Origin of the sequence: Bacillus sp. Je.9.29.b (assembly GCF_051129925.1) — a bacterium.
In the GTDB taxonomy this organism is placed as follows: Bacteria; Bacillota; Bacilli; order Bacillales; family Bacillaceae; genus Bacillus; species Bacillus safensis.
Genome location: NZ_JBCPSO010000003.1, coordinates 1 through 57,671, shown reverse-complemented (window position 1 = coordinate 57,671; position 57,671 = coordinate 1). Strand labels below are relative to the sequence as shown.

The window sequence follows — 57,671 nt, the reverse complement described above, 5'->3', positions numbered from 1 at the left end:
TGCCATTCCTAGAATGAATATGGCTGCCTATGCTGCTTCAAAAGCAGCAGCTACTTCATTTACAAAAACGCTTGGTTTAGAGCTGGCTGCTTATGGAATCAGATGCAATGTCGTCTCTCCCGGCTCTACCGCAACACCCATGCAATGGGCTTTATGGTCTGATGAACAAGGAGAAAATCAGGTAATTAAAGGCTCATTAGAGACGTATAAAACCGGTATTCCTTTACAAAAAATCGCTGATCCTCAAAACATTGCTGATGCAGTCATTTTCTTTGCATCTGAGCAATCCAGTCATATTACGATGCAGAACCTCACGATTGATGGCGGGGCAACACTCGGAATCTAGCATTTCATTTAAAAGGAGGCCTTTTCATGAAACATTCATTATTGTCGTCAGAAGAAAAAATACAGTTGCTTCAAGACTATCAGCCAGGCGCTTTTTTTCTTGCTTCACCTAAACGCACAATACTTGCCGAAGGGATTTTCCAGCATATTGAAACCAATCAGCTAAATGAACTATCCACAAGGGTAGCGCATGTATTTGACGATGCCAAACAAACTGGTATCCAAACACCGATTGTGGCTGGTGCTGTCCCATTTGATCCGGCGCAGCCCGTTCGTTTAAATGTACCAGTCCATGTACAGTTTAGTGATCCACTCGAATTTCAACAAGGTGATGAGGAGTCAGAAGCGGCATCGCCATCCTATGAGGTGACACCTGTCCCCTCTCCAGAGGTCTACATGAATGGTGTGAACGAAGGATTAGCTAAAATTGAGAACGGAGAGCTTAGCAAAATCGTACTCTCTCGATCTCTCCATCTCAAATCAAATCAAGACATTCATACGAAAACAATACTCGAACGACTGGCTCGTCATAATACGACTGGCTATACGTTTGCTGCAAATATAGCTGACCCGAAGGCTTCCCAAAAGCGCACACTTCTTGGGGCAAGCCCTGAACTGCTTCTTTCAAAAACTGGTTCATCTGTGATTTCTAATCCACTCGCTGGTTCTCGGCCGCGCAGTTCAGATCCAATAGAAGACCAGCGCCGCCGTGATGAACTCCTTACTTCAGCGAAGGATTTACACGAGCACGCAGTGGTTGTCGAAGCTGTCACTAAAGCGCTTACTCCACACTGTCATACACTAGATGTGCCTGCATCACCATCCGTCATACAAACAGAAACGATGTGGCATTTATCTACTGTGGTCAAAGGTGAATTAATAGATTCCAATGTGTCCTCAATTGATTTGGCGCTTAGCCTTCATCCAACACCCGCAGTATGCGGAACACCTACAGCAGATGCACGTGAAGCCATTCAAGCGATTGAACCCTTCGATCGAGGATTTTTCACAGGAATGATCGGTTGGGCAGATACAAATGGTGATGGTGATTGGATTGTCACCATTCGTTGTGCAGAAGCTGAGGGTCACTCCCTGCGTCTCTTTGCTGGTGCAGGAGTGGTCAAAGGATCAAAGGCAGAAGAAGAGCTAGCTGAAACATCTGCAAAATTCAACACGATGCTTCATGCGATGGGCATCCATCAGTGATAAAAATAAATAGGAGATGACAAAAACATGTTTGTTCAACCACCTACATGGCCAGAAGAATTTGCAAAACGCTACCGTGAAAACGGCTGTTGGCGTGGGGAAACCTTTGGCGGTATGCTTCGTGAACGAGCCGCATCGCTAGGAAATAAAACAGCCATTACATACGCTGATACGCACATAAGCTACCAAGAACTTGATCAGCGTGTCAGCAGTCTTGCCGCCGGTTTTCATCAGCTTGGAATTCAAAAGGGAAGTCGAGTTGTCGTACAGCTTCCTAACATTCCTGCTTTTCTTGAAGTCATTTTCGCTTTATTTCGAATCGGTGCTTTACCCGTCTTCTCTCTGCCATCTCATAGAAGCAGTGAAATCACTTATTTTATTGAGTTTGCCGAAGCAGATGCATATGTCATACCAGATATTGATGGCGGCTTTGATTATCGATCACTCGCACGTCAAGTGAAAGAAAAGCTTCCCTCATTACCTCATGTCATTGTTGCAGGGGAAGCTGAGGAATTCCTTGGCTTGGATGATCTGCGCAAGGATCCAGCACTCGATCCTCAAATTCATGTAGAGGCAAGCGATATTGCGTTTCTTCAGTTATCTGGAGGCAGCACAGGCCTTTCAAAGCTCATTCCTCGTACACATGATGACTATATTTATAGTCTTTGGAAAAGCAATGAGGTGTGCGAGCTCACACAAGATAGTGTGTATCTAGCTGCACTTCCAGTTGCGCACAACTATCCATTAAGCTCACCTGGCGTCCTTGGGACGTTATACGCAGGCGGTAGAGTCGTTCTTGCACCTGGATCAAGCCCTGATGTCGTCTTTCCACTCATTGAAAAAGAACGGGCGACCATTACCGCTGTCGTTCCACCTATCGCATTGATTTGGCTAGAGGCCGCTCCTCATCGATCAGATGACTTATCGAGTCTTGAGGTCTTACAAGTCGGTGGTGCTAAATTCAGTGCTGAGGCAGCAAAACGAGTGATGCCTGCCCTTGGATGTAAGTTACAGCAAGTTTTTGGCATGGCAGAAGGTCTGGTCAACTATACCAGATTAGATGATCCTGAACATGTCATTATTCATACACAAGGACGCCCAATGTCTGAATATGATGAGGTACTAGTGGTAGATGATGAGGACAAGCCCGTCCCGCATGAAGTGGCTGGACATCTTTTAACAAGAGGACCTTATACGATTCGCGGCTACTATAAAGCCGATGAACAAAACAAAAAAGCATTTACACCCGATGGCTTTTACAGAACAGGTGACATCGTGCGAATAACCAAAGAAGGAAATGTTGTTGTAGAAGGCAGAGACAAGGATCAAATCAATCGTGGCGGCGAAAAGGTTGCCGCTGAAGAAGTTGAGAACCATTTACTTGCCCATCCTGACATTCATGATGCCGCCATGGTGTCTATGCCAGATCCATTTCTTGGCGAACGCTCATGTGCCTTTGTCATTGCGAAAGGAAACAACAAACCAGCACCGCACGTCTTAAAATCATTTCTAAGAGAACGCGGACTTGCAGCCTATAAAATTCCTGACCGCATTGAATGGATCGATGCATTCCCACAAACAGGTGTAGGCAAAGTCAGTAAAAAAGCATTAAGAGAATTAGCTGCAATCCATACTGCCAACGTATAAAAATGAGGAGTGAAAATCATGGCAATCCCTACTATTCCTGCATATCCAATGCCAAGCACACAAGATTTACCCGAAAATAAAGTGAACTGGATCCCTGATCCGAAGCGTGCTGTCCTGCTAATACATGACATGCAGCAATATTTTTTAAATGCATTTCAACAAGATACATCACCGGTCACAGAGTTAGTTCAGCATATTGAACAATTACGTGATACATGCAATGAACTTGGCATTCCAGTCGTCTACACGGCTCAGCCTGGTGACCAAGACCCGAAGGATCGTGCCTTATTAACAGATTTTTGGGGACCTGGACTTGGTGATGATGAAGCATTGACAAAAATCATTGATCAGCTTGCTCCATCTGAAGCAGATACAATGCTGACAAAATGGCGTTATAGCGCATTCAAGAAATCTAATTTTTTGGATATCCTTCAAGAAGGCGGGCGTGATCAACTGATCATTACTGGCGTATATGCACATATTGGCTGTATGCTGACAGCCGCAGAAGCATTCATGCTCGATATTGAAACCTTTTTTGTCGCCGATGCCGTCGCTGACTTTTCACTGAAACATCACAAAATGGCCATGACCTATGCAGCTGAACGCTGTGCAGTCACCACAACGACAAACCAAATCATCAGTCGTTTAACAGGAAAAGAAGCAAACAGTGATGATTTATCCTTTGAGACCATCGTTCACCAAGTAGCTGAGTATCTCCATATCGAGCCAAATGAAATACCACTTGATGAGAATCTCGTCTACCTTGGGCTTGATTCTATTAGAATGATGAGCCTAGCGGAAAAGTGGAGGCAGCAAGGAGCGACAGTTAATTTCGTTGAGCTTGCCGCAAATCCAACGCTCGCTCATTGGCGGACTCTTCTTTTCCCAGAAAAACAGCCATCTATCCCAAATATCGATTACTTGTAAAGGAGGTATAGACCCTTGTCGATCCAGTCAGTCGATTCATTCCCACTAACCGGTGCCCAATCAGGCATTTGGTACGCGCAGCAGCTTGATCCAGCTAATCCTATTTTCAATACAGCTGAGTATATAGATATTAAAGGTCCTATTGATCCCATACATTTTGAAGCCGCCATTAGAAAGACTGTCTTAGAAGCAGATTCCTTGTATATGCGCTTCGTTGAGGATACTGACGGTCCAAAGCAATGGTTCTCATCTAAGAAAGAGATTCCATTTCAATTGATTCATTTACAAAATGAAAAACAGCCGCTTGATGCGGCTAAAGCATGGATGAAGACAGATCTTTCAACACCAGTCTCTTTAGAGAAAGATGTATTATTCCGTGAAGTACTTTTTCAGCTTGCTGACGACCGATTTATCTGGTATCAGCGCATTCATCACATTGCCATTGATGGATTCGCCTTTTCGCTCATTGCACGTCGTGTTGCTGAGGTCTATTCAGCCCTATCGCAAGGAACACCTGTGCCTCCTCAAACATTTGGAGCCTTACATGACGTAGTCCAAGAGGAGACCACTTATCGACAGTCCAATCGATATGAAGCTGATCGAACGTTTTGGAAAAATCGCTTTGCTGATCAACCTGAAATTGTCAGCCTTGCTGAGCTTGCCCCAAGAACGTCGGATCATTTTATCCGAAAAACGGCTGGCTACGATGCCAAAAAGGTAAGCAAAATGAAAAAAAATGCTCAAGCCTTCGGTGGTACGTGGCATGAAATGATCCTTGCAGCATCCGCTTTATATATGCATCGTATGACTGGTGCACATGATATTGTTTTAGGATTACCTGTGATGATGCGCCTTGGATCGTGCGCCTTACAAACACCAGGAATGGTCATGAACCTGGTACCGCTTCGTTTAACATGCAAACCAGAAATGACACTCTCAGCACTTGTTCGCCAAGTATCTGATGAACTAAAAGCCATTCGCCCTCATCAAAGATATCGTCACGAGGACATGCGGAGAGACTTTAAACTCATCGGAAGAAATCAGCGATTATTTGGCCCACAGATCAATATCATGCCATTTGATTATAATCTCATGTTCGATCAGAGCGTTGGTCAAGCACATAACCTTTCAGCAGGACCCGTAGATGATATATCGATTAACATATACGACCGCGCGGATGGGAACGGATTTCAAATCGACTTTGATGCAAACCCTGCCGTTTACAAAGAGCAAGCAGTTGACGCTCATCAGCAGCGTTTTCTTCAATTGCTGGAGGAAATAACCGGACTAGAGCAAGATCAGACGATCAGTCAATTCAACCTTCTTTTGTCTGAAGAGAAAGAGAACATCCTCAAGCACTGGAATGATACAAAACGAGAATTACCAAAGGAATCTTTACGGGAACTATTTGAAAAACAGGTGAGCAAAACACCACAAGCAAAAGCATTACAGTTTGAAGGAATTACTTTGACCTATGAGGAGTTGAATAAGCGGGCTAATCAATTAGCTCATTATTTGAAAAAAAATGACATTGGACCAGAACAATTTGTCGCAATTGCTCTGCCTCGGTCCATCAATATGGTCGTAAGTCTATTAGCCGTCGTCAAAACGGGAGCCGCATATCTGCCACTAGACCCTGATTATCCTAACGATCGTGTCGCCTATATGCTAGAAGATGCCAAACCAGCGTGCTTGCTCACAGTCAAAGAGACAGCAGACGGTTTGGACCATCCGCACATCGTTCAGCTGGATGATGCAACTGTTCATCAGGAGATAGCAGACAGTCCGCACCTCAATCCGACTTGGAGCGAGGGCTCTCCACATCACCCGGCTTACATCCTCTACACATCAGGATCGACAGGCAAACCAAAGGGTGTTGTTGTAACAAAACGAAATGTGATCAACTTTATATTGTCTATGCAAGATTCATTTTTATTAGATCAAGAAGACCAGCTTTTAGCGGTAACGACCATTGCCTTTGATATTTCTGGGCTGGAAATGTTCCTACCGCTTTTACATGGTGCTGCTATTTTATTGGCAAAAAAAGAAACCATACAAGAACCAGCAAAGCTTTCAGACATGATTCGTTCTCATCATGTCACAATCATGCAGGCAACGCCAACGTTGTGGCATGCGCTAGCAGATGAGTACCCTGATGTGATCACAGGTATGCGTGTTCTTGTTGGAGGTGAAGCACTCCCTGCCTCCCTTTTGCACACATTGCAATCTCTTCAATGTGACATTACTAATTTGTACGGACCTACAGAAACGACGATCTGGTCTACGATGGAAAATGTCACAGCACACCGGGAGAATAGCGGGCCGGCAATTGGTAAACCCATTTGGAATACGAGCATTTACATTTTAGATGAAGGACTAAACCCAGTCCCAGCAGGATCAATCGGTGAGCTTTATATTGCAGGTGAAGGAGTATCCAGAGGATATCTTGGACGATATGATTTAACGGCTGAACGTTTTGTTGCTGATCCATTCGGCACAAAAGGCACACGAATGTATCGTACTGGTGATTTAGCCAGATGGCGTGAAGATGGTTCGATTGATTATATCAGTCGTGCTGATCATCAAATTAAAATCCGCGGCTTCCGTATTGAACTAGGTGAAATTGAAACAGTGATGATGCAGCATAAAGCCATAAAGCATACATCTGTTATCGTTCGTGAGGATCAACCTGGGCAGCAGCTGCTTTGTGCGTATGTTGTGCTGACAGATGGCTCTTCTCTGCACCCTTCAGAGCTCAGGCAGTTTGCGGCTGCATTACTTCCTGATTACATGGTGCCTTCTGCTGTTGTCGTTTTGCCAGAACTTCCACTTACACCAAACGGCAAAATCGACCGCAAAGCATTACCAGCACCAAATATGTCTTTAGTCAGTTCTGAGCGTACACCTAGAACACCACAAGAAGACATGTTATGTAGTTTATTTGCAGAAACCCTGGGTCTATCTCAAATCGGCATAGATGATAGTTTCTTTGACTTAGGAGGACATTCCTTACTCGCCGCTCGTCTGCTTCGACGTATACGCGATACACTTGGTGCAGACCTAAGCATGAGTACCATTTTTGAATCTCCTCGGGTTGCTGAGCTTGCGCAGCACATTGACAAAGCGAAGGACATTCGGCCGCCGCTTCAGGTAGAAGACAAGCCAGATGAGATTCCGTTATCCTTTGCCCAGAAACGGCTCTGGTTCCTTCATTGCCTTGAAGGGCCAAGTCCAACTTACAATATTCCACTTGTCATTCAGCTGACAGGTACACTAGATCAAACAGCTCTCATTGGTGCTTTAGCAGATATCACTGAAAAACATGAAACCCTTAGAACCATTTTTCCAAATAAGAACGGCATGCCAAGACAGGTCATTTTACACCCCAAAAGTGTTCAGCCTGAACTCCATGTCACAGCTTCAAGCGATCAACAAATTGAGAATCAGTTAAACGAAGCCATTCGCTATAGCTTTCAGATTGAAGAAGAACCTGCACTTCGAGCTGAATTATTCATGCTTGATGCAAATCGGTCTGTCCTGCTTCTATTGCTGCATCATATCGCTGGTGACGGCTGGTCACTTGCACCATTGACACGAGACTTAGCGGCTGCTTATGAAGCCCGTATACAAGGAAAATCTATCCCCTTGCCAGCGGAACCTGTTCAATATGCTGACTATGCTATTTGGCAGCAGAAGCTGTTGGGCAGTGAAGAAGAGACGGATAGTCTATTTGCCAAGCAGCTCAGCTATTGGAAAAGTGCCTTACATGACTTGCCTGAAGAACTTGAGCTTCCCTATGACTTCCCGCGTCCACAGGAAGGAAGCTTCAACGGTGCGACGATAGACTTTACGATTGAACCCGCTTTACATCAGAACCTCCTTGAGCTTGCAAAGCAGTATCAGGTGAGTTTGTTCATGGTGCTTCAAGCATCACTTGCAGCATTACTGACACGCCTTGGAGCGGGGACAGATATCCCAATCGGCAGTCCGATTGCTGGACGGAATGACGATGCACTTGACGACATTGTGGGATTGTTTGTGAACACACTAGTATTACGTACAAATACAGCTGGTAATCCAACCTTTAGTGAGCTATTGAAGCGAGTGCGAGACGTTGACTTAGCAGCGTATGAGCATCAGGATCTGCCATTTGAACGTCTAGTCGAAATCCTAAATCCAACCCGGTCCAGATCACGAAATCCATTGTTCCAAGTCATGCTTGCCTTCCAAAATACACCGAAGGCAGAAATGAAGCTGACACAACTTGACTCAGATCTTTACGTGAAACCAGTAGGGTCAGCTAAATTTGATTTGACCATCGAATTGACAGAACAAAGAACGGAAACTGGATCAGCAGCAGGATTAACAGGTTTGTTTGAATTCAGTACAGATGTATTTAAAGAAAGCACCATTCGAGCAATCGCTGACAGAATGAAGCGCTTTTTAACTGAAGTGACTGAGCGCCCACACGTGCCAATTGGTCAAGTGAACATTTTATCAGATAAAGAGCGGCAAACATTTCTCCCTGACAAAAAGACTTTTGCTCAGTTAGACCAAGCACATAGTCTCCCGGCCTTATTTGAAAAAACGGCGGAGCAATACCCTGATCGGGTCACAGTAACGGATGGCAAGAGGCAGCTGACCTATGAAGAGTTAAACAACAAAGCCAATCGTCTTGCTCATTTATTAATAGAAAAAGGCGTTGGACCAGAACAGTTCGTTGCACTTGCCCTGCCTAGATCAATCGATATGCTCGTAAGTTTATTAGCCGTTCATAAAGCAGGCGCAGCCTATGTTCCGCTTGATCCTGATTATCCAGCAGACAGGCTGGCATACATGATACAAGATGCCAAACCAGTTTGCAGCATCACAACAAAAGCAGATGCAGTGCACCTCCCTGCTGATTGCGATTTGATTTTGTTAGACGAAAAGGAAACGAGCGATCAATTGCTGACTATGCCAAATCACAATCCGGCTGATATAGACAGAATTGAGCCGCTATCTTCTCTGCATCCGGCCTATATTATTTATACATCCGGTTCTACAGGGAAACCAAAAGGAGTGGTCATCCCACATCAAAATGTCATCCGTCTTCTAACATCTACTGAACATTGGTTCCAATTTGATGAAGAAGATGTTTGGACAATGTTCCATTCATATGCCTTTGACTTTTCAGTATGGGAAATTTGGGGACCACTTTTATATGGCGGCCGACTTGTCATTGTACCTCATACCATCTCTCGCTCTCCAGAAGAGATGCTGCAGCTTCTAGTTGAGGAAGACGTGACTGTACTTAATCAAACACCTTCTGCCTTCTATCAGCTCATGCAGATAGACAAGGAACAACAAACACTTGGTCAAGCATTATCACTCCGCTATGTCATCTTTGGCGGTGAAGCATTAGAGCTTAGCAGATTAGAAGATTGGTACAGTCGTCACTCAGACTGTAAGCCAAAGCTCATTAACATGTACGGCATCACAGAAACTACCGTACACGTTACGTACAATGAACTCAATCGAGACATGATCACAAAGAACTCCAGCAGTTTAATAGGCGAACCGATTCCTGATTTACACGTGTACGTTCTAGATGAATACCTGCAGCCTGTTCCCCCTGGGACGACAGGTGAAATGTATGTAGCTGGAGCTGGCCTTGCAAGAGGTTATTTAGGCAGACCTGACCTGACATCAGATCGATTCCCTGCCGATCCTTATGGCGCACCTGGCACAAGGATGTATCGCACAGGCGACCTTGCGCGCTGGACAGAAGAAGGGGCTCTTGATTACATTGGCAGAGCTGATCATCAAATTAAAATACGCGGCTTCCGCATTGAACTTGGAGAAGTCGAAGCCGTTCTGGCACGCCACGATACAGTTGCACAAGTTGCCGTCATGATGCGAGAGGATCAGCCTGGCGACAAACGCTTAGTCGCATATATCGTCCCAACTGAAGAAAACCGTTTCGATACAGAGACCCTTCGTCAGTTTGCAGCAGCCAGTCTTCCTGATTACATGGTGCCCGCGGCATATGTACAAATTGACACCATGCCGCTTACAGCAAACGGGAAGCTTGATCAAAAATCACTGCCGGCCCCTCAATTGCATGTACAGCAAACGGATGGCCGCGGCCCTAGAAACCCGAAAGAGGAAATCCTATGTCATCTCTTTGAAGAGGTGCTTGATTTGCCTAAAATCAGCATAGACGATCGCTTTTTTGACATTGGCGGGCATTCCTTACTTGCGGTTCGTTTAATCAGCCGCATTCGTGATGCACTTGGTGTCAAACTAAGCATTGGAACATTGTTTGAAGCACCAAATGTAGCAAGTTTGGCAGAAAAACTAGAAACAGGAAGCGATGAAAACGCACTAGACATCTTGCTGCCGCTTCGAACAAATGGAGAAAGATATCCTCTCTTCTGTGTTCATCCAGCAGGTGGTTTGAGCTGGTGCTATGCAGGTCTCTTGAATACATTAGAAAAAGACATCCCTATTTATGGATTACAGGCTCGAGGAATCGCAAGAAAAGATGACTACCCGCACACACTAGATGATATGGCTGCGGATTACATCAAGCACATCCAAACGATTCAGCCAAAAGGTCCTTATCATCTTCTTGGCTGGTCACTAGGCGGAAACGTTGTACAGGCAATGGCTACACAGCTCCAGCAGCAAGGTGAAGAAATCGCACTCGTTGCGATGCTGGATGCCTATCCAAATCATTTCTTACCGATTAAAGCAGCACCTGATGAAGAAGAAGCACTAATTGCTCTTCTTGCGCTCGGCGGTTATGATCCAGATACCTTAACAGGTGAACCGCTCACGATGAAAAGTGCCGTCGACATTTTGAAAAAAGATGGCAGTGCACTAGCAAGCTTAAGTGAAGATGCCATTAGAAATCTAAAAGAAACCTATGTGAATTCAGTTCGATTGCTCGGAGAATATCAGCCAAAAACTTATCAGGGGGACATATTATTCTTTAGATCTACCATTATCCCAGATTGGTTTACACCAATTGATCCCGAAGCATGGGCACCTTATATCAACGGAACAATTGAACAGCACGACATTCATTGCCGGCACAAAGACATGTGCCAGCCTAAACCCTTAGCAGAAATTGGTGTCATCTTAGACAACGCACTGCATCGGGTCAAACAAAAGCACTAAGAATAAAGGAGAGATGACAAATGACAAATCCCTTTGATCGTGAAGACGGTGTATTTCTTGTGCTTGTCAATGAACAAGGACAGCATTCACTTTGGCCATCATTTGCACCAGTGCCAGATGGATGGGAAAAGGTTTTTGGTGAAGACACTAGAAATGCCTGCATCGATTATATCCAGACACACTGGCAGGACTTGCGGCCATTAAGCTTAACAAAAGAACCTGCGCTAGCTCATGGAAAAACGGAATAAATCACCGCACCCTGATCTCCATCAGGGTGCTTTTTTGACAGAATAAACATCACCATCTTTCAGCTCTTTCTGCTACAATTTAATTGAGAATGTTTATCAATCAATAAGAGATCAGGTGGTTTTATGGGAAACAACAATCAATTACGTACATTGGCAAATGCCGAACAATTCATCTACCGATTAACATATACTGAAAAAATAAATAATGCAGAGCTTCCACATACGGAGCAGCAGCTATCAGATACATTCTGCCTCCTCTTCAGCATAAGCGGCAGCGGTTTACTCACATTGAACGATCAAAAATGGCGATTGAAACATCTGACACTCTATACGATCATGCCTGGGGAAACATTTATGTTGAAAACAGAGCCTTATCAAAAACACGAGCTCTATCTGTTTCGCTTTCAGCTCTACACGCTGCAAGATCAAAACATAGGAGAAGTATCAACGGCAAATGCCCGTTCTTTACTGAATAAATGGCAATTTATTGATATTAGCTCGATTGAACATATTCATTCTTTATTGTCCGATATGACAGAGGAATGGCAAAAACCTGAATCCATTAGCTTTTTTAGAAGCCAAACTCTTTTCCAGCAGCTTATTATGCAGCTTTTCACACTGCATAAAGAAGATATTTGTGACACGGCACATGCCCTTTTCAAAACAAAACAATATATCGATCAACATTCCGAAGAACCCCTCAGCCTGACAAGTCTATCTCATATGGCTGGCATCAGCGCCAATCATTACAGCGAGCTATTTAAAAAGCATTTTGATGTGAGTGTCACTGATTATATCACCAAGAAAAGGATGGCTAGAGCCAAACAATTAATGGCAAAAGGCAACGCAAAGCTCAAAGACATTGCACTTGAAATCGGCTATCAAGATCCGTATTACTTCAGCCGCATCTTTAAGAAAAAAACGGGCATGACCCCTTCTACTTATATGAAAAGCCGTCAGCGGAAAATTGCAGCCTATGGCCATTCCATACTCGGCCAGCTCACACCCATTCATATCATCCCATATGCTGCTCCCCTTCACCCTAAATGGACAGCACATGATTTTGAGCATCATGCAGAAGAAATTCCGATTCACCTGAGTGCACATCGGATCAACGAGCACGCTGAAGCCAATTTACAGCTATTAAAGGAAACAAAACCTGAGCTGATCATTGCCAATGATCATGTGACAGAGGAAGAAAAACAAGTGTTAAAAACCATCTGTCCTGTTCACTTTGTTCCATTCACACAATTGGATTGGCGCACTCAATTCAGACAAACAGCTATGTTCCTAAACGAAGCGAAGGAAGCAGAAGAATGGCTGATTCATTACGAGGAACTCGTCATTCAAGCGAAAAAGGCATGCCTTTTGGATCATCCACCAAAAACCGTCCTGCCTCTTCGTATCTTTCAAGATCAGCTCTACTTGTCTGTAAATCGCACCATGTCCGAAGTGATTTTTCAAGACATTGGCCTTCTGCCAGCTTTTCAGAATGATGGTCAGCTAATAGAAAAAAAAATCAGCATTCGCTCTATACAACAGCTAGATCCAGACGCCATCTTCCTCTTCCTGCATAAGGAGCCAAAAACCATTGCCTTTTATCAAAAGTTAAAGCAGCAGGAGGCTTGGCAAAATCTCAAAGCTGTGACGCAGCAAGCCGTCTATCCGCTCACTTCTGACCCTTGGCGTGAATACACAGCAGCCAGTCATCAACGAGTCATTCAGGACCTTTTATCTTTTTTTCCGTAAAAAGTCCATCCTTTGACAGAGATTTGTCTATGGATAAAAGGACGAAAGCCTAATACAATCTTTAATTGAGAACAATTATCAGTTAAAGGAGAAAACAAATGAAAAAATGGTTCGCATTGCTTATCCTTTGTATCATGACGATCACCGCAGCAGCCTGTGGTGCTGCAGAAAATAAACCTGCTTCAAACACAGCCAAAAGCAAGTCAGCTGAAACAGCAGAAACAAATATCAACTACTTAGATCAAACGTACAAACTCAAAACACCAGTGAAACGAATTGTCATTGCTGGAAGCCTTGAATCAATGGAAGATGCAAAATTACTTGGTATCGAGCCTATTGGTGCTTCTACTGTAGGCGGCACATTCCCTGAATTATTTAAAGACATTACAGCGAAAACAGAAGGCATCGGTGAAAAAACAGAACCGAACCTAGAGAAAATCTTAAAACTAAAGCCAGATGTGATACTCGGATCAACCAAGTTCCCGCCTGCAACAATTAAAAAATTGGATAAAGTCCAAACAACAATCCCAGTATCCCATGTCTCTTCTGACTGGGAAAGCAATCTATTATTACTCGGTGAACTGACTGGAAAAAGTAAAGAAGCGAAAAACATCATTTCTGATTATCAGAAAGATCTCAAACAAGCGAAAGAAACCCTGAAAGACAAAAGCAGCAACAAAACAGCTGTCATTTTGCGCATTAGACAGGGCGACCTGTACGTATATCCAGAAGACGTATATTTCAACTCTACCTTATATGGGGATTTAGGATTTACAGTACCAAGTGATATCAAAAAAGCCAAAGCACAAGCATTGATTTCATTGGAGCGCCTAGGCGAACTCAATCCTGACTATATTTTTGTTCAGTTCTCTAAAGAGGAAAACTCATCGAATCCAAATGCATTGAAAGACTTAGAGAAAAATAAAATTTGGACAAGCCTAAAAGCTGTGAAAAATGGGCACATCAATGAAAATGTCGTTGATCCTATGCTTCAAGGAGGAACAGCACTAAGCAAAACAACCTTCCTTGACAAGGCCGTCAAATGGTTAGATCAAAACAACTAAAAAGATGCGTGATCAGATTTTTGACAAAGGGCTAAAATGTTTAGCCCTTTGTCTTCTTTTCAACGTAGTTGAAAACCTTTAGGAGAGGATACACATGAACGGAACATTTCTATATGACGAGTTTAATGGGCGTCAACTTGATATTTACCTTCCGCAGGACACCTCTATTGATGTTCCAGCTGTCTTTGTACAAGATGGCTCTTCTTTGTTTAGAACACACCTGCTAGAGATCGAAAGAATGATCGAAACCAAAACTATCTCGCCAATCATCATCGTCGGCATACACCCCTTCAATCGACTTGACGAATATACACCATGGAAGGCGTCATCACTGCGATCTGGGTTCCCTGACTTTAAAGGCGAGGCACAGACGTATGTGTCATTTTTAGCGAATGACTTGCTCCCATATATCAAAAGAGAATATCCAGTTCAAGAAACCTGTCATGAACATAGCCACGTAGGTGCTTCATTAGGCGGGCTGTTTGCTATTTATACTTTATTCATGCACCCTGATCTTTTTAAAAACATCGCATCGATCTCCGGGTCATTTTGGTATCAAGATTTTCTATCGTTTGCTAAACAACAAAGCATTCAGTGTGTGGATCACCTTGTCTATTTGTCTGTAGGCAGTGAAGAAGGGAAAGGAAAAACATCTGCTCAACAGCACATGCCTTTATTCAACAAACAACTACATGATCTTTTATTACAGAAAGGGATGCAACAAAGGCAGCTGCAATATCACATCGAACAAGGGGAGGGCCATCACCAGAAACAATTTCAAAAAAATTTCTTATCGGCCCTAAAGTGGTTTTATAAAGGAGAACGCTAATTTTTTATCAGCATGGCACAAAGCCGATATGATATATTGGAACGTATAGATTGAAAGAGGAGGGATTTGCGCTTGAGACCTTTACAAATCTCAGCCGATACCGCACAAAAGCTAGCTGCATCACTCAATGTACCGTTAGAACAAATCATGCATATGCCGCAGCATATCTTATTAGCTAAATTAGCGGAGCTTGAACAGAAGAAAGATCGTTCTTCTTAAAGAAATAAAGGAGTTTACATTCATGGAACAACAACTAGAAAAATCAACATTACATCCTCGCAGTACAGGACAAACCATCCTGCTGATTGCTGGGATTTTGCTCATTGCATTTAATCTTCGGCCTGCCATTACATCCGTTGGCCCTGTTATCGGCGCGATTCGTTCCGATTTACAGCTTTCAAATGGACTGGCGGGTTTTCTCACGACATTACCACTGCTCTCATTCGCATTGCTTTCTCCAATTGCACCTAAAATCGGAAAACGACTGGGCAATGAACGAACCCTCTGGCTTGGACTTGCCGTCCTTCTCTTTGGGATTGTGATTCGCTCGTTTGGCACCATCACCTTCTTAATGATTGGAACCGCGCTAGTCGGCGTCGGAATTGCGATTTGTAATGTGCTCTTACCGGGGCTTGTGAAGCATAAATTTCCTGCACATGCAGGTTTGATGACAAGTGTATATACGACTTCAATGTCCGTTTTCGCTGCACTTGCATCAGGTGTCAGTGTTCCGCTCAGTCATACGATGCCTGGCGGCTGGAATACATCATTCCTTGTTTGGGCTGGACTTGCCCTTCTCGCCATGATGGTTTGGGCGCCGCAGCTTCTTCATCAGAATACAGCGGCCGTCAAAAATATTTCTCTTACAGAGCAGCCAATATGGCGTTCACGTGTTGCATGGCAGGTAACCTTTTTTATGGGGTTGCAGTCATTCCTTTTCTATAGCAGCATCGCATGGTTTCCTGATATCTTAACATCACATGGAATGAACCTGTCGACAGCTGGCTGGATGCTGTCCATTATGCAGTTTGTTGGGCTGCCATCCACCTTCTTAACGCCCGTTTTTGCAGAAAAATTAAAAACGCAAAGACCGCTTGTCGCCGGCCTTGTCCTTGTGTATTTACTTGGCATGATTGGACTTCTCCTCGGAGGATCGACGCCTATCCTTGTCATCTCTGTTCTTTTGATCGGCATTGGACAAGGGGCCAGTATCAGTCTTGCCCTCACATTCATCGGATTACGAACAACCAATATGGAACAAGCAGCTGCCCTCTCTGGCATGGCGCAGTCTCTCGGTTATTTACTAGCTGCTGTTGGGCCGTTCATGATTGGAATCCTATTTGATTCCACACATACATGGACACCAGCGATTATCATCTTTATCATCATCCTATTTTTCATGTTTTTATCCGGTATGCGTGCCGGACGCAGCGTCTATATTTCAGATCCTTCATAAAAAAAGAACCCGCCTCCTCGTGAGACGGGTTCTTTTCTGCTTATGCCTGCTCTGTCACATGTACCTTTAACGTTGCTTGTACCTCTGGATGAAGCTTTACCGGTACATTTGTATAACCTAACGCACGGATGGCGTCATTCAGCTCGATTTTGCGCTTATCGAGTTTAATTTGATGATCTTTTTGCAATTTATCAGCGATTTGTTTGCTTGTAATTGAGCCAAACAAACGGCCGCCTTCACCTGATTTTGCAGTGAGTTCCACTGTTAACGCCTCAAGTGTTTCTTTTAATTGTTTTGCTTGTTCAAGCTCTTGGATGGCATTCTTTTTCTCTTTGTTTTTCTGCCCTTCCAATGCGCTTAGGTTCGTTGGAGTTGCTTCAACAGCTAACCCTTGTTTGATGAGAAAGTTGTGAGCGTATCCGTCAGCTACATTCTTGACTTCGCCTTTTTTCCCTTTGCCTTTTACGTCTTTTAGAAAGATGACTTTCATCTTTGAACCCCTCCTTCGAAATATTCGTCTATGGCAGCCTTTAACTTCCCTACCGCTTCTTCAATGGTTATACCATAAATCTGGGTAGCAGCGTTAGTCAAATGACCGCCGCCGTCTAATGCTTCCATAATAATTTGAACGTTGATATCCCCTAATGATCTGGCACTAATGCATACTGTGTCGTCATCTCGTCTAGCGACAGCAAATGACGCTTCTACCTCACTCATTGACAACAGGGAATCAGCCGTCTGGGCAATTGTAATTTGATCATAATACTCCGACCTGTCAGATGGCAATGAAGCGATAGCCACCTGATTTTGATACAGCTCTGTATGCTGAATGAGTTTTGCTCGTTTGATGTAATGATCGACTGTTTCTTTTAAGAACTTTTGCACAAGGACAGGATCTGCTCCCTTTGCACGAAGATAGGATGCTGCATCGAACGTTCTTGACCCCGTTCTCAGAGAGAAACTCTTCGTATCAACAATGATCCCAGCCAGAAGCGCAGTCGCCTCAATCATGTTAATCCGCAATTTCTTCGGCTGATACTCTAAAAGCTCTGTCACAAGCTCTGCTGTAGATGAAGCATACGGCTCCATATAAACAAGTAAAGGATCACGGATAAATTCCTCGCCGCGTCTATGATGGTCAATGACCACGACATTTTCAATCTTATTCAGCAGCCGTTCCTCCATGACGAGAGAAGGTTTATGCGTATCCACGACCACAAGCAATGTGTCATCCTTTGCAAGCTCCATTGCTTCCTCTGGTGTGATAAAACGTGACCAAAGCTCTTCATAATTCTTAATTTCACTAATTAAGCGTTGAACACTGTCGCCAATCTGGTTGGCATCAATGACAATATAACCTTCTTTTCCATTGGCCTGGGCAACCTTTAAAATCCCAATGGATGCACCGATTGAGTCCATGTCTGGGAACTTATGCCCCATGATCATGACATTACCGCTTTCAGATACAATTTCTTTTAAAGCATGAGAAATGACCCGTGCGCGTACGCGTGTCCGTTTCTCCATTGGATTCGTTTTTCCACCGTAGAATTTCACTTTTCCATTCGGCTGTTTAATGGCGACCTGATCCCCGCCTCGTCCGAGGGCAAGGTCAAGACTCGACTGCGCAAGTGCTCCAAGCTCTTTCAAAGAAGGAACGGACGCACCGATCCCGATACTCAGAGTGAGCGTCGCACTATGTGCCCCTGTTTTCTCACGGACCTCGTCTAAAATAGAGAATTTCGACGCTTCAAGCTCAGCTAAAATACTCTCATTTAGAACCGCCATAAATCGTTCAGACGAAATTCTCTTCAGGAAAATACCATATTCTTGTGCCCAATTGTTGAGCAGAGACGTCACTTCACTATTAATCGCGCTGCGCACTTGATCATCAAGTCCCTGCGTGACATCGTCGTAGTTGTCTAAAAAGATATAAGATAACACCGTTCGTTCATTTTCGTACTGTCGTTCAATCTGCACCTGTTCCGTGACATCAAAGAAATATAAAAGGCGCTCTGACCGTTTAATAATGACTTTGAATTTCCGGTCATTCAGCGTCACATTTTCGGTCTCGACCTCTTGTTTAATAAGAGGCACAATGGACTCGAATGTATCGTACAAGGATCTGCCGACAAGTGTGCTTTCATGAAAGCATGAAGCGAGAAACGGATTCGTCCATTCGATATAATACTGGTCATTAAACAGCATAATACCAATAGGCATCTCCATTAATGCTTCTTCTCCAACCTTTTTGACTCGATAGGATAATGTTGAAATATATGAATCAATCTCTTTCTGCACTTGCGTATCTGCCCACTTTAAGAAGTAGAGCACACCTGCAAGGACGAAAAGACCAACTGCTCCTATGATCCAATTAAAATAAAGGTTGAGGAGGACTGTGACCACCGCAAGAACAATTAACGCGAAGATCGGATACTTGATGACAGGTTTTCTATAGAAGCTTGGCACTGATATCAACTCCTCAACATTCAGAGTGAATTATTTGTTTTTTACTTTTTCTCTTAAATCAAAGCCTATGTCAGCAATCCCTATAATTCGCACAATCACACCGATCGGCGGAAAGAAAACCGTTAACACAACAGCGAAAATGGGTACCGCTTTTGAGATGTTTTTTTCGTGGCAATAATAGAAGAGAAAAGAAAATCCCTGAATAAGCACCAGTATAAATAAAATTTGAAACGCACTCGTTTGAACGAGCCATAAAAAGCTGCCTTTTTCCGTCTGAATCAGCATCAAAAGCAATGTGAGTAAATAATACCATACCATGCTTTTTGGCAGCCGCATATCCTTAAATTTCTTCAAGGACGGCATGTCTTTGACAAACCGTTTGATCAGAGGCTGCACGAACCAGTGATTCACGAAAGCCATCAGGGTGACCAATATCAATAACGCTACAGGTAAAGCACTTAATGCCGTATCCTGCATCTCTTTAAACTGTTTGAGCTGTTTGGCTATGTCCTTTTCAGAAGCCCCGGATTGCTTTAAAACACTCTCTACCATCGGCATCATTTGCTCAATCGACTCTTTCGCAATATTCATGATATCGATTTGAAAGAGCTGAACACTGATAACAAAAGAGATGAGAATACTGAACAAATAAATCAGCGCACCTGTAATGATGGCATTCCCAGGCTGCCTTCTGCTGTAGAAAACACCCATGCCTATTCCGACGGCAATTAAGATAGGTGCACTCATGAGTCCAGCCATAGACCCAATTAAAAAGCTGATCACTATGCCAATAGCGCCAGCAGCAATTCCTTTTTTCAAGCCGTGTCTGATTGTATAGAGGATGATCGGAATCGGAGCAGCTAGAAAGAAAATAATGGATAATAGCGGCACATACAAATAAAACAGCATCATGACCGCAAAAATACTCATCATGATTGCGCCCTCTACTAACGCTTTTGTTTGTTTCACACCTTCACCTCTATCCAATCCTTTTGTCTATATCTTGCTCAATGTGTCCTTCTATGTATACGTATGATGTAAGCTCCATCATGTCTTGCCCCAACCTTTATTTTACCATAGCGGTAAATCTCAAGTAAAATGCAGGCTGTCCTGAGAGCGTTTCACGTGGAACACCGATATGGAATGGCACATGCAAGTTTTCAAACAGCATGTTACAATTTTTTAGATTATTCTTAGCTATAAACCCTGAATTCAAGGTCAAAAGCTGTTAGAATAGAAACATCATCAATAAATGTAAGAAGGAGAATTCACATGGGAAAAACACTCGTATTCGGACACAAAAATCCTGACACAGACACGATTTGTTCTGCTATTGCTTACGCTGCTCTGAAAAACAAAATCGGCGTTCAGGCAGAAGCCGTCAGACTTGGAGAAATCAATGGAGAAACACAATACGCATTAGATTTCTTTAAACAAGAAGCACCTCGTTTCATTGAAACGGCTGCAAATGAAACAAAGCAAGTCATTCTTGTCGATCATAACGAATTCCAGCAAAGTGTAAGCGACATTGATCAAGTACAAGTTACTGAGGTCATTGACCACCACCGTATTGCCAACTTTGAAACAAGTGAACCTCTTTACTATCGTGCTGAGCCTGTAGGCTGTACAGCAACGATCTTAAACAAAATGTATAAAGAAAACCAAGTGACGATTGAAAAAGAAATCGCTGGTTTGCTTTTATCTGCGATCATTTCTGATTCCTTACTATTCAAATCCCCAACATGCACACAGCAAGATATTGATGCTGCGCATGAGCTTGCAAAAATCGCAGGGGTAGATCCAGAAGTTTACGGCCTAGACATGCTGAAAGCAGGCGCTGATCTAAGCCAAAAAACGGTTCAAGAATTAATTACGCTTGATGCAAAAGAATTCGCACTAGGCAAAAGCAAAGTGGAAATTGCGCAAGTCAATACAGTAGATATCGCGGAAGTGACAGCAAGACAGGCTGACATTGAAGCGAAAATCAATGAAGTCATTTCAGCAAAAGGTCTTGACCTATTTGTTCTAGTCATCACAGATATTTTAGAAAATGACTCCCTTGCTCTTGCACTCGGTGCAGAAGCAGCAAAAGTAGAAAAAGCATTTAACGTCACACTTGAAAACAACACAGCTTTACTAAAAGGTGTTGTATCAAGAAAGAAACAAGTCGTACCTGCACTGACAGACGCACTTTCTTAATAAAACACGACAAGACTGCTGAATTGTTCAGCAGTCTTTTTTGTCTATATTCTTTTTAATGAATATACATATCACTAACGAGAACATCCTTTAGCACGCTTGTTGGGATCGTGAATTCAACAACACCCATGTAGCCAGGCGCCACATCATATTCATTAAAGGAAATCACAAGCTTCCCTTTTGAATTGATATAGAAGTTTTGATCCGGCTTAATTTTCTTAAATGGATCTGTTTCTTCTTTGCCAATCCAGTATATTTTGTTTGAATCCTCTTTCATCTGTTTCTTCATTTGTTCTTTAATATTTTCACTAATCACATCAATATAACGATCATCTTTAAACAGGCTTGGTAATGTAATAAGGACATGGTTTTTCTTATCAACCGTATCATATGTCATTTCCTCTGCCGCAGAAGCCTGAGTCGTCACCTTGTATCGGCCTAGTGAAAGGATTTGATCATTGTTCGTTCTCACTTCATAACCGCTCTCAACACTTAAATGACCCTTTTTATAACCCTTTGTTTCCTTTTCAAAATCTTGATACAGCTTTTTGTTTTCAGCTAAATATTTTTGATTCAGGCTGTCTTGTAATGTTCCGTCCCCAAGTCCTGAAACGTGTGGTGTTTTAAGATCAATATTCGTTCCTTGATCGCTCTTTTTAAATTCTGTAAACGTTACGACTTTCACCAGCTCGCCAATGACAGGCACCTCTGAAATCGCTCTTGCTGCCTGTGGACTGACATTAACCGTTGTAACAAAAAGAGCAGCAGCCGCAACAAGTCCGATGGTCCATTGCTGAAAATGAGGTTTTTTATTTTTTCGTTTCAACGTTCGTTCAACCATTGCATCATATTCCGGTGGAATAGGAATTTCTAAATATTCATCTTTTAAATGTTCCAAATACTTATCCATTTATATTTCCTCCTGTGATAATTCTACTTTTAAAAGCCGCAGCGCCTTATATAATCTTGTTTTAATGGTATTTTCATTTTCATCGAGAATCTGGGCGATGTCCTCTAATTTTAAATCTTCAAAGAATCTCAAAATAATGATGACCCGATACATCTCAGGCAAATCCTCTATAGCCCGTCTGACGTCTTGATCCTCGTATACATCTGATTCTCCCTGTGATAAGAATTCAAGCGTATCATCATCTGTCACCTGCACCCGCTTCTTCTTTCGTAAAAAGTCTAGGGCAGTGTTCACCACGATCTTATAAAACCAGCTATGCATCTTGCTCGCATCCTCTAATCGGTGAACAGATTTGAGTGCTTTATGAATGGCCTCCTGAACAACATCCATAGCATCTTCTGGGTTTTTGACATAACTATAGGACAACCGATAAAAACTGTGTTTATGCTCCATGACGTAATCCGCAAATTGATCATCTATTTTTCGTTTCTTCATTTTACAAAGAGCTCCTTTATCTTAAATGCGCATCTGTTATTTCTTACATTGGATAGACGTGCGCCTTTTGAAAATAGTTTGCGCTCGGTTATTTTTTTAACATGTCATCGCATTTACGTTCCTATACAAAAAGAGCGAACCTGATGGGTTCACTCTTTCCAAGCGGATAGTGTTTGATGGACAAACTGTTTTAGTGGAGAAAGCGGATGAATGATAGGAACGCCTGTCTCCCGCTCCATCTGCTTTGCCGCACGAACCATCGAAAGCTGCATCACACAAATGTCTCTCCCTTTTTGCATCATACATGTTCTCAGCTGCTCCTTGATTTGTTCATCATAGGCTTGTATATCACCGTTTAGGCAGAGATGAAAGACATCCTCCATCACAACCATGTCTACTTCAAGCTGTTTGCCCCGCTCTGTGGCATATGATTCAAGCCGATGCATCGTCCCTTCCACTGTATCTGGGTTGGAAAACACCAGTTGAAGAGGCCCTTGTTTCTCACAAATCAGCTCAAATAACGGTTCATCGATCGGAACAATCGGTTGTTTAAAGAGGTGCTGCTGATCACCCAAAGCGGCAATGTATTGTGTACACGTGAGCAGAATGAGATCGGCTTCACTTTCTTGCTTTAATCTGTTGATAGCATACGTTTGCTGCTTGTGTTGATCAAATGCAGGATCTTGTGTCGCGCGTTCTATAAATGATGAATCGACCGTGTGATGCAAATCAACATCTGTATCACCAAAAGCATCTTCTATATATGACTGATTGGATGGATGGGCGTGAAGGCAGTGTAATCGAATCATCAGGCTCGCTCCTCGTGAAAGTTTTCAATCATTATATCAATCCTTGTATGAAATAGGGAACAACATGACCATATTGTTAGGGAGATATTGAAGGAGGGATTCGAATTGAAAGAAGATCAACAGCCTAAACCATCTTCAGAGTCAGAAGAAACGTTAACGAATCGGCAAGGTCATCCCGTAACAGACAATCAAAATATGAGAACTGTTGGGAATAGAGGACCCACTACGCTTGAAAACTACGATTTCCTAGAGAAAATCAGTCATTTTGATCGTGAACGCATCCCTGAACGTGTTGTGCATGCACGCGGTGCCGGAGCTCACGGTTACTTTGAAGCCTACGGCACATTCGGGGACGAACCCATCTCCACCTATACGAGGGCAAAATTGTTTCAGGAAAAAGGGAAAAAGACGCCTGTTTTCGTTCGTTTTTCTTCAGTGATCCACGGCGGTCATTCGCCAGAAACATTACGCGATCCTAGAGGGTTTGCGATTAAATTTTATACAGAGGAAGGCAATTGGGATCTCGTAGGGAACAACCTGAAAATTTTCTTTATCCGAGATGCTTTAAAGTTCCCTGATTTGGTTCATGCCTTTAAGCCTGATCCTGTCACCAATCGTCAGGACGGCGAGCGTATTTTTGATTTTGTCTCACAATCACCTGAAGCGACGCATATGGTGACATTTCTCTTTTCACCATGGGGCATCCCAGCTACATACCGGCACATGCAAGGCTCAGGTGTCCATGCGTACAAATGGGTCAACCATGAAGGAAAAGCGGTGCTGGTTAAATATCATTTTGAACCGAAACAAGGCATTCGCAACCTGACCCAAGAACAGGCGCAAGCGATCCAGGGAGAAAATTTTAACCATGCCACACAGGATTTATATGAAGCCATTGAGCAAGGAGATTATCCTGAATGGGAGGTATATGCACAGATCATGGAAGATGATGCCCACCCTCACCTCGACTTTGACCCGCTAGACCCGACAAAGCTTTGGTACAAGGATGACTATCCATGGAAACCAATCGGACGGATGGTATTAAACAAAAATCCAGAAAACTATTTCGCAGAAGTCGAGCAGGTTGCCTTTGGGACTGGTGTACTCGTAGACGGTTTGGACTTCTCAGATGATAAATTGCTACAAGGCCGTACCTTCTCCTACTCTGACACGCAGCGATATCGTGTAGGGCCAAACTATTTACAGCTGCCGATCAATGCACCGAAAAAGCATGTCGCCACCAATCAGAGAGACGGACAAATGGAATACCATGTCGATCAAGGCAAAGGCCAAAATCCCCATGTGAATTATGAGCCATCGATCCTCGGAGGATTAAAAGAAGCCAAACAGGATGGAAAGGATCATACGCCTTTTGTAGAAGGTGAAGTCAAACGAGAAGCCATTGACCGCCCGAACAACTTTGGACAAGCGGGAGAAACATATCGCCGTTTTAATGATTGGGAGCGTGAGGAACTGATTAAGAACTTAGTCAATACCCTTGCGACATGTCAAAAGGACATTCAAGACCAAATGATTGAAAACTTTACAAAAGCAGACCCTGATTACGGAAAGCGTGTCGCTGACGGCTTAAAAGCCTTTAAACAAGAGCAGCCAAGCGGACCTATTGGCTCTACAGGCGCTGCCGAAGCCGTGGACGAAGCCATCAACAACAGCACACCATCAGATCCTTATTAATGAAAAAAAGAATGCAGCGGCGAGGCTGCATTCTTTTTGTATACATCTATTAAGCGTTTTGACCTTTTTTGATCCATTCTGCCACATTGACTGTACGTTTTGCCTGATGTTTCACAGCTGCTTCTGCATCCTCTTGGATTTTTCCATTTTGGTCAACAGTGACACTTACGCCATAAGGGTTGCCCCCTGCACCGTATAAGGAATCATCTGTGTATCCAGGAGCGGCAATAATGGCTCCCCAGTGGAACATCGTCGTATATAGGCTGAGAACCGTCTGCTCCTGTCCTCCATTTGCGTTTTGAGCTGAAGTCATCGCGCTGACTGCTTTGTTTGCCAATTTACCTTGGAACCACAAGCCGCCTGTTGTATCTAAGAACTGCTTCATTTGAGCTGGCAGGTTACCGAAACGTGTCGGCATGCTAAAGATGATGGCATCTGCCCACTCTAAATCACTTAATTGAACCTCTGGCACATCCTTTGTTTCGTCTAAATGTGCTTTCCATGCTGGATTTGAGGCTACAACTGCTTCTGGTGCCAATTCAGCAACCTTTAATACTTTGACCTCTGCGCCAGCTTCTTTTGCTCCCGCTTCAGCCCATTTCGCCATCTGATAGTTTGTACCTGTTGAACTATAATAAATAATCGCTAATTTTACGTTTTCCATTTGATCCATCTCCTTTTGTTTGTTTTGCCCAAAAAGCTTCTGTAAAAATCCCACCTGTATTCCCCACCTTATTTAAAATTGACGACGATACCATAAAGCCGCAGCATCGACTTCTTCTCTCGTTAGCTGATGTCCGCGATTTTCCCAATGAAGTGTAACCGATGCACCTGCACCCTGCAGCAATTGCTCCAGCTCCTGTGATTCCTCTGGACGGCACATTGGGTCATTTTCACCAGCTGCTATAAAGACTTGTTTCCCCGCTAATGAAGGCAATGAAACTCCGCGTCTTGGCACCATTGGATGATGCAGGATGGCGCCTTTTAAGGCATCCCCATAATGGAATAACAAGCTTCCAGCAATGTTTGCCCCATTGGAATATCCGATCGCTACCACATTGTGACGATCAAATCCATATTCATCAGCTGCTTCGCCGATAAATGTATATAGTTCCTCAGTACGCTCAATCAAATCCTGTTCATCAAATACACCCTCTGCCAAACGTCTGAAAAAACGCGGCATGCCGTTTTCTAATACATTCCCTCTCACACTAAGAACAGATGCATCAGAATCTACTATCTGTGCAAGCGGCAATAAATCTTCTTCCGTCCCGCCAGTTCCATGCAGTAATAACAGGACAGGTCTTTGTTCATTCTTTCCTTTTCGAAAAAGATGCTTCATCATGAATCTCCTTTCCCTTTAACTTCTCTCACTTCAATTGGCAGTACAATTTGTTCAATCTGACGGCGCTGCGCCTCATATTGCGGTGGCAGTTTCAATGCTTCACCCATTGTTTCCACTGATTCATCGTGTGCAAACCCTGGAGGATCAGTAGCGATCTCAAATAATATGCCGCCAAGCTCTCTAAAATAAATAGCATTAAAATAATTTCGATCTTGCACAGGTGTCACTTGATACCCGCTTTGTGCAATATGTCTTTGCCAATCTAATTGATCCTGATCATCTGTTGCTCTCCATGCAATATGGTGCACAACCCCAACACCCATACGTCCTCGTGGAACAGGCGTAATGTTCACATCAATCACATTGCCTATTTCACCAAACGAACGGAATCTCACATAGTCTCCTTCGGCTCCGACTCGTTCAAGTCCCATCGTTTGCTCTAGCAGCTGCATCGTTTGCTCCGGCTGTGATGTTAATAAAACAGCTCCGCCAAATCCTTTAATGGCTACATCTGGTGTGACACCATTAAATGTCCACTCGTTTTGCTTTCCTTCCGCACGCTCTACCAGCTCAATCAATAAGCCGTGTGGATCTTCAAATGAGAGAAAAGCTTCACCAAAACGTTCAACCATTTCATAAGAGACATTAAACTGCTCAAGACGATCCTTCCAGAAAGAGAAAGAGCCTGTCGGTATGACATATGTCGTCACGCCCACTTGCCCTGCACCAATTTGACCTTTTTGCGCCCCCGGCCAAGGGAAAAACGTAATAATTGTCCCTGGAGAGCCGCCTTCATTTCCAAAATATAAATGGTATGTGCCCGGATCATCAAAATTCACGGTCTTCTTCACGAGACGAAGTCCTAAAACACCTGCATAAAAATCAACGTTCTCCTGAGGATGACCGACAATAGCTGTAATATGGTGAATTCCTTCTGTTTTTTTCACTTCTAATGACCTCCTAATCATGAAGTAATAAGCCTCTATTCATTATGTCTTTACTGACATCTTTATATTATCTCGAATTCGAGATATTAGATCAAAAAAATATATTTATCTCGAATTAAGGATATGATGTTTTTAAGTAAATGTCAATGATTTTTGTTTTTCTTTTAAAAAGGCAGAGCTGTTTTGCATAAACAGCCCTGCTTTCCCTTGTTTATTGCAGCAATTTTTTCTTTTTTAAATAGGCCTTCGCTACCTGAAATGCATCCTTTCCCTTCACATTGACTTCATAATTCATTTCTCTCATCTCATCGTCTGTGATTTGACCCGCAAGCTTATTGAGAGAGGTCTCAATCTCAGGGAATTCAGTTAATGTCTCCTGCGTGAGCAGCGGTGCTCCTTGATATGGCGGGAAAACATGCTGATCATCATTAAGCACCTTTAATTTGTATTGTCTCAATTCACTGTCTGTCGAATACGCATCGACTAAATTGATATCTCCTTTTTGAATCGCTCGATACCGAAGCTTCGGCTCCATCGTCACAACATCGTCAAAGGAAAATTGATAAGCTTTTTGAATACCTCGATACCCATCCTGACGATCAGAAAACTCTAAGGTAAATCCAGCTTTTATACGGTTTTTGATCTTCCCTAGATCTGAAATGTTGGACACTTCATATTGATCAGCCAGTGACTGCGGCACGGCTAAAGCATACGTATTGTTGTATGCCATGGGCTCAAGAAGGCGGAGCTGAAAGGACGATTCCAATCCACGCCGCGCTTGCTCATACACTTTTCTTTTATCTGTGCTTTTTGCTGTTTCTTTGAGGAATTCAGAAATCGCTGTACCCGTAAACTCAGGATAAATATCGATATCACCAGAGCGTAAAGCCTGGAAAACAAAGGACGTCTTACCAAGACCGGGCTTCAGGTTCACTTGAATATCTGTATCCTGTTCAATTAAAAGCTTATACATCGAGATCAAAATCTCAGGCTCTGATCCTAACTTCCCGCCAATGGTGATTTCTTTCTTTTCTTGCTGAAACAGCACGGGGGCAGCGACAACTGCTCCTGCAATCAGAGCAAAAACAGTCACAGAGATCACAGTCTTTTTAAAGGAAATTTTCTCAAAGGTACGCAGCACCACATCAAATAATAGAGCGAGTAAGGCAGCTGGTATCGCGCCAATGACAATGAGCGACATATCATTTCGATCAATTCCCAGCAAGATTAAGCTTCCTAATCCCCCAGCCCCGATCAGTGCTGCCAGAGTGGCGGTCCCCACAATGAGTACCATCCCGGTTCGAATACCAGCCATGATGACTGGCATGGCAAGAGGAAGCTCCACCTTTAATAACCGTTTGCGATGATTCATCCCCATAGCAAGCGCCGCTTCTCTCAGAGAAGGATCAACCTCCTGAATGCCTGTATATGTATTTCTTAAAATAGGGAGTAGGGCATAGACCACAAGCGCAATAATCGCAGGTACTTGCCCAATCCCCACGAGAGGAATCAACAAGCCAAGAAGTGCGAGCGACGGAATCGTTTGTAAGACGGCCGTCACCCCGATGACCCACTCCGCTAGCTTTGGAACCCTCGTTAAATAGATACCTAATGGAATAGCAATCAAAATCGCTAAAAATAAAGCAATAAAAGAAATTTGAATATGCTCAAGTAAGGCATGTCCCAATTGTTCTTTGCGTTCCCATAACACACGGGTCCAATCATTCATGTGACTCGCCCCTCTCTTTAGGAGAATCAGCTAAAAACTGAATCACTGCTTGACGATTCACTAGTCCAATCCGCTCTCCATTCTTTTCAACAGCCAATTCCTCGTGCTTTGCCAATTGAGACAAGACTTCATCCAGTTCGGCATCTGATGAGACCGCCTCATAGGGTAAAAGAGCTTCGTGGGCTATCGGTTGTGCCAAGGTTTCCAGCTCAAAAGCTCGATGTCCCACATGGCGGGCAGCCCCTGAAACAAACTCCTGTACAAAGGCATTGGCTGGATGTTGAACCAATTCCTCAGGACGTCCGATCTGCACTACTTTTCCTTCATTCATCACACAAATCCGATCACCAAGCTTCATAGCTTCCTGCATATCATGCGTCACAAAAACAATGGTTTTTTGTATACGGCGCTGCAAATCAAGCAGATCATCCTGCAATTTCTCCCTCGTTAGTGGATCTAACGCACTGAAAGGTTCATCCATCAGGACAATCTCAGGATCAGCTGCAAGTGCACGTGCCACACCGACACGCTGCTGCTGTCCACCAGAGAGCTCTGCTGGCTTTCGATGTCGATACATAGCAGGATCAAGCCCGACCATCAACATGAGTTCATCGACACGCTGATTGGTCTCATTCCGGCTCCACTGTTTAAGCTCTGGCACCACAGCAATATTTTCTTCTATGGTCATATGAGGAAAAAGCGCAATTTGCTGCAAAACATAACCGATATCCCAGCGCAGCTCATACATATCATAATCACTTATTTTTTGACCCTTTATGTAAATCTCACCTTCTGTAGAAGAAATGAGACGATTGATCATTTTCAATGTTGTCGTTTTCCCGCTGCCACTAGGTCCAATCAATACAAAAAACTCACCTTTCTGAACCTCCAAATCAACGGATTGAACGGCATAGCGCTCATCAGAAAATTGCATCGATACCTTTTTAAATTCAATCATCTTCCCACGCCCTGACTGCAATTATTTTCTAGACTACCAATATGACAGATCAACCTCATATTTGTATAGAATAAACTGTCACTTTTACATACTTCCCCTCGGTTGACTGTCAGAAACAACTCTAGCAAAAATAGATGAGATTCACAGTGAGGAAAATAAAAAAAGCGAAGAGCCCGGGGCTCTCCGCTTTTTAAGTCAACGACTTACTCACCAGTAACGTATGGAAGTAATGCCATTTGACGTGATCTTTTGATCGCTAAAGTCAATTTACGTTGATACTTAGCGCTAGTTCCTGTTACACGACGAGGTAAAATTTTACCACGCTCAGAAACAAACTTTCTAAGAAGATCAACATCTTTGTAATCGATGTGCGTGATACCGTTAGAAGTAAAGAAACATACTTTACGACGTTTCGCACGACCGCCTCTGCGTCCACCTGCCATTTGTTTTCACACCTTTCCTTTAGTCATTTTTTCAGATCAATTAGAATGGCAAATCATCATCGGAGATGTCAATCGGTTTACCATCGTTCGCAAATGGGTCATCATTAAAGCTATTTCCCTGATTACGATTTTGGTTGTTTTGATTGCCATATGGATTTTGACTTGGTTCATTTCCAAATGGATTCTGATCGTTTTGGCTACCGCCATAATACTGGCCTCCGCTATTGCCACCGCCGCTGTATCCACCTGAACCAGCACCGCCGCTCTTAGGCTCAAGAAATTGAACACTTTCAGCTTGAACCTCTGTCACGAAGACACGCTGTCCTTGCTGATTTTCATAGTTTCTTGTCTGCAAACGACCGTCTACACCGGCAAGACTTCCTTTTTTCAAGAAATTAGCCACGTTCTCGGCTTGTCTTCTCCAAGTAACACAGTTAATGAAATCGGCTTCACGCTCTCCAGATTGATTCGTAAACGTACGATTCACAGCTAGAGTAAACGTGGCTACAGCCGCACCATTAGGCGTGTAGCGAAGCTCAGGGTCTTTTGTTAGTCTTCCGACCAATACAACACGGTTTAGCATATTGAAAGACCACCTTTAAATATATATTTCAATGATTTATACTTCTTCTTTAACAACAATGTGGCGAATGATATCGTCACTGATCTTAGCTAAGCGGTCAAATTCTTGAACTGCTGCAGCGTCAGATTGAACGTTTACGATTTGGTAGAAACCGTCACGGAAATCGTTGATTTCGTATGCAAGACGACGTTTACCCCAATCCTTTGTTCCAGTGATCTCCGCACCGTTAGAAGTTAACACGTTATTGAAACGCTCGATAACTGCTTTTTTAGCCTCATCGTCAACTGTTGGGCGGATGATGTACATAACTTCGTACTTTCTCATCTGATTGCACCTCCTTTTGGTCTAAGCGGCCCTAAACGGGCAAGGAGCAATAAATTATATTACTCACAATTGTATATTATAACAAATCACTTGGCCTATGACAAGAACCTATACATTAAAACGGAAATGAATGACGTCTCCATCTTTCACTACATATTCTTTACCTTCTAGACGAACTTTTCCTGCTTCTTTAGCAGCAGACATGCTTCCGCCAGCTAGTAAATCCTCATACGCAACCGTTTCAGCACGAATAAATCCACGCTCGAAGTCTGTGTGAATGATGCCAGCACATTCTGGCGCTTTCATTCCTTTTTTAAATGTCCAAGCACGTACCTCTTGCTCACCTGCTGTGAAATACGTAGCTAATCCTAGAAGTGAATAAGATGCTCTAATTAGCTGATCAAGCCCTGACTCATTAATACCAAGCTCTTCAAGGAACATTTGCTTCTCTTCTCCTTCAAGCTCTGCAATTTCAGACTCGATCTTCGCACAAACGACGATCACTTCAGCGTTTTCACCAGAAGCAAACTCACGGATTTGCTGCACATATTCGTTGCCCTCATGATCTGCTACTTCATCCTCACTCACATTTGCTACATAGAGAACTGGTTTAGATGTGAGTAAATGAAGCTGTTTCACAAGCTTTTGCTGCTCATCAGTAAATTCTACAGATCTTGCCGATTTCCCAGCTTCAAATGCGTTCATTAGCTTCGACAAAATCTCAAATTCAGCTACTGCTTCCTTGTCCTTTTGTTTTGCAAGCTTACTCACACGAGCTAAACGCTTTTCAACTGTTTCTAAATCAGCCAAAATCAATTCGAGATTAATCGTTTCAATATCTGCCACAGGATCAACCTTACCAGCTACGTGTGTAATGTTATCATCTGCAAAAGCTCTGACCACGTGACAAATCGCATCTACTTGTCGAATATGAGAAAGGAATTTATTCCCTAAACCTTCACCTTTAGATGCACCCTTGACAATACCCGCAATATCAGTGAATTCGAAAGCAGTGGGAACTGTCTTTTTCGGCTGCACCAATTCTGTTAGCTTTTGTAAACGCTCGTCAGGAACTTCTACAATTCCGACGTTTGGATCAATGGTACAAAACGGATAGTTAGCAGACTCCGCTCCAGCCTGTGTAATTGCATTAAATAGCGTTGACTTCCCGACGTTAGGTAAGCCAACAATACCAGCTGTTAAAGCCATTCTTTCATCTCCTCTATATCAAACGTGCTCGTTATACTGCGTAATATGAACCTAGAGCAATTATAAGTAGGTTTACATGAAAAGACAAGCTAACCATCATGCATTTTCAATAGAAGAAACATCGTCAAAAAGAATAAATCAATGCTTCAAAACGAGAAGATGCACCTGGTTTTGCTGTAGAAAAGACAAATTTAATAAAAAAAGCATGAGGCCTACTTAAGCAGTTGGCTCCTCATGCTTGACGAGAATTTTCTTCATTTTTCGTTCAAAATCTCTTCTTGGGATCATCACGCTGTGTCCGCAGCCTTCACATTTAATACGGATATCCATGCCCAAACGAATGACCTTCCACCGATTGGCACCACATGGATGGGGCTTTTTCATTTCTACAACATCATGTAACCCAAACGCTTTGTCTGCCATCAGCCTTCACCTCTCCTTGCTCACTTCATTGAATCTATTGTACAAAAAAACGGTGATGAAGGGCAATGCACAAAACCAAGAGCCTCTTTCAATCGTTCATCCTATTCTTTTTTAGAGAAAAAACCCTTCTTTTAGATCATTTTATTTGTGACCAATAGTTACTTAAACTCCGTTTTTTTTCAATATTGTCACAAACACTGTAGGTCAAAAGGTTTTTATTGGTAGAACGCGGTGGTTTTTCCATATTTTTTGATTTATGATATCTGCATAAATGTTATGTGAGGGAGCAGGTACGATGGTCAATCGAAAGGATAGATTAACTGATAAAGAATATAAAATCATATCCGATCATGCTGGAAATATAGACAATTACCAGCAGCACCATACGATAGAAATAGGTCAGCAAACACTCACTGTCCACGATTTTCTAAAGATCGACCATAAAATATATGGTTTAACAATGCAGCCAGAACAATCAGATGAATTCATCGTCGCTTTTCACTGTCCACTGCCAAACCAAATGACGGTGACATCTAAGCAAGATATACACAACGCGGCACAGTCATTACTCAAAACAGACTATGCCTATCCAATTGAAAGAAAGTCCCTTGATGGCAATCAAGACCATGTCTTTTTTAAAGGGAAGGAATACATAGAGAAAGTCTGTCAGAAGCATCCGAATGCAGGTATCCATCTCACTGGACAAGCACTTGCCGGTGCTGTTTGTGCTTATGTTGCAACAGAACAGCCAGCTGTCAAAAAAGCCGTCACCTTTGACAGCCCAAATATATGGAGCAGCCTGTCGCCTTCGATTCAGCAAAAGGCGCAGCAAGGTCAATATACACGCATGTTGATTGAATATATTCAGCCTAGTCATTACGTCGGTTTACTCAATCGCCATGATCAAGGAGTTGGGCAAGTCAAGTACACCGTACCGCCACGGCAGCAAGACTCAGTCCAAGAATCCGTTAAATACAAAAAAAGGGAAATTGACACCTTTTTAAAATCAGCTTTTGCATCTATGAATATAGAATGGAACGAATCCTTTGATACAAATGCTTTTTTAGCTCTCGTTTCAGGAGAATTCAAAGCAAATGGATATTCATTCCATCCGAATGGATCCGCCCGTATTTTAGATGAACAGCTTGATCATAATACAAGTTTTACAGCCATGCTGCTGCAAGAAATTCATTCTGGACGTGCATATGCACAAAGCGGACTTGAAATTATCATAAAATCCCATTTACTGAAAAATTCATCCTATGATCTACAAAGTATTATTGAACATGAAGTGCACACTGTATTTGAAAAAATCGATGGAATTGATGAAAGCGTAAAAGACGCCGTCCATCATGTGAAACAAGAGCTCAAAGGACTCGTCGGCTTTGGCCACTATGATTTATTAAGTCATAGTGATGTGGAAGCACTGGTAGAGGAAGTCAGAATGGAACAGACACATTCCTCCTTTTATTCACACGAAAAACAACTGAATGCCTTGTACACCCTGAGGGATTACGAACAAGAGCTTTCTGCCCTTTCAAGACATATGTACACAATGGGTGATGACTACGCCAAGGCAGATAGACGCCTTGCGATGCAAATGGGTATTCATTAAGAAAGGAGTCATCGCATGATCAATCAAAATAAGCCTCCTAGTGACGCCCAGCGTTTCTTGCAAAATGTGAGTGCCCGCCGCTCCATGTCTGTATTCGAAAATCAATCGGCACCAAATACACAAACACATTCTCCTGAAGAAATCGCCGCCATTCAGGCCATGCGCAGAGAAGGACAGCGAAAGGATCTAAAACGGCTGCTCAAAATGCGGCTGCACGACGAATTAGCAAATACTCGCGTGCACTTGGAGTATCAATTGGCTAAAACAGAAGACATGATAAACCAGACGACCATTGTCAAACAACACATTTCCCAGCATTTAAAGGGACAGGCCATTTCAGAATTAGAGGATCGCCTCCAGCGTCTCAAGCAAATGCCTGTCTATGATGATATCAAAGAAGCTATTGATTCAATTCAGATCAAATAAGCACAGCTCTAAAAAAGAGAGGTGCTTATTTTGTTTTATCAATATAATTTTTAGAACGAGAAAATATCTTTTTACTTAAAATCGGATACAGCATTAAACAGACGAGCAAATACAGATTCAACAAACTATAAATTGGATACAAGAAAGCAATCAAATCAGCAAATCCAAGAGATGTTAAAGGTGCCATCAAAAGAAGCATCACCAATACAACCAGCCAGCGGGGCATTCGTACAAAAGAAAGCATCCGGCTGGATAATCCAAATAAACCTGCTGCCGTCGTCGTATAAATTGCTAGACAAAGGACAACGGTCATAAACACAAACAAAGAAGTCGGCGCCCCTTCTAATACTGTAAACAAAGGAATTCCCTCTGATGAAAGACTTCCCGAAATATCAACCAGTATTTCGTTATACACATACGAGATGACACCAAAAATAAGACCGCTTAAGATACTCGCCACTTTGGCTTCCCCAAGCCCCTTCATTTCTTTCCCAACCGAAGACAGCACTGCCACAACAGATAATATGTTCAAAGAAGCAAAGACAATGCTGGCAGGCCAATTGTACTGCTGCCCAAAATCAATCCGCCACATATGATCATGGTTCATATAATAAAAAACAAACGCATAGATGAGCCCCGCCACCAAAATTGGTATAATGAAAGCATTCACAGATAAGAGCCCTTTCACATCCCAGAAAAAAATCATAAATGAAAACAAACAAAACGCGCCGATGCCAACCCAAAAAGGCACATGATACATCTCAAGCGTCACCCCGCCGCCAGCAATCATGACCGTCGTTGTCGTGAATAAATAAAGGACAATTAACACGTCATACACCTTAGCCAGCCATGGACCGACAAGCCGTTCCAGCACTGGCACAAAGTGATCGGCACGCACCTCATAACTGATTTTTAACACCACATAGGTAGACAGCATAAACATCAATGTAAACAGTAGAATGGCTAGTCCGCTATCAATGCCAAAAAACTGCCAAATTTCCTGGCCGGAAGCATATCCCGCACCTATTAAGCTTCCTAAAATTAAAAGCGTCCACCTTGAACCAGCCTTCCACACAATCATCACCTCATAGGTATAGAATTAAGCTTGTTTCCGTATACTGTTACTAACTACTATGACAAGGAAGTGAGACCTATGAATAGCAAGAACGGTCTTTTTTTTAGAAATAGGGTAAAAGAATACGTGTCCCATACGGATACAAACGCCATTCAACAGCTTAAAAGTATTTTATTCTCGCATATTCAGAAAGCAGGAAAAAGACCCGTTGCCATCGTTTGTATTGGAACAGACCGCTCAACTGGCGACTCTCTAGGTCCACTTGTTGGTACAAAGCTTTCAGGTCTGGATTTGAAAAAGCTTCATGTATATGGAACACTCTCTGACCCAGTGCATGCGGTCAATTTAAAAGAAAAACTCGCTGAAATTGAACAAGCTCATAAACACCCGTTTATTGTAGCGGTTGATGCCTGTTTAGGAAGAGTGAAAAGTGTCGGTTCCTTCCAAATTGGAGATGGTCCGTTAAAGCCTGGAGCTGGTGTCCAAAAGGAGCTGCCAGAGGTAGGAGATATTCATATTAATGGGATCGTCAATGTGAGTGGTTTCATGGAATATTTCGTCCTCCAAAACACACGTCTTCATCTTGTCATGTCTATGGCCAATACACTTTCTGAAAGTCTATCTCACATTGACCAAATGGATTGGACAAGAGAAAAAAACCGGTCTCTCTTCACCCCTATTCAAAATATCACTGGGAGAATATAAAAAAGACCATCTCATATCAAGATGGTCACTCTGATGATTCCCTCGTAGAAAGCAATTCAAGGATTCTTTCTAAATCTTCATTCGAGAGGAATTCAATCTCAATTTTCCCTTTTTTCTTCTGTTTCTTGATCGTCACGGAAGTACCAAAGTAGTTTTGTAAGAAAGACTCTCTTTCTTTCAACACTCGATCCTTTGGTGCTTCTTTTTTCTTTGTTTCACGTGGAACATTTTCGTTTAACTGCTGAACAAGTTTTTCAACCTGTCGTACGTTTAACCCCTCATCCACGATTTTCTTTACCAAAGGCGCCAGCTTCTTTTTGTTCTTTAAGCTAAGCAATGTCCGGCCATGTCCCATTGATAACGTTCCATTTGCAATCAGCTTTTGGATGTCATCCGGTAAAGTCAACAGACGGAGATGGTTCGCAATATGCGGTCTGCTTTTCCCTAATCGCTTCGCTAATTCCTCTTGCGTCACACTTAGATGATCCAGCAAGGAAGCATACGCTTCCGCTTCCTCTAGTGGAGAGAGATCCTCACGCTGCAGGTTTTCTAAAAGGGCAATTTCTCTCATCAGCGTTTCTGAAAACTCTCGAACGATCGCAGGAATTGTTGTCAGACCAGCTTGTTGTGCTGCGCGAAAACGGCGTTCTCCTGCTACTATGTCATATCCTTTAATCGATTTACGAACAATGATCGGCTGTAAAACACCGTGCTGCTGAATCGATTCTTTCAGATCAGACAACGCATCATCATCAAACGTTTTCCTTGGCTGATAAGGATTCGGACGCAAATCCTTTAATTTAATTTCTTCAACCGTTTCTTCATTTGAGTCTACGTTGTTAAATAGTGCATTAATACCCTTTCCAAGACCTTTAGCCATTCGCATCCACTTCCTTTGCTAAGTCTAAATAGACATCTGCACCTCTTGAACGTGGATCATACAAGATAATAGGCTTTCCATGACTTGGCGCTTCACTCAGCCTCACATTTCTCGGAATGACGGTTTGATAGACTTTATCTCTAAAGTATTTCTTCACTTCTTCGATAACCTGAATCCCAAGATTTGTTCGGGCATCAAGCATTGTCAGCAAGACACCTTCAATGGCAAGATCGGTATTTAAATGTTTCTGCACGAGACGAACTGTGTTTAACAATTGGCTCAATCCTTCCAGCGCATAATATTCGCACTGAACTGGTATTAAAACGGAATCGGATGCAGTTAACGCATTAATCGTCAGCAGTCCAAGTGATGGCGGGCAGTCAATAATCATATAATCATAATTCTGCTTAACAGATTCAAGTGCTCTCTTCAGCCTCACTTCACGTGAGATTGTAGGCACAAGCTCTATTTCAGCCCCTGCAAGCTGTATTGTCGCAGGAATGACATCAAGATTTTCGACCTCTGTCGTCTTAATCACATCAAGAACATCTGCATCATCAACTAAAATATCGTACACACACTTCTCTACGTCGGCCTTCTCAATCCCAATACCACTCGTGGCATTGCCCTGCGGATCAATATCAACTAACAACACTCGTTTGCCTATGTATGCTAAACACGCACCCAAATTAACAGAAGTTGTCGTCTTCCCGACGCCGCCCTTCTGGTTGGTAATCGCTATGATTTTTCCCACGATGTCACCCACTTTCAACTTAACAAGTTTCTCATTCATTCATACTTTCTATTCTATCAAAAAAAGTATGAAACGTTTGCTTTTTTTGTTTCCCTATTATAAATTCGTCGTTGAATGTGCCTTTTCGTACATTAAAGAACGAATGAAAACACACCTAAAAAGTATATTGATATATCTTTTTTAAGAAATAGACATACATCAAAACCCTCACTTCTATCAAAAGTGAGGGTCACATATCAAAAGTATAATTCACCTATTTTGCGGCCTTCACTTACAATGACCTTAGGAGTTACTGTTTTATAGCTTTTCATTTTTAAAAATCCATAGGGTGTCTTAATGATAAATGTCGCATGTCCCAAAGCGTCCCCTGTTTTGCCATAGGCCTGCCACACGATCTTTGAACAATAAGTCGGGTCCAATGATTGAATAGACATGGTGATGGAATAGCGAGCCTTCGGATGACCTTTCACATAATCGTGTGCCCATTCCCCTGCTAAATGTGCCTTCTCCTCTTGATTAATCCGAATTACCTTTGTATTGGCACTATAGCGAAACCAGTTATGAATGGAATCAAGTTGAGGATGCTGCCGAAACCCTGGAATAGAAGCATAGCTTTTCTCATTAATGACGATACCTGCATGTCCAACCAAACCCTTCACAGCATCAGTGGTTGTCACCAAGATATCTCCTTTTTTAGGGATAATATCGGTACCAGGATACGGCTTTCCTAAAAGTTGCTTGAGGGTGTGCGGCTTTTCATCCGTCACCAGCTCATCATGCTTATTTTGTCTTAAACCATAGTTCTTCAAATCATCGTCAGCTGTAATCAAGTCGATCGAATCGTCGGAAGACGCATACTCTTGATTAAATTGCTGTACAGTCACATCTTTAGAAACAACACCTTGCTTCTTCAGAACGTTCAATTCTTCGTTGGTCATCAGGCCTTCATCCGCATGAGCCGTTGGCGATTTCACAGCGTATATTGTCGCTTCATTTGGAAAAAGAGAAAAAGAAATTAGTAAATAGCAAATAATGGCGAAAATAGTCTTCTTCATTTTCATCAGTAGTTGTCACCTCCTTCATACTACGAAAATCATATTTTACCAATTTATAAATATTATGTAAATATGGTGTGTGCAGAAAATAAGACAAACAAAAAAAGCTGACGAGTGGCGCTCATCAGCTTTTTTCTATTTAGGAATTCGAATCGTTAATTGGATATATTCCTCAAACTCTTCTTCCTCGGTATTTATTTTAAGTCCGCTGTCTTCTACCATGTGGAGAGACTGACGAATGGTATTCATTGCAATTCGTGTATCACGACTAAACGCCTTACGCTTTGGCTTCGGTTTGCGATCTGTTTTTTGTTCAAGCATCTTCACTACACGCTCTTCAGTCTGTTTCACATTCAACTGCTTTTCGATGATTTCCTGCAATAGCGCGATTTGTAATTCTGGAAGCTTTAGGGGCACAAGTGAACGGGCATGCCTTTCAGAGATTTTTTTCTCTAAAATGGCCTGTTGTACCTCTTCAGGCAACTTTAAAAGTCTTAATTTGTTTGCAACAGTTGATTGTCCCTTGCCTAAACGCTGAGCAAGCGCCTCTTGTGTTAAATCATGAAGCTCTAAAAGACGGGCATAAGCATGAGCCTCTTCAATAGAAGACAGCTCTTCCCTTTGCAAATTTTCAATCAATGCCACAGATGCCGTTTCCGTATCAGTAAAATCTTTTATAATAGCGGGGATTTTCTCCCATTGAAGAGTCTGCACCGCTCTCCAACGTCTTTCGCCGGCGATCAGTTCATATTTTCCTTCTTCTTCTGTTGGTCTAACAACAATTGGTTGGATAATGCCATGGGTATGAATCGTCGTGGCCAGCTCTTGTATCTTTTCTTCTGAAAAAATGGTGCGTGGCTGAAAACGGTTTGGCATAATTGTGTCGACCGGGAGCTCCTGTATCTCTTCCTTTAATGTATCATGCTCAGCAATCTCTGCCTCTATTTCGGTTTCACGCTCAGGATGTTCTTTGTCTCCAAGCCCGAAGAAGCGTGAGAGTGAATGCTTCATGAACCTACACCACCTTTAAAAACTACCTTTTTATAATTCTATTTTCTCATGTTTTTTCCTTCTGTAAAATCATAAATATTGAAGAAAAACCGACCTTTTACATGATCAACCTTCTATTGGTGATTTATTAGGTGTTCCTGGTTTTCTAGGATATTTTTTTGGTGTTTGCTTTTTCTTTTCAATGACAATGATGTTCCGTTCGCTTTCTTCTAAAGGAAGAACAAAGGAATGCTTTTCAACAACCTCTCCTCCGAGGACTGTGACAGCTTTTTTCCCTGCTTGCATTTCTTCATCAGCGGCAGATGCTTTTAAGGCAACAAACAATCCTTCCTTTTTCACTAGAGGCAGACATAGTTCGCTCAAGACGGATAAACGTGCAACTGCTCTAGCAGTGACAAGATCATAGCTTTCACGCTTTTCCTTACGTTGTCCAAACGTTTCCGCACGATCATGATAAAAAGTAGTATCTTGTAAGTTTAATCCTTTTGCTAACTCATTGAGAAACGTAATTCGTTTCTGAAGAGAATCAACAATGGTCACATGTAGATGAGGGAAACAAATTTTAAGAGGAATGCTTGGAAAACCAGCACCAGCTCCAATATCACAAATCGTCGTCACTTTGTGAAAATCAATAAAAAATGCTGCTGATATTGAATCATAAAAATGCTTTAAATACACTTCTTCCTTTTCAGTAATGGACGTTAAATTCATTTTCTCGTTCCATTCTACAAGCATGCGGAAGTAGGTTTCAAATTGTTCAAGCTGCACAGGAGAAAGAGTGATCCCTTTCTCCTCTAGTGCTGCTGTAAATTGTTCAATGTTCATGCCGACATCCTTTCTATTCTGCTATCTTCGCAATACGCCCCTGCTCTAAATATACTAAAAGGATAGAAATATCAGCAGGGTTAACGCCTGAAATACGAGAAGCCTGTGCAACAGAAAGCGGTCGGACTTCTTTCAGCTTTTGTTTCGCTTCAGTTGCAATCCCTTTGATGGCATCATAATCAATACGATCAGGAATCTTTTTGTTCTCCATCTTTTTCAGTTTTTCAACTTGCTGGAGTGACTTTTCAATATAACCTTCGTATTTAATTTGAATCTCTACCTGCTCACACACATCAGAAGGAAGCGGTGTTTCCGCAGGAGCTAATTTCACAACAGTTTCATAATTCATTTCTGGACGCTTCATCAAATCACTTGCACGAATGCCGTCCTTCAACTCACTTCCACCGAGTGAACGAATAAATTCTTGAGTCTCTGCTGTAGGTTTAATGATCACAGAATATAAGCGTTTTTTCTCTGCTTCAATGGCTTCTTTTTTCTGCTGGAATGCTTGGAATCTTTCTTCAGAAATTAATCCAATTTGATAGCCAAGTTCAGTTAATCTTAAATCAGCATTGTCATGACGTAGAAGTAGACGATACTCAGCACGTGATGTCAAGAGACGGTATGGTTCATTTGTTCCTTTTGTGACAAGGTCATCGATGAGGACACCGATATATGCATCAGATCGGCTTAAAATGACTTCTTCTTTACCTAATGCTTTTCTTCCTGCATTAATACCTGCCATAATCCCTTGACCTGCTGCTTCCTCATAACCAGACGTACCATTAATTTGGCCGGCTGTATATAATCCAGAAATTTTCTTCGTCTCAAGTGTAGGCCACAACTGAGTAGGCACAATCGCATCATACTCGATGGCATAACCCGCTCTCATCATTTGAACATTCTCGAGTCCTGGGATGGTTGAAAGCATTCGCTGCTGTACATCCTCAGGAAGACTTGTAGACAATCCTTGAACATAAACTTCCTGCGTATTACGACCTTCTGGCTCTAAGAAAATTTGATGTCTCGGTTTATCATTGAAACGCACCACTTTATCTTCAATGGACGGGCAGTATCTAGGACCAGTTCCTTTAATCATACCTGAATACATTGGAGAACGGTGAAGATTCTCATCAATAATTTGATGAGTCTCTAAACTCGTGTACGTTAACCAGCATGGCAGCTGGTCGGTAATATATTCAACCGTTTCATAGGAGAATGCCCGCGGGACTTCATCACCTGGTTGAATTTCTGTTTTACTATAGTCAATCGAGTGGCTATTCACTCGAGGAGGTGTTCCTGTTTTAAAGCGAACCAAATCGAATCCTAGTTCTGCTAAATGATCCGATAATTTAATGGAAGGCTGCTGGTTATTTGGACCACTTGAATACGATAAGTCTCCTAAAATAATACGGCCTTTTAAGAAAGTCCCTGTCGTTAATACAACAGACTTCGCACGATAGTTCGCCCCCGTTTGAGTAACAACACCTTTACATTCATCATCTTCTACAATTAAATGATCTACCATACCCTGCAGCATTGTCAGGTTTGGTTCATTTTCCATTGTTTTTTTCATTTCATGCTGATATTGGAACTTATCTGCTTGCGCTCTTAACGCACGGACAGCAGGTCCTTTCCCCGTATTCAGCATGCGCATTTGAATATGCGTCTTATCTATATTTCGTGCCATTTCTCCGCCTAGAGCATCAATTTCTCTGACGACAATCCCTTTTGCGGGGCCGCCTACGGACGGATTACATGGCATAAAAGCAACCATATCGAGGTTGATAGTCAATACAAGTGTTTTGGCGCCCTGTCTTGCAGAAGCAAGAGCAGCCTCAACTCCAGCATGACCGGCACCCACGACGATTACGTCATAATTGCCAGCTTCATAACCCATTTCTTATGTTCCTCCCTTTACTTTCCTAAACAGAATTGAGAGAATAACTGATCAATCAAGCTTTCATGAACAGCATCCCCAATAATTTCACCCAGCTGTTCCCAGCAGCGTGTTAAATCTATTTGAACTATGTCGATCGGTACGTCCATTTCAATTCCTTCAAGAGCATCCTCAATGGATTGTTTTGCTGCCTGAAGAAGAGCAATATGCCTTGTGTTACTTACATACGTTAAATCTCCACTTTCAATTGAACCCGTGAAAAAGAGTGATTGAATCGCAATTTCGAGCTCATCAATCCCCTTTTCTTGTAATAATGATGTAGTAACCACCGGACGATCCTTCGCTAACTGCTTGACCTTTTCGATATCAAGCTTAGGCTCAAGATCTGTCTTATTCACGATTACGATGATATCCATGCCTGAGACGGCCTCAAAAAGTTTGATATCCTCTTCTGACAATTCCTCGCTATAATTGAGCACAAGTAAAATCAGGTCAGCTTCTTTTAAGACCTGTCTAGATCGTTCAACCCCTATACGCTCAACAATGTCCTCCGTCTCACGTATACCCGCAGTATCGACTAATCGAAGCGGTACACCTCTAACATTTACATATTCCTCAATGACATCTCTCGTTGTTCCAGGAATATCCGTTACAATCGCTTTTGTTTCCTGTACAAGACTATTCAACAAGGAAGACTTCCCAACATTCGGTCTTCCAATAATGACAGTGGATAAGCCCTCGCGAAGTATTTTCCCCTGCTGAGAAGTCGTTAGCAGTGACTCAATTTCCTTTTTCACTGATGTTGCCTTTTCAACTAAAACCCGATGCGTCATTTCTTCAACATCGTCATACTCAGGATAGTCAATATTGACTTCAACATGGGCCAGAGTTTCCAATATCTCACCGCGAAGTCGTTTAATCAAACCGGAGAGTCTTCCCTCCATTTGAGTAATCGCTACATTCATCGCACGATCTGTCTTTGCGCGAATCAAATCCATTACCGCTTCAGCCTGTGAAAGATCAATTCTTCCATTTAAGAAAGCTCGTTTTGTAAACTCACCTGGCTCCGCTAATCTTGCTCCTTCTCTTAAAGCAAGCTGCAGTACTTTATTGACCGTTACAATTCCGCCATGGCAGTTAATCTCAATAACGTCTTCTCTCGTAAATGTTTTTGGCGCTCGTAATACTGACACCATGACCTCTTCTATGACTTGCTCAGTGCTAGAGTCCACAATATGACCATAATGAATTGTATGTGAATCCACCGATACAAGTTTTTTCTCCTTAGGACCTTTATACATCCGATCAGCAATCTGTACCGCATCAGGCCCGCTTAAACGGATGATCGCAATTGCTCCTTCACCCATCGGTGTAGAAATTGCTGCAATTGTATCCATCACTCATTCACCTCTTTCTCTACTTAATAAACAGTCTGTTATCTATTAAATGGACATTGTCCATCTCTATATCAAAAACGCTTAATCCAAAATTTAAAGATACCATAAATGAAAGCGAAGTGAAAGTATCTCATATCTAATTATCCACAGCTTTGCATCTTATCTATTTTAACACTTAACTTATCCACATGTGAATAACGACGTTTGAAACTTGTCTTCACATCTTACACCTAAATCCAATAAATTTAAACGCCCTGATCCCTATGCTTACTTGTTAAATTGGCGTTTTGCACCCATATCACACACTCATTTTTTAGAAATAAAGGATGAATCCTCTATAAAAAGCAATTTTTCAATAAAAAAAGACTAAAATCCAGCTTTGCTGAATCTTAGCCTTTCTGCTATTTTTTATACAGCACCACAACATGACGTTTGCTGCCTGTATCTTCAGATGCCGTTGCAAGTTCTTTAGAGAATGCAGCAATCGCATCATGAACAATTTTTCGTTCATTCGAAGGCATTGGTTCTAAATGAACCTTTCTCTTCGTTTTTAAAACCCGATTTGCTGTTTTGACTGCATATTGTTCAAGTGCTTCTTGTCGTTTCTTCCTATAATCGCCAATATCAATTGTTATATGATGATACTGATCAGAATAACGATTAAACACTAGCTGTACCAACGTTTCTAAAGAGTACAATGTTTGGCCTCTTTTTCCAATCATTAATGACGTTTTATCTCCATCAATGTGGTAAGAAATCTTTTTCGGTTCCTGTTTGGAAATAATCTTTGCTTTAGGATCAATAGACTTAACAATTTTATCTAAATACTGTGTAGCTAATTTAAATGCATTTATCTTTTCTACTAACTTGACCACAGCTTGTCTTTTACCAAATAATCCTAAAAACCCTTTATTTCCTTCATCTACTATTGTGATTTCTACTTCTTCTTGTAGTAGCTGAATTTGTTTAAGTCCGGAATCTACTGCTTCTTCGATTGTGCGACCGACAGCAGTTATTTCCTTCATTTTTTATTCCCGCCAGCTTTTTCTTTTGTATCAACTTTTACTTGAGGTGTTTTTATCACCAATGTTTGAATGATCATGAAAATGTTACCTACAACCCAGTACAATGAAAGTGCTGCTGGGAAACTAATTGCAAACACAACGATCATAATCGGCATCACCCATAGCATGATAGCCATTTGAGGGTTGTCCGAAGGATTTCCAGCCATCATCAGCTTTTGCTGAATGAAAGTAGCTACACCCGCAATAATCGGTAATAGAAACAATGGATCTGGGCTGCCTAAGTCAAACCATAAGAATGTATGCTTTTTAATTTCTGCTGTCCTCATAATTGCATGATAGAAACCAATAAGGATTGGCATTTGAATTAAAATTGGGAAACAGCCTGCTAATGGATTGACGCCATTTTTTTGAAAAAGGGCCATTGTTTCCTGCTGAAGCTGCTGCTGTGTTTTTTGATCTTTAGAGCTATATTTTTCACGAAGCTTTTTCAATTCAGGCTGTAATGCTTGCATCGCTTTTGTACTTCTTAACTGTTTAATCATTAATGGTAAAATAAGCAAGCGAATTAATAGTGTCACAATAATAATCGCTACACCATAGTTTTCACCAGTTAAGTTTGCCATGTACGTGATTAATTGAGATAGCGGGTAAACAATATAAGAATTCCAGAATCCCTTACTATCTGATGTAATTGGTTCATTGATCTGTGTACATCCTGCCAATAAAACCAATACGCCAATCAAGCTAAATATTAGTAATAATCGCCTTTTCAACAAGATTCCTCCCATTACTTCAAACTTTATTTAAGTTGGAATTGATTAAGAAAGTGACTCACCTAATCAGTATGGTAACATTTTTTCTTTGCAAAGTGGTGGTTTCATTTTAATTCACTAGATGAAGGAAGCGCTTTTAAAAATTGATTCAACGAAAGTTTCTATTACGAAGACTTTTTCGGTTGTTGTTGATAAACAGCGGATTTTCTAAATAAATGTTGGAGAGACTTCTTTGTTTCTTCAAAGGTCAATTCACTCGCTGGTTTTCGTGCAATGACAATGTAGTCTTTTTCTTGCTTTAACTTATGGCCTTCCTCTAAAAACACCTGACGGATCAGACGTTTTATTCGGTTTCTAATCACTGCATTACCAATCTTCTTACTGACAGACAATCCTAGACGCAGTTCAACTTGATTTGGCTGATCAAGCTGGTAAATAACGAATTGGCGATTTGCCATTGATTGACCTTTTTTGAACACCTTTTGAAACTCTTCATTTTTTTTTAGCCTGTTTCGCTTCTTCATGTTTTCTTCCACTCCGATAAAAACTGACAGTTCATTTACGATTTTATGTAAAAAAGACCACTGACATTATTCAGTGGCCTAAGCTGATAATTTTTTTCTACCTTTGCTGCGGCGTCGCTTTAAAACTAGACGTCCGTTTTTAGTACTCATACGGCTGCGGAAGCCATGAACTTTACTACGCTTACGGTTATTTGGTTGAAACGTTCTTTTCATTTATGACACCTCCCTGAGGAATAGCTGTTTAAGACAGTCTAACTCATTATATTTGTGTAACCCATCGATTGTCAATATCAATGATAAAACTCTTATTATCAACCTTATAAGCATAACATAAGTTATCAAACGAAGAAACCTTCTTTTTTAGTTTCCAGCATTTTATTCTCTTTTTCCTCCTAAAAGACCTTCAAAACAAGAATGTGGATATTTTTCCGGCATATTTAGACTATCCACACCCATTATCGACATTTTTTTCACACAAATAACCGATGTGGATAATTATTTTTCAACAGGATGTAAAGTGTGTGGATAAGTTTGTGACACCCATTGCACCATCTTGTTTATTTTGATATTATATTTGTGTTTTAACTCTTAATTACTTATCTGGCCCATTTATATTATCCACAATTTGTGGATAACCTGTGGAAAGTTATTACACAGCCTGTTGAATTGTTTATCCACAGCTTGTGTAATTTGTCGAAAAGACGTTTTTCTACTATATTAATTGTTTTCAACAATGTATGTGCACGAATGGTGATGACCATTTGCTCTTTTTCGTGTTCTATAACAGTTTGATATTGGTCATTTTAAAAAGAAAAGGAGGGGGGAGAAGCCTTATGGAAAATATTTTGGATCTGTGGAATAAAGCACTTCAAAAAATAGAGACAAAATTGAGCAAACCCAGTTTTGAGACATGGATGAAATCGACAAAAGCCCATTCTCTTCAGGGAGATACGCTTACAATTACGGCACCTAATGAATTTGCTAGAGATTGGCTCGAGTCAAGATATCTTCACTTAATTGCTGATACCATCTATGAACTAACAGGTGAAGAGCTCAGCATTAAATTTATTATTCCTCAAAATCAGGATGAAGAGGAAGCCATGCCAAAGTCTCCTATCAAAAAAATGTCTAAAGAAGAGCCCGTTGACATTCCACAAAATATGCTGAATCCAAAATATACATTTGATACTTTTGTTATTGGTTCAGGCAACCGTTTTGCTCATGCCGCTTCACTTGCAGTCGCGGAAGCACCAGCAAAAGCATATAACCCGCTTTTTATTTATGGGGGCGTTGGTTTAGGAAAGACTCACTTGATGCATGCGATTGGTCATTACGTGATCGACCATAATCCATCAGCCAAAGTGGTCTATCTATCATCTGAAAAATTTACTAATGAATTTATCAACTCAATCCGAGATAACAAAGCTGTCGACTTCCGTAACCGCTATCGGAATGTAGATGTGCTTTTGATAGATGATATTCAATTTTTAGCAGGAAAAGAACAAACACAAGAAGAGTTTTTCCATACATTCAACACACTTCACGAAGAAAGTAAGCAAATCGTCATTTCTAGTGACCGGCCTCCGAAGGAAATTCCGACACTTGAAGACAGATTACGCTCTCGATTTGAATGGGGCTTAATTACAGACATTACCCCGCCAGATCTAGAAACGCGTATCGCGATCCTGCGAAAAAAAGCAAAGGCAGAAGGCTTAGACATTCCAAATGAAGTCATGCTGTACATTGCCAATCAAATCGACAGCAACATTCGTGAGCTGGAGGGTGCTTTGATTCGTGTCGTTGCTTACTCATCTTTAATTAATAAAGACATTAATGCAGATCTAGCAGCTGAGGCGCTAAAGGACATCATTCCTTCATCAAAGCCTAAGGTCATTACAATTAAAGATATTCAAAGAATTGTAGGGCAGCAATTTAATATTCGATTAGAGGATTTCAAAGCAAAGAAACGTACAAAGTCAGTTGCTTATCCAAGACAAATTGCCATGTACCTCTCTAGAGAAATGACCGATTCCTCTCTGCCTAAAATCGGAGAAGAATTTGGCGGTCGTGATCATACGACTGTCATTCATGCTCATGAGAAGATTTCGAAATTAATTGTTGAAGATGAACAGCTTCAGCAGCATGTCAAAGAGATCAAAGAACAATTAAAATAACCAAGCTGATATAATGAGTACGGGAAAATGTGAATAACTAGAGCATAGTCATACACAGTCTGTCCACATGTGGATAGGCTGTCTTTCCTTTCTTTTTGTCGACTTATCCACATATTCACAAGCCCTACTATTACTTCTACGATTTTTATTAATAAAATATATATACATGTCATTAAGAAAATTTAGGAGGACCACTATGAAATTCACGATTCAAAAAGATCGTCTTGTCCAAAGTGTCCAAGATGTATTAAAGGCCGTATCCTCTAGAACAACGATTCCTATTTTGACAGGGATTAAAATTGTTGCGTCTGATGAAGGGGTTTCTCTAACAGGAAGCGATTCTGATATCTCAATTGAATCTTTCATTCCTCAAAGAGATGGAGATTTAGAGGTTATCACCATTGATCGTCCGGGAAGTATTGTGCTTCAAGCCCGCTTCTTTAGTGAAATTGTAAAGAAACTGCCTATGTCCACTGTCGAAATTGAAGTAGAACAAAATCACCTGACTATCATCCGTTCTGGTTCAGCAGAATTTAACTTAAACGGCTTAGATGCTGAAGAATATCCGCATCTTCCACAAATTGAAGAACATCATGCATTTCAAATTCCGACAGATTTGCTTAAAAACTTAATTCGTCAAACTGTTTTTGCAGTGTCCACCTCAGAAACACGACCTATCTTGACAGGTGTAAACTGGAAGGTCGAAAAAGGTGAATTAATATGCACAGCAACGGATAGCCACCGTCTTGCTTTAAGAAAAGCGAAGTTAGATATTAACGAGGAAAGTTCGTATAATGTCGTGATTCCAGGGAAGAGTTTAACTGAGCTAAGTAAAATTCTTGATGATGGACAAGATCTTGTGAGCATCGTCATTACAGAAACCCAAGTTCTTTTTAAAGCACAAAACGTGCTGTTCTTCTCAAGGTTGCTGGATGGAAATTATCCAGATACAGCCCGTCTGATCCCGCAAGAAAGTAAAACGGATGTCGTGGTCAACACGAAAGAGTTCCTTCAAGCCATTGATCGTGCATCACTTTTGGCAAGAGAAGGACGTAATAATGTCGTGAAACTGTCAGCTGATCCTGAACAAAGCCTTGAAATCTCTTCTAATTCGCCTGAGATCGGTAAAGTGGTGGAGACGGTTCAAGCAGATGACATTAAAGGGGAAGATCTTAAAATCTCCTTCAGTCCAAAATATATGCTGGATGCGTTAAAAGTATTAGAGGGAACAGATATTCATGTAAGCTTCACTGGTGCAATGAGACCGTTCCTGCTACGTACGCCGAATGATGATTCTATCTTGCAATTGATTCTTCCGGTAAGAACGTATTAATTCAATCTAAAATGGCTGCTGTGTGAGTGCACAGCAGCTTTTCTTCTCGTTTTCCATGCTTTCTTTCATCCCAGTTCGCTTTCCCCCTTTCCTTCTTGTCTTGTTTTTTAGTACAATTAGATATTAGTGATATTGAAAGAGGTCGATACAATGCCTAATCTTATAACCATTGAAACAGAAATGATTACATTAGGGCAGTTTTTGAAATTAGCCGAAGTCATCCAATCTGGCGGAATGGCGAAATGGTTTTTAAGTGAACATGAGGTGTTCATTAATCAAGAGCCAGATAATAGACGGGGACGCAAACTATACCCAGGAGATGTTGTCGAGATTGAAGGTTACGGCACATTTCAAGTTGTGAATTAGAAACGGGTGACAATACATGTACATTCAAAGTCTGGCGTTAACTTCATACCGAAACTATGAACACACCGAGCTTCAATTCGACAATAAGGTGAATGTCATGATCGGTGAGAATGCCCAAGGTAAAACGAACTTGATGGAAGCGATCTATGTATTGTCGATGGCAAAGTCTCATCGTACGTCAAATGATAAAGAACTTATCCGATGGGACCAAGACTATGCTAAAATAGAAGGTAGAGTCATTAAAAAAAATGGTCCACTCCCAATGCAGCTCGTGATCTCAAAAAAAGGGAAAAAGGGCAAGGTCAATCACATTGAACAACAGAAGCTCAGTCATTATGTTGGTGCATTAAACACCATCATGTTTGCGCCAGAGGACTTAAGTCTTGTGAAGGGCAGCCCGCAAATCCGCAGAAGATTCCTCGACATGGAGATTGGACAAGTTTCTGCTGTCTACTTGCATGATTTATCGCTCTATCAAAAAATTCTTTCTCAGCGGAATCATTACTTGAAACAATTGCAGACAAGAAAGCAATCGGATCAAGCGATGCTGGAGATTTTAACAGAGCAGTTGATTGATGCGGCAGCGAAAGTGGTCAAAAGACGACTGACTTTTACGAAACAGCTCGAAAAATGGGCGCAGCCGCTGCATTTTGGGATTTCTAGAGAGCTAGAAACACTTACGCTCCAATACCAGACGGCAATAGAGGTATCAGAAGCGTCAGACTTGTCGAAAATAAAGAATAGCTATGAAGAATCGTTTCAGAAACTAAGAGAGAGAGAAATTGACCGAGGAGTGACACTGTGGGGACCTCACAGAGATGACCTGCTTTTCTTTGTGAATGGTCGGGATGTTCAGACATATGGCTCTCAAGGGCAGCAAAGAACAACAGCTCTTTCACTAAAGCTGGCAGAAATTGATCTGATACATGAAGAAATCGGAGAATATCCTATTCTTCTACTTGATGATGTGTTATCTGAACTTGATGATTACAGACAGTCTCATTTGCTCCATACCATTCAGGGGCGAGTACAGACCTTCGTCACCACAACAAGTGTTGAAGGCATCGATCACGCCACCCTGAAAGAAGCGGAAATTTTCAGAGTAGCCAGTGGAAAAGTAATTGACTGATAAATGAGGTGTGAGTCTTGTATATTCATTTAGGTGATGATTGTGTTGTTTCTACACGAGAGATTGTCGCAATTGTTGATTACAAAATGAGGTCGTCTTCTGTTGTAGAAGAATTTCTACAAAAACAGGAGAAACATATCATTTCGTTATCACAAGGGACACCCAAATCCATTGTCGTCACAACTGAATCTGTTTATTACTCTCCTCTTTCCTCAAGCACGCTCAAAAAACGTGCTTCGTTTGTGATTGAAATTGAAGTCTAAAAGCTCAATTCATATAAATATATCGTTTAAGAAAAGTGTAGGTGAATGTACGTGGCAATGGAACAGCAACATAATAGTTATGATGAAAATCAGATACAGGTGCTTGAAGGACTAGAAGCTGTTAGAAAACGTCCAGGAATGTACATTGGGTCAACCAATGCAAAAGGGCTTCACCATCTTGTATGGGAAATTGTCGACAACAGTATTGATGAGGCATTAGCTGGTTATTGTACAGACATTACAGTGCAAATTGAAAAAGATAACAGTATTACAGTAAAAGATAATGGCCGCGGGATTCCTGTTGGAATTCATGAGAAAATGGGGCGTCCTGCCGTAGAGGTCATTATGACTGTTCTTCACGCTGGCGGTAAATTTGACGGCAGCGGTTATAAAGTATCTGGCGGTCTGCATGGTGTAGGGGCATCTGTTGTAAATGCATTATCTACTACCTTAGACGTGACCGTATACCGTGACGGAAAAATTCATTATCAGCAGTTCAAACGCGGTGTTCCAGTGGGAGATTTAGAGGTTATTGGTGAAACAGATGTAACCGGGACAACCACTCACTTTGTGCCAGATCCAGAAATTTTCACGGAAACCATTGAATTTGATTACGATACACTTGCCAACCGTGTTCGTGAGTTAGCCTTCTTAACAAAAGGTGTAAACATCATCATTGAAGACTTGCGTGAAGGCAAAGAGCGGAGAAATGAATACTGCTACGAAGGCGGTATTAAGAGCTATGTAGAACATTTAAACCGCTCAAAAGAAGTCGTTCATGAAGAACCTGTTTACATCGAAGGTGAGAAAGACGGAATTACGGTTGAAGTGGCTTTACAATACAACGATTCCTATACAAGCAATATCTATTCCTTCGCCAACAACATCAACACGTATGAAGGCGGAACACACGAAGCTGGCTTTAAAACCGGTCTAACGCGTGTCATCAATGACTATGCTCGTAAAAATGGCGTATTCAAAGATGGGGATGCGAATTTAAGTGGTGAAGATGTGCGAGAAGGCTTAACAGCCATTATCTCCATCAAACATCCAGACCCTCAATTCGAAGGCCAAACGAAGACAAAGCTTGGGAACTCAGAAGCGAGAACCATCACAGACTCCCTTTTCTCTGAAGCACTTGAGAAATTCTTGCTTGAAAATCCTGATTCTGCGAAAAAAATTGTGGAAAAAGGACTGATGGCGGCTCGTGCAAGAATGGCTGCCAAAAAAGCTCGTGAGCTGACAAGACGTAAAAGTGCACTGGAAGTCTCCAGCTTACCTGGGAAACTAGCGGACTGTTCTTCTAAAGATCCTTCCATCTCTGAACTCTATATTGTAGAGGGAGATTCTGCGGGCGGATCTGCTAAACAAGGCCGTGATCGTCACTTCCAAGCGATCTTACCGTTAAGAGGGAAGATCCTAAACGTAGAAAAAGCTCGTTTAGATAAAATTTTATCGAACAACGAGGTTCGTTCAATGATTACAGCGTTAGGAACTGGAATCGGAGAAGACTTTACTTTAGAGAAAGCACGCTATCACAAAATTGTGATCATGACAGATGCCGATGTGGATGGAGCACACATTCGAACGCTGCTCTTAACATTCTTCTATCGCTACATGCGTGAAATCATTGAAAACGGTTATGTGTATATTGCGCAGCCGCCTTTATATAAAGTGCAGCAAGGAAAACGTGTGGAGTACGTGTATAACGATAAACAGCTGGATGAGCTGTTAAAATCACTTCCTCAAACACCAAAGCCTGGACTTCAGCGTTATAAAGGTCTTGGAGAAATGAATGCTGCTCAGCTTTGGGAAACAACAATGGACCCTGATGCGAGAACACTTCTTCAAGTCACACTTGAGGATGCGATCGATGCTGATGAGACATTTGAAATGCTGATGGGAGATAAAGTAGAGCCGAGACGAAACTTTATCGAAGAAAATGCGCAATACGTGAAAAACCTTGATATTTAGATGAATCCCTCCTGAGAACAACCTTATTTCTTGTTTGGAATAAGGTTGTTTTTCAAGAAACAGGGGTGCGTAATAAATGTCCTGGTTTTCCGTGTTTTCGTTGATTTTCTAGTAAATTAATGTGTATAAAGCCGAGATTATTGATATAATGGAGAATAGTCTTGTGAAGATAAATACATATTTTACTCCCACATAATTTATTTCATGTGATACGTAAAGGGAGGTTCTTATAGTGAGTGAACAACATACACCAAATGTACGCGAAGTGAATATTAGTCAAGAAATGCGTACGTCCTTTTTAGATTATGCAATGAGTGTTATTGTTTCGCGTGCATTACCAGATGTGCGAGATGGCTTGAAGCCCGTGCATCGAAGAATTTTGTATGCGATGAATGACCTAGGTATGACAAGTGATAAACCATTTAAGAAATCTGCACGTATCGTTGGGGAAGTTATCGGTAAGTACCACCCTCACGGTGACAGCGCTGTATACGAAGCGATGGTTCGTATGGCACAAGACTTCAACTATCGAAATATGCTAGTTGAAGGACACGGGAACTTTGGTTCTGTCGATGGAGACGGTGCAGCAGCAATGCGTTATACTGAGGCGCGTCTATCTAAAATTTCAATGGAAATCCTTCGTGATATCACCAAGGATACGATTGATTATCAAGATAACTACGATGGCAGTGAAAGAGAACCAATCGTCATGCCTGCTCGTTTCCCGAACTTATTAGTCAACGGGGCAACAGGTATCGCTGTAGGGATGGCAACCAACATTCCGCCTCACCAGCTAGGTGAAGTGATTGATGGGGTACTAGCGATAAGTCAAAACCCAGAAATGACAACACAGGAACTAATGGAGATCATTCCAGGACCAGACTTCCCGACTGCGGGACAAATCATCGGCCGAAGCGGAATCCGCAAAGCATATGAAACAGGCCGGGGCTCTATTACATTACGTGCAAATTCTATTATTGAAGAAACATCCAGCGGTAAACAGCGGATTGTTATCAATGAAATTCCATATCAGGTCAATAAAGCACGTTTGATCGAAAAAATCGCTGATCTTGTGCGCGATAAAAAGATCGATGGCATTACAGATCTCCGTGACGAGTCTGATCGTAATGGAATGCGGATTGTAATTGAACTGCGAAGAGACGCGAACGTCCACGTTCTATTAAACAATCTTTATAAACAAACGACACTGCAAACGTCATTTGGGATCAACTTATTGGCACTAGTTGATGGACAGCCGAAAGTCTTGTCCCTCAAAGAATGTCTTGAATATTATTTAGAGCATCAAAAAGTGATTATTCGCAGAAGAACAGCATATGAACTTCGTAAAGCTGAAGCAAGAGCTCATATTCTAGAAGGTTTAAGAATCGCTCTTGACCACTTAGATGAAGTCATTGCATTAATTAGAAGCTCTCAAACTGCTGAAATCGCGAGAAATGGCTTAATGGAGAACTATAGTTTGTCCGAAAAACAAGCACAGGCCATTCTTGATATGCGTCTTCAGCGCTTAACTGGTTTGGAAAGAGAAAAGATAGAAGAAGAATACAAAGGACTTGTTGATTTGATTGCTGAGTTGAAAGCCATTTTAGCAGACAATGAAAAAGTTCTTGAAATCATTAGAGAAGAATTAACAGAAATCAAAGAACGTTTCAATGATACGCGCCGAACTGAAATTGTAACAGCAGGTATTGAAACAATTGAAGACGAAGATTTGATTCCTGTTGAGAACATCGTGATTACGCTGACTCATAATGGTTATATCAAGCGTCTGCCTGCATCAACATACCGCAGTCAAAAAAGAGGCGGTAAAGGTGTTCAGGGAATGGGAACCAATGAGGATGATTTCGTAGAACAGCTGATTTCAACATCTACCCATGATACGATCCTCTTCTTCTCTAATAAAGGGAAGGTCTATCGTGCGAAGGGATATGAGATTCCTGAATTCGGACGGACAGCGAAAGGGATTCCGATTATTAACCTGCTTGAAGTAGAAAAGGGAGAGTGGATTAATGCCATTATTCCAGTAAGCGAATTTGATGAAGATTCGTATCTCTTCTTTACAACAAGACATGGTGTATCAAAACGAACCTCATTGTCTCAGTTTGCCAACATTCGAAACAATGGACTTATCGCATTAAGTCTTCGTGACGAAGATGAACTGATGGCTGTTCGTTTAACCAATGGAGAAAAACAAATCATCATTGGAACGAAAAAAGGTATGCTGATTCGTTTCGACGAGACGGATGTTCGTGAAATGGGGCGTACGGCAGCTGGCGTGAAAGGAATTACGCTTTCTGAAGATGACATCGTCGTTGGGATGGAAATCCTTGAGCCAGATGCAAACGTATTGATCGTCACCGAAAAAGGGTATGGTAAGTTAACACCTGAAAAAGAATACCGTGTTCAAAGTCGGGGCGGTAAAGGTCTTAAAACATGTAAAATCACTGACAACAATGGTCCGCTTGTCGCGGTGAAGGCGACGAATGCTGAAGCTGAAGAGGACTTGATGATTATTACAGGAAGCGGTGTGATCATTCGTATGGCCGTTTCAGATATTTCAACAACAGGTCGAGTCACTCAAGGTGTCCGCCTGATTCGTCTAGGTGATGATGAACATGTCGCTACAGTGGCATTAGTTGAACAATCACAAGAAGATGATGAAGAGAATAGTGAAGAAAACGTAGAAACTATAGAGTCAGATCAAGAGCAATCTGAGTAAAAATAAAGCCGGTTCTTCACCGGCTTTATTTTTTTCTAAAAAAACATGAGTTTTTTTGAAATTTATAATGCTTTTTTCATAGATATGTGTTAATCTTTCAAAGGAGCAAAAAGAGGCTCTATTTTTTATCTCTTTTACAGTGGAAACTTCTTAAAAAAATAAAATGTTTTTCAAGAAAAATGTTGACTGTTGATAGAGATATATGATATATTTAAGTGGTCGCTTTGAGAGAGTGACACACAAGTTCTTTGAAAACTAAACAAGACAAAACGTACCTGTTAATTCGAGTTTTTATAAAAAAATCCTATGATACTTCATAGGTAGTCAGTCAAACTGGCGAAAAGCAAAACTTCGGTTTTGTACTTTTTCGGAGAGTTTGATCCTGGCTCAGGACGAACGCTGGCGGCGTGCCTAATACATGCAAGTCGAGCGAACAGAAGGGAGCTTGCTCCCGGATGTTAGCGGCGGACGGGTGAGTAACACGTGGGTAACCTGCCTGTAAGACTGGGATAACTCCGGGAAACCGGAGCTAATACCGGATAGTTCCTTGAACCGCATGG

General features: G+C 41.8%; 51 protein-coding genes and 1 rRNA gene (1 of these 52 running past the window's edge). 24 read left to right on the top strand and 28 right to left on the bottom strand.

Going from position 1 to position 57,671, the window contains the following annotated elements:
* From AAZR19_RS06485 to AAZR19_RS06435, 11 genes are all read left to right on the top strand, one after another.
* Positions 1-346, top strand: partial view of a 2,3-dihydro-2,3-dihydroxybenzoate dehydrogenase gene (locus tag AAZR19_RS06485; RefSeq protein WP_041105831.1) — the final stretch only. The gene continues 440 nt to the left of window position 1, outside the view; only the last 346 of its 786 coding nucleotides appear in the window; its start codon lies beyond the left edge, outside the window; its stop codon occupies positions 344-346.
* A 26-nt stretch (positions 347-372) separates the two neighbouring features.
* Complete coding sequence (gene dhbC / locus AAZR19_RS06480; protein ID WP_349905989.1) at positions 373-1,551, top strand: isochorismate synthase DhbC; 1,179 nt, start codon at positions 373-375, stop codon at positions 1,549-1,551.
* A 27-nt stretch (positions 1,552-1,578) separates the two neighbouring features.
* On the top strand, positions 1,579-3,198 hold the full coding sequence (locus tag AAZR19_RS06475) for a (2,3-dihydroxybenzoyl)adenylate synthase (protein ID WP_262090779.1): 1,620 nt from the start codon (positions 1,579-1,581) through the stop codon (positions 3,196-3,198).
* Positions 3,199-3,216: 18 nt separating this feature from the next.
* Complete coding sequence (locus AAZR19_RS06470) at positions 3,217-4,125, top strand: isochorismatase family protein (RefSeq protein ID WP_434702637.1); 909 nt, start codon at positions 3,217-3,219, stop codon at positions 4,123-4,125.
* 15 nt (positions 4,126-4,140) lie between these two features.
* Positions 4,141-11,289 carry an amino acid adenylation domain-containing protein gene (locus tag AAZR19_RS06465; protein WP_434702635.1) on the top strand — a complete coding sequence of 2,383 codons (7,149 nt, stop codon included), beginning with the start codon at positions 4,141-4,143 and terminating at the stop codon, positions 11,287-11,289.
* Positions 11,290-11,309: 20 nt separating this feature from the next.
* Positions 11,310-11,537 (top strand): MbtH family protein, encoded by a 228-nt coding sequence (locus tag AAZR19_RS06460; RefSeq protein WP_025093680.1) that lies wholly within the window; start codon positions 11,310-11,312, stop codon positions 11,535-11,537.
* A gap of 123 nt (positions 11,538-11,660) precedes the next feature.
* Positions 11,661-13,286 (top strand): helix-turn-helix domain-containing protein, encoded by a 1,626-nt coding sequence (locus tag AAZR19_RS06455; RefSeq protein WP_434702633.1) that lies wholly within the window; start codon positions 11,661-11,663, stop codon positions 13,284-13,286.
* A 98-nt stretch (positions 13,287-13,384) separates the two neighbouring features.
* Positions 13,385-14,350: an iron-hydroxamate ABC transporter substrate-binding protein gene (locus tag AAZR19_RS06450; RefSeq protein ID WP_056766754.1), complete on the top strand. Its 966-nt coding sequence runs from the start codon at positions 13,385-13,387 to the stop codon at positions 14,348-14,350.
* Between the two features lie 94 nt (positions 14,351-14,444).
* Positions 14,445-15,179 carry an alpha/beta hydrolase gene (locus tag AAZR19_RS06445; protein ID WP_434702631.1) on the top strand — a complete coding sequence of 245 codons (735 nt, stop codon included), beginning with the start codon at positions 14,445-14,447 and terminating at the stop codon, positions 15,177-15,179.
* A 72-nt stretch (positions 15,180-15,251) separates the two neighbouring features.
* The gene (locus AAZR19_RS06440) at positions 15,252-15,398 is read left to right on the top strand and encodes a YycC family protein (protein WP_064498621.1); all 147 of its coding nucleotides are present in this window, start codon (positions 15,252-15,254) and stop codon (positions 15,396-15,398) included.
* Positions 15,399-15,420: 22 nt separating this feature from the next.
* Positions 15,421-16,635, top strand: a complete 1,215-nt coding sequence (locus AAZR19_RS06435) for a CynX/NimT family MFS transporter (RefSeq protein WP_263639890.1) — start codon at positions 15,421-15,423, stop codon at positions 16,633-16,635.
* 40 nt (positions 16,636-16,675) lie between these two features.
* On the opposite strand, the gene rplI is transcribed toward AAZR19_RS06435, so the two are convergent.
* Genes rplI through AAZR19_RS06420 form a run of 3 tightly spaced genes read right to left on the bottom strand, consistent with a single transcriptional unit; the run spans position 16,676 to position 20,070 of the window.
* Positions 16,676-17,125, bottom strand: coding sequence for a 50S ribosomal protein L9 (rplI, locus tag AAZR19_RS06430; protein ID WP_008359128.1), 450 nt, complete (start codon positions 17,123-17,125; stop codon positions 16,676-16,678).
* Positions 17,122-19,101 (bottom strand): DHH family phosphoesterase, encoded by a 1,980-nt coding sequence (locus AAZR19_RS06425; protein WP_024427639.1) that lies wholly within the window; start codon positions 19,099-19,101, stop codon positions 17,122-17,124. The genes rplI and AAZR19_RS06425 overlap by 4 nt, the downstream gene beginning before the upstream one ends.
* 30 nt (positions 19,102-19,131) lie before the next feature.
* Complete coding sequence (locus AAZR19_RS06420; RefSeq protein WP_434702628.1) at positions 19,132-20,070, bottom strand: YybS family protein; 939 nt, start codon at positions 20,068-20,070, stop codon at positions 19,132-19,134.
* A 303-nt stretch (positions 20,071-20,373) separates the two neighbouring features.
* On the opposite strand from AAZR19_RS06420, the gene AAZR19_RS06415 reads away from it, so the two are divergent.
* Complete coding sequence (locus tag AAZR19_RS06415) at positions 20,374-21,300, top strand: manganese-dependent inorganic pyrophosphatase (RefSeq protein WP_434702626.1); 927 nt, start codon at positions 20,374-20,376, stop codon at positions 21,298-21,300.
* Positions 21,301-21,355: 55 nt separating this feature from the next.
* On the opposite strand, the gene AAZR19_RS06410 is transcribed toward AAZR19_RS06415, so the two are convergent.
* The 3 genes from AAZR19_RS06410 to AAZR19_RS06400 form a co-directional block, all read right to left on the bottom strand.
* Positions 21,356-22,210, bottom strand: coding sequence for a DUF3298 domain-containing protein (locus tag AAZR19_RS06410; protein WP_434702624.1), 855 nt, complete (start codon positions 22,208-22,210; stop codon positions 21,356-21,358).
* Positions 22,211-22,705 carry an RNA polymerase sigma factor gene (locus AAZR19_RS06405; RefSeq protein WP_197202609.1) on the bottom strand — a complete coding sequence of 165 codons (495 nt, stop codon included), beginning with the start codon at positions 22,703-22,705 and terminating at the stop codon, positions 22,211-22,213. It lies immediately after the preceding gene.
* Positions 22,706-22,854: 149 nt separating this feature from the next.
* Positions 22,855-23,514: a hypothetical protein gene (locus AAZR19_RS06400; protein WP_087976605.1), complete on the bottom strand. Its 660-nt coding sequence runs from the start codon at positions 23,512-23,514 to the stop codon at positions 22,855-22,857.
* A gap of 84 nt (positions 23,515-23,598) precedes the next feature.
* On the opposite strand from AAZR19_RS06400, the gene katX reads away from it, so the two are divergent.
* Positions 23,599-25,209, top strand: coding sequence for a catalase KatX (katX, locus tag AAZR19_RS06395; RefSeq protein WP_373271715.1), 1,611 nt, complete (start codon positions 23,599-23,601; stop codon positions 25,207-25,209).
* A gap of 49 nt (positions 25,210-25,258) precedes the next feature.
* Here the strand turns inward: katX and wrbA are convergent, their stop codons facing one another.
* The 10 genes from wrbA to AAZR19_RS06345 form a co-directional block, all read right to left on the bottom strand.
* Positions 25,259-25,873 (bottom strand): NAD(P)H:quinone oxidoreductase, encoded by a 615-nt coding sequence (gene wrbA, locus AAZR19_RS06390; RefSeq protein WP_034283654.1) that lies wholly within the window; start codon positions 25,871-25,873, stop codon positions 25,259-25,261.
* Positions 25,874-25,945: 72 nt separating this feature from the next.
* On the bottom strand, positions 25,946-26,554 hold the full coding sequence (locus AAZR19_RS06385) for an alpha/beta hydrolase (protein WP_434702621.1): 609 nt from the start codon (positions 26,552-26,554) through the stop codon (positions 25,946-25,948).
* Positions 26,551-27,522 carry a ring-cleaving dioxygenase gene (locus AAZR19_RS06380; protein ID WP_434702619.1) on the bottom strand — a complete coding sequence of 324 codons (972 nt, stop codon included), beginning with the start codon at positions 27,520-27,522 and terminating at the stop codon, positions 26,551-26,553. The genes AAZR19_RS06385 and AAZR19_RS06380 overlap by 4 nt, the downstream gene beginning before the upstream one ends.
* A gap of 190 nt (positions 27,523-27,712) precedes the next feature.
* A complete protein-coding gene (gene opuFB / locus AAZR19_RS06375; protein ID WP_395894209.1) occupies positions 27,713-29,230 on the bottom strand; it encodes an osmoprotectant update ABC transporter permease/substrate-binding subunit OpuFB in 1,518 nt (505 codons plus the stop codon).
* Complete coding sequence (locus AAZR19_RS06370; RefSeq protein WP_434702617.1) at positions 29,223-30,188, bottom strand: ABC transporter ATP-binding protein; 966 nt, start codon at positions 30,186-30,188, stop codon at positions 29,223-29,225. Before AAZR19_RS06370 ends, opuFB begins: the two co-directional genes overlap by 8 nt.
* A gap of 203 nt (positions 30,189-30,391) precedes the next feature.
* Entirely contained in the window at positions 30,392-30,631 is a 240-nt protein-coding gene (gene rpsR, locus AAZR19_RS06365) for a 30S ribosomal protein S18 (RefSeq protein ID WP_008359105.1), read from the bottom strand.
* A 40-nt stretch (positions 30,632-30,671) separates the two neighbouring features.
* Complete coding sequence (ssbA, locus tag AAZR19_RS06360) at positions 30,672-31,214, bottom strand: single-stranded DNA-binding protein SsbA (RefSeq protein WP_007497456.1); 543 nt, start codon at positions 31,212-31,214, stop codon at positions 30,672-30,674.
* 36 nt (positions 31,215-31,250) lie between these two features.
* Complete coding sequence (rpsF, locus tag AAZR19_RS06355) at positions 31,251-31,538, bottom strand: 30S ribosomal protein S6 (RefSeq protein ID WP_024424058.1); 288 nt, start codon at positions 31,536-31,538, stop codon at positions 31,251-31,253.
* Positions 31,539-31,646: 108 nt separating this feature from the next.
* Complete coding sequence (gene ychF, locus AAZR19_RS06350; protein WP_024424059.1) at positions 31,647-32,747, bottom strand: redox-regulated ATPase YchF; 1,101 nt, start codon at positions 32,745-32,747, stop codon at positions 31,647-31,649.
* Between the two features lie 216 nt (positions 32,748-32,963).
* Positions 32,964-33,170 carry a DUF951 domain-containing protein gene (locus AAZR19_RS06345; RefSeq protein WP_008347561.1) on the bottom strand — a complete coding sequence of 69 codons (207 nt, stop codon included), beginning with the start codon at positions 33,168-33,170 and terminating at the stop codon, positions 32,964-32,966.
* Between the two features lie 295 nt (positions 33,171-33,465).
* Between AAZR19_RS06345 and AAZR19_RS06340 the strand changes: the two genes are divergently transcribed.
* Positions 33,466-34,785 carry a hydrolase gene (locus AAZR19_RS06340; protein ID WP_434702613.1) on the top strand — a complete coding sequence of 440 codons (1,320 nt, stop codon included), beginning with the start codon at positions 33,466-33,468 and terminating at the stop codon, positions 34,783-34,785.
* A 15-nt stretch (positions 34,786-34,800) separates the two neighbouring features.
* The gene (locus AAZR19_RS06335; RefSeq protein WP_041105868.1) at positions 34,801-35,211 is read left to right on the top strand and encodes a hypothetical protein; all 411 of its coding nucleotides are present in this window, start codon (positions 34,801-34,803) and stop codon (positions 35,209-35,211) included.
* Positions 35,212-35,236: 25 nt separating this feature from the next.
* On the opposite strand, the gene AAZR19_RS06330 is transcribed toward AAZR19_RS06335, so the two are convergent.
* Positions 35,237-36,292, bottom strand: coding sequence for a YkvI family membrane protein (locus AAZR19_RS06330; protein ID WP_076840623.1), 1,056 nt, complete (start codon positions 36,290-36,292; stop codon positions 35,237-35,239).
* Between the two features lie 72 nt (positions 36,293-36,364).
* Here AAZR19_RS06330 and yyaC point away from each other — a divergent pair, with 72 nt between their 5' ends.
* On the top strand, positions 36,365-36,991 hold the full coding sequence (gene yyaC, locus AAZR19_RS06325) for a spore protease YyaC (protein ID WP_076840624.1): 627 nt from the start codon (positions 36,365-36,367) through the stop codon (positions 36,989-36,991).
* A gap of 25 nt (positions 36,992-37,016) precedes the next feature.
* Here yyaC and AAZR19_RS06320 read toward each other — a convergent pair whose 3' ends face one another.
* From AAZR19_RS06320 to rpmH, 11 genes are all read right to left on the bottom strand, one after another.
* A complete protein-coding gene (locus AAZR19_RS06320; protein ID WP_024424064.1) occupies positions 37,017-37,871 on the bottom strand; it encodes a ParB/RepB/Spo0J family partition protein in 855 nt (284 codons plus the stop codon).
* On the bottom strand, positions 37,864-38,625 hold the full coding sequence (gene soj, locus AAZR19_RS06315) for a sporulation initiation inhibitor protein Soj (protein ID WP_008360890.1): 762 nt from the start codon (positions 38,623-38,625) through the stop codon (positions 37,864-37,866). Before soj ends, AAZR19_RS06320 begins: the two co-directional genes overlap by 8 nt.
* A gap of 236 nt (positions 38,626-38,861) precedes the next feature.
* Positions 38,862-39,686 carry an orthopoxovirus pf05708 family protein gene (locus AAZR19_RS06310; protein ID WP_434702610.1) on the bottom strand — a complete coding sequence of 275 codons (825 nt, stop codon included), beginning with the start codon at positions 39,684-39,686 and terminating at the stop codon, positions 38,862-38,864.
* A gap of 129 nt (positions 39,687-39,815) precedes the next feature.
* Positions 39,816-40,691 (bottom strand): nucleoid occlusion protein, encoded by an 876-nt coding sequence (gene noc, locus AAZR19_RS06305; RefSeq protein WP_024424067.1) that lies wholly within the window; start codon positions 40,689-40,691, stop codon positions 39,816-39,818.
* A gap of 105 nt (positions 40,692-40,796) precedes the next feature.
* Positions 40,797-41,516, bottom strand: a complete 720-nt coding sequence (gene rsmG / locus AAZR19_RS06300) for a 16S rRNA (guanine(527)-N(7))-methyltransferase RsmG (RefSeq protein WP_024424068.1) — start codon at positions 41,514-41,516, stop codon at positions 40,797-40,799.
* 13 nt (positions 41,517-41,529) lie between these two features.
* Entirely contained in the window at positions 41,530-43,416 is a 1,887-nt protein-coding gene (gene mnmG / locus AAZR19_RS06295; protein ID WP_041105876.1) for a tRNA uridine-5-carboxymethylaminomethyl(34) synthesis enzyme MnmG, read from the bottom strand.
* Between the two features lie 17 nt (positions 43,417-43,433).
* On the bottom strand, positions 43,434-44,813 hold the full coding sequence (mnmE, locus tag AAZR19_RS06290; RefSeq protein WP_024424070.1) for a tRNA uridine-5-carboxymethylaminomethyl(34) synthesis GTPase MnmE: 1,380 nt from the start codon (positions 44,811-44,813) through the stop codon (positions 43,434-43,436).
* Between the two features lie 401 nt (positions 44,814-45,214).
* Complete coding sequence (gene jag / locus AAZR19_RS06285; protein WP_024424071.1) at positions 45,215-45,838, bottom strand: RNA-binding cell elongation regulator Jag/EloR; 624 nt, start codon at positions 45,836-45,838, stop codon at positions 45,215-45,217.
* Positions 45,835-46,617 carry a YidC family membrane integrase SpoIIIJ gene (gene spoIIIJ, locus AAZR19_RS06280; protein WP_087976621.1) on the bottom strand — a complete coding sequence of 261 codons (783 nt, stop codon included), beginning with the start codon at positions 46,615-46,617 and terminating at the stop codon, positions 45,835-45,837. Before spoIIIJ ends, jag begins: the two co-directional genes overlap by 4 nt.
* A gap of 158 nt (positions 46,618-46,775) precedes the next feature.
* Positions 46,776-47,135, bottom strand: coding sequence for a ribonuclease P protein component (gene rnpA, locus AAZR19_RS06275; RefSeq protein WP_024427652.1), 360 nt, complete (start codon positions 47,133-47,135; stop codon positions 46,776-46,778).
* 78 nt (positions 47,136-47,213) lie between these two features.
* Positions 47,214-47,348 (bottom strand): 50S ribosomal protein L34, encoded by a 135-nt coding sequence (gene rpmH / locus AAZR19_RS06270; RefSeq protein WP_073208224.1) that lies wholly within the window; start codon positions 47,346-47,348, stop codon positions 47,214-47,216.
* A gap of 620 nt (positions 47,349-47,968) precedes the next feature.
* Here rpmH and dnaA point away from each other — a divergent pair.
* The 8 genes from dnaA to AAZR19_RS06230 all read left to right on the top strand — a co-directional run.
* Complete coding sequence (gene dnaA, locus AAZR19_RS06265) at positions 47,969-49,309, top strand: chromosomal replication initiator protein DnaA (RefSeq protein WP_024424073.1); 1,341 nt, start codon at positions 47,969-47,971, stop codon at positions 49,307-49,309.
* 196 nt (positions 49,310-49,505) lie between these two features.
* The gene (dnaN, locus tag AAZR19_RS06260) at positions 49,506-50,642 is read left to right on the top strand and encodes a DNA polymerase III subunit beta (RefSeq protein WP_024424074.1); all 1,137 of its coding nucleotides are present in this window, start codon (positions 49,506-49,508) and stop codon (positions 50,640-50,642) included.
* A 150-nt stretch (positions 50,643-50,792) separates the two neighbouring features.
* On the top strand, positions 50,793-51,008 hold the full coding sequence (yaaA, locus tag AAZR19_RS06255) for a S4 domain-containing protein YaaA (protein WP_008360916.1): 216 nt from the start codon (positions 50,793-50,795) through the stop codon (positions 51,006-51,008).
* Positions 51,009-51,024: 16 nt separating this feature from the next.
* Complete coding sequence (gene recF / locus AAZR19_RS06250) at positions 51,025-52,137, top strand: DNA replication/repair protein RecF (RefSeq protein ID WP_041105878.1); 1,113 nt, start codon at positions 51,025-51,027, stop codon at positions 52,135-52,137.
* Positions 52,138-52,154: 17 nt separating this feature from the next.
* Positions 52,155-52,400, top strand: a complete 246-nt coding sequence (gene remB / locus AAZR19_RS06245; RefSeq protein ID WP_034283648.1) for an extracellular matrix regulator RemB — start codon at positions 52,155-52,157, stop codon at positions 52,398-52,400.
* Between the two features lie 57 nt (positions 52,401-52,457).
* Positions 52,458-54,374, top strand: coding sequence for a DNA topoisomerase (ATP-hydrolyzing) subunit B (gyrB, locus tag AAZR19_RS06240; RefSeq protein ID WP_024424077.1), 1,917 nt, complete (start codon positions 52,458-52,460; stop codon positions 54,372-54,374).
* Between the two features lie 232 nt (positions 54,375-54,606).
* Positions 54,607-57,111 (top strand): DNA gyrase subunit A, encoded by a 2,505-nt coding sequence (gyrA, locus tag AAZR19_RS06235; protein WP_041105880.1) that lies wholly within the window; start codon positions 54,607-54,609, stop codon positions 57,109-57,111.
* A 364-nt stretch (positions 57,112-57,475) separates the two neighbouring features.
* Positions 57,476-57,671 (top strand): 16S ribosomal RNA (locus AAZR19_RS06230); the annotation flags it as partial.

Excerpts from the sequence above, each read along its gene's own strand:
- dnaN (WP_024424074.1), top strand. The coding sequence starts at position 49,506 with ATGAAATTCACGATTCAAAAAGATCGTCTTGTCCAAAGTGTCCAAGAT.
- ychF (WP_024424059.1), bottom strand. The coding sequence starts at position 32,747 with ATGGCTTTAACAGCTGGTATTGTTGGCTTACCTAACGTCGGGAAGTCA.
- mnmE (WP_024424070.1), bottom strand. The coding sequence starts at position 44,813 with ATGGATACAATTGCAGCAATTTCTACACCGATGGGTGAAGGAGCAATT.
- rnpA (WP_024427652.1), bottom strand. The coding sequence starts at position 47,135 with ATGAAGAAGCGAAACAGGCTAAAAAAAAATGAAGAGTTTCAAAAGGTG.
- rpsR (WP_008359105.1), bottom strand. The coding sequence starts at position 30,631 with ATGGCAGGTGGACGCAGAGGCGGTCGTGCGAAACGTCGTAAAGTATGT.
- AAZR19_RS06470 (WP_434702637.1), top strand. The coding sequence starts at position 3,217 with ATGGCAATCCCTACTATTCCTGCATATCCAATGCCAAGCACACAAGAT.
- AAZR19_RS06340 (WP_434702613.1), top strand. The coding sequence starts at position 33,466 with ATGGTCAATCGAAAGGATAGATTAACTGATAAAGAATATAAAATCATA.
- opuFB (WP_395894209.1), bottom strand. The coding sequence starts at position 29,230 with ATGAATGATTGGACCCGTGTGTTATGGGAACGCAAAGAACAATTGGGA.
- AAZR19_RS06335 (WP_041105868.1), top strand. The coding sequence starts at position 34,801 with ATGATCAATCAAAATAAGCCTCCTAGTGACGCCCAGCGTTTCTTGCAA.
- AAZR19_RS06455 (WP_434702633.1), top strand. The coding sequence starts at position 11,661 with ATGGGAAACAACAATCAATTACGTACATTGGCAAATGCCGAACAATTC.
- AAZR19_RS06370 (WP_434702617.1), bottom strand. The coding sequence starts at position 30,188 with ATGATTGAATTTAAAAAGGTATCGATGCAATTTTCTGATGAGCGCTAT.
- AAZR19_RS06330 (WP_076840623.1), bottom strand. The coding sequence starts at position 36,292 with ATGATTGTGTGGAAGGCTGGTTCAAGGTGGACGCTTTTAATTTTAGGA.
- AAZR19_RS06310 (WP_434702610.1), bottom strand. The coding sequence starts at position 39,686 with ATGAAAATGAAGAAGACTATTTTCGCCATTATTTGCTATTTACTAATT.
- dhbC (WP_349905989.1), top strand. The coding sequence starts at position 373 with ATGAAACATTCATTATTGTCGTCAGAAGAAAAAATACAGTTGCTTCAA.
- recF (WP_041105878.1), top strand. The coding sequence starts at position 51,025 with ATGTACATTCAAAGTCTGGCGTTAACTTCATACCGAAACTATGAACAC.
- AAZR19_RS06345 (WP_008347561.1), bottom strand. The coding sequence starts at position 33,170 with ATGGCAGACAAAGCGTTTGGGTTACATGATGTTGTAGAAATGAAAAAG.
- AAZR19_RS06450 (WP_056766754.1), top strand. The coding sequence starts at position 13,385 with ATGAAAAAATGGTTCGCATTGCTTATCCTTTGTATCATGACGATCACC.
- AAZR19_RS06380 (WP_434702619.1), bottom strand. The coding sequence starts at position 27,522 with ATGATTAGGAGGTCATTAGAAGTGAAAAAAACAGAAGGAATTCACCAT.
- AAZR19_RS06400 (WP_087976605.1), bottom strand. The coding sequence starts at position 23,514 with ATGATTCGATTACACTGCCTTCACGCCCATCCATCCAATCAGTCATAT.
- AAZR19_RS06475 (WP_262090779.1), top strand. The coding sequence starts at position 1,579 with ATGTTTGTTCAACCACCTACATGGCCAGAAGAATTTGCAAAACGCTAC.
- jag (WP_024424071.1), bottom strand. The coding sequence starts at position 45,838 with ATGAAGGAAATAACTGCTGTCGGTCGCACAATCGAAGAAGCAGTAGAT.
- AAZR19_RS06415 (WP_434702626.1), top strand. The coding sequence starts at position 20,374 with ATGGGAAAAACACTCGTATTCGGACACAAAAATCCTGACACAGACACG.
- AAZR19_RS06445 (WP_434702631.1), top strand. The coding sequence starts at position 14,445 with ATGAACGGAACATTTCTATATGACGAGTTTAATGGGCGTCAACTTGAT.
- rpmH (WP_073208224.1), bottom strand. The coding sequence starts at position 47,348 with ATGAAAAGAACGTTTCAACCAAATAACCGTAAGCGTAGTAAAGTTCAT.
- yaaA (WP_008360916.1), top strand. The coding sequence starts at position 50,793 with ATGCCTAATCTTATAACCATTGAAACAGAAATGATTACATTAGGGCAG.
- AAZR19_RS06385 (WP_434702621.1), bottom strand. The coding sequence starts at position 26,554 with ATGATGAAGCATCTTTTTCGAAAAGGAAAGAATGAACAAAGACCTGTC.
- yyaC (WP_076840624.1), top strand. The coding sequence starts at position 36,365 with ATGAATAGCAAGAACGGTCTTTTTTTTAGAAATAGGGTAAAAGAATAC.
- ssbA (WP_007497456.1), bottom strand. The coding sequence starts at position 31,214 with ATGCTAAACCGTGTTGTATTGGTCGGAAGACTAACAAAAGACCCTGAG.
- AAZR19_RS06435 (WP_263639890.1), top strand. The coding sequence starts at position 15,421 with ATGGAACAACAACTAGAAAAATCAACATTACATCCTCGCAGTACAGGA.
- rpsF (WP_024424058.1), bottom strand. The coding sequence starts at position 31,538 with ATGAGAAAGTACGAAGTTATGTACATCATCCGCCCAACAGTTGACGAT.
- dnaA (WP_024424073.1), top strand. The coding sequence starts at position 47,969 with ATGGAAAATATTTTGGATCTGTGGAATAAAGCACTTCAAAAAATAGAG.
- wrbA (WP_034283654.1), bottom strand. The coding sequence starts at position 25,873 with ATGGAAAACGTAAAATTAGCGATTATTTATTATAGTTCAACAGGTACA.
- AAZR19_RS06460 (WP_025093680.1), top strand. The coding sequence starts at position 11,310 with ATGACAAATCCCTTTGATCGTGAAGACGGTGTATTTCTTGTGCTTGTC.
- gyrB (WP_024424077.1), top strand. The coding sequence starts at position 52,458 with ATGGAACAGCAACATAATAGTTATGATGAAAATCAGATACAGGTGCTT.
- AAZR19_RS06320 (WP_024424064.1), bottom strand. The coding sequence starts at position 37,871 with ATGGCTAAAGGTCTTGGAAAGGGTATTAATGCACTATTTAACAACGTA.
- rplI (WP_008359128.1), bottom strand. The coding sequence starts at position 17,125 with ATGAAAGTCATCTTTCTAAAAGACGTAAAAGGCAAAGGGAAAAAAGGC.
- mnmG (WP_041105876.1), bottom strand. The coding sequence starts at position 43,416 with ATGGGTTATGAAGCTGGCAATTATGACGTAATCGTCGTGGGTGCCGGT.
- rsmG (WP_024424068.1), bottom strand. The coding sequence starts at position 41,516 with ATGAACATTGAACAATTTACAGCAGCACTAGAGGAGAAAGGGATCACT.
- AAZR19_RS06410 (WP_434702624.1), bottom strand. The coding sequence starts at position 22,210 with ATGGATAAGTATTTGGAACATTTAAAAGATGAATATTTAGAAATTCCT.
- noc (WP_024424067.1), bottom strand. The coding sequence starts at position 40,691 with ATGAAGCATTCACTCTCACGCTTCTTCGGGCTTGGAGACAAAGAACAT.
- AAZR19_RS06405 (WP_197202609.1), bottom strand. The coding sequence starts at position 22,705 with ATGAAGAAACGAAAAATAGATGATCAATTTGCGGATTACGTCATGGAG.